Annotated in this window: 46 protein-coding genes and 1 pseudogene; 17 read left to right on the top strand and 30 right to left on the bottom strand. The window is 48.2% G+C overall.

Features of this window, described 5'->3' with window-relative positions; genetic code table 11:
* From H6G46_RS05970 to H6G46_RS05935, 8 genes and pseudogenes are all read right to left on the bottom strand, one after another.
* A pseudogene (locus H6G46_RS05970) lies at window positions 1–168 on the bottom strand (IS4 family transposase); the annotation flags it as partial.
* A gap of 926 nt (window positions 169–1,094) precedes the next feature.
* Window positions 1,095–2,222, bottom strand: coding sequence for a glutamate 5-kinase (gene proB, locus H6G46_RS05965; RefSeq protein WP_010871725.1), 1,128 nt, complete (start codon window positions 2,220–2,222; stop codon window positions 1,095–1,097).
* An 84-nt stretch (window positions 2,223–2,306) separates the two neighbouring features.
* Complete coding sequence (locus tag H6G46_RS05960; protein WP_010871724.1) at window positions 2,307–2,426, bottom strand: photosystem II reaction center protein J; 120 nt, start codon at window positions 2,424–2,426, stop codon at window positions 2,307–2,309.
* A 32-nt stretch (window positions 2,427–2,458) separates the two neighbouring features.
* Entirely contained in the window at window positions 2,459–2,578 is a 120-nt protein-coding gene (locus tag H6G46_RS05955) for a photosystem II reaction center protein L (protein WP_010871723.1), read from the bottom strand.
* 9 nt (window positions 2,579–2,587) lie between these two features.
* Complete coding sequence (gene psbF, locus H6G46_RS05950) at window positions 2,588–2,722, bottom strand: cytochrome b559 subunit beta (protein ID WP_010871722.1); 135 nt, start codon at window positions 2,720–2,722, stop codon at window positions 2,588–2,590.
* A gap of 36 nt (window positions 2,723–2,758) precedes the next feature.
* On the bottom strand, window positions 2,759–3,004 hold the full coding sequence (psbE, locus tag H6G46_RS05945) for a cytochrome b559 subunit alpha (protein ID WP_010871721.1): 246 nt from the start codon (window positions 3,002–3,004) through the stop codon (window positions 2,759–2,761).
* 85 nt (window positions 3,005–3,089) lie between these two features.
* On the bottom strand, window positions 3,090–4,118 hold the full coding sequence (locus tag H6G46_RS05940; RefSeq protein WP_010871720.1) for a photosynthesis system II assembly factor Ycf48: 1,029 nt from the start codon (window positions 4,116–4,118) through the stop codon (window positions 3,090–3,092).
* Window positions 4,119–4,173: 55 nt separating this feature from the next.
* Window positions 4,174–4,521 carry a rubredoxin gene (locus tag H6G46_RS05935; RefSeq protein ID WP_010871719.1) on the bottom strand — a complete coding sequence of 116 codons (348 nt, stop codon included), beginning with the start codon at window positions 4,519–4,521 and terminating at the stop codon, window positions 4,174–4,176.
* Between the two features lie 235 nt (window positions 4,522–4,756).
* Here H6G46_RS05935 and dxs point away from each other — a divergent pair, with 235 nt between their 5' ends.
* A complete protein-coding gene (gene dxs / locus H6G46_RS05930; protein WP_010871718.1) occupies window positions 4,757–6,679 on the top strand; it encodes a 1-deoxy-D-xylulose-5-phosphate synthase in 1,923 nt (640 codons plus the stop codon).
* Window positions 6,680–6,856: 177 nt separating this feature from the next.
* On the opposite strand, the gene H6G46_RS05925 is transcribed toward dxs, so the two are convergent.
* Window positions 6,857–7,603 carry a DUF561 domain-containing protein gene (locus tag H6G46_RS05925; protein ID WP_010871717.1) on the bottom strand — a complete coding sequence of 249 codons (747 nt, stop codon included), beginning with the start codon at window positions 7,601–7,603 and terminating at the stop codon, window positions 6,857–6,859.
* Window positions 7,604–7,736: 133 nt separating this feature from the next.
* On the opposite strand from H6G46_RS05925, the gene H6G46_RS05920 reads away from it, so the two are divergent.
* On the top strand, window positions 7,737–10,214 hold the full coding sequence (locus H6G46_RS05920; RefSeq protein WP_010871716.1) for a phospholipid carrier-dependent glycosyltransferase: 2,478 nt from the start codon (window positions 7,737–7,739) through the stop codon (window positions 10,212–10,214).
* A gap of 157 nt (window positions 10,215–10,371) precedes the next feature.
* Here the strand turns inward: H6G46_RS05920 and H6G46_RS05915 are convergent, their stop codons facing one another.
* Together H6G46_RS05915 and H6G46_RS05910 are read right to left on the bottom strand one after the other, a co-directional pair.
* Window positions 10,372–10,524 (bottom strand): hypothetical protein, encoded by a 153-nt coding sequence (locus H6G46_RS05915; RefSeq protein WP_020861463.1) that lies wholly within the window; start codon window positions 10,522–10,524, stop codon window positions 10,372–10,374.
* A 92-nt stretch (window positions 10,525–10,616) separates the two neighbouring features.
* On the bottom strand, window positions 10,617–11,105 hold the full coding sequence (locus tag H6G46_RS05910; protein WP_010871714.1) for a pentapeptide repeat-containing protein: 489 nt from the start codon (window positions 11,103–11,105) through the stop codon (window positions 10,617–10,619).
* Window positions 11,106–11,698: 593 nt separating this feature from the next.
* On the opposite strand from H6G46_RS05910, the gene H6G46_RS05905 reads away from it, so the two are divergent.
* From H6G46_RS05905 to H6G46_RS05890, 4 genes are all read left to right on the top strand, one after another.
* Window positions 11,699–11,953 carry a 2TM domain-containing protein gene (locus H6G46_RS05905; RefSeq protein WP_010871713.1) on the top strand — a complete coding sequence of 85 codons (255 nt, stop codon included), beginning with the start codon at window positions 11,699–11,701 and terminating at the stop codon, window positions 11,951–11,953.
* 50 nt (window positions 11,954–12,003) lie between these two features.
* Window positions 12,004–12,474, top strand: a complete 471-nt coding sequence (locus H6G46_RS05900) for a DUF29 domain-containing protein (RefSeq protein WP_010871712.1) — start codon at window positions 12,004–12,006, stop codon at window positions 12,472–12,474.
* A gap of 17 nt (window positions 12,475–12,491) precedes the next feature.
* Window positions 12,492–14,201 (top strand): urease subunit alpha, encoded by a 1,710-nt coding sequence (ureC, locus tag H6G46_RS05895; protein WP_010871711.1) that lies wholly within the window; start codon window positions 12,492–12,494, stop codon window positions 14,199–14,201.
* A 110-nt stretch (window positions 14,202–14,311) separates the two neighbouring features.
* On the top strand, window positions 14,312–14,647 hold the full coding sequence (locus H6G46_RS05890; protein WP_010871710.1) for a hypothetical protein: 336 nt from the start codon (window positions 14,312–14,314) through the stop codon (window positions 14,645–14,647).
* Between the two features lie 35 nt (window positions 14,648–14,682).
* On the opposite strand, the gene H6G46_RS05885 is transcribed toward H6G46_RS05890, so the two are convergent.
* The 5 genes from H6G46_RS05885 to H6G46_RS05865 form a co-directional block, all read right to left on the bottom strand.
* Window positions 14,683–16,239: a mercuric reductase gene (locus H6G46_RS05885; protein WP_010871709.1), complete on the bottom strand. Its 1,557-nt coding sequence runs from the start codon at window positions 16,237–16,239 to the stop codon at window positions 14,683–14,685.
* Window positions 16,240–16,715: 476 nt separating this feature from the next.
* The gene (gene hisD / locus H6G46_RS05880; protein WP_010871708.1) at window positions 16,716–18,020 is read right to left on the bottom strand and encodes a histidinol dehydrogenase; all 1,305 of its coding nucleotides are present in this window, start codon (window positions 18,018–18,020) and stop codon (window positions 16,716–16,718) included.
* Window positions 18,021–18,055: 35 nt separating this feature from the next.
* Window positions 18,056–18,400, bottom strand: coding sequence for a YbaB/EbfC family nucleoid-associated protein (locus H6G46_RS05875; RefSeq protein WP_010871707.1), 345 nt, complete (start codon window positions 18,398–18,400; stop codon window positions 18,056–18,058).
* A gap of 211 nt (window positions 18,401–18,611) precedes the next feature.
* Window positions 18,612–18,935: a Grx4 family monothiol glutaredoxin gene (grxD, locus tag H6G46_RS05870; protein ID WP_010871706.1), complete on the bottom strand. Its 324-nt coding sequence runs from the start codon at window positions 18,933–18,935 to the stop codon at window positions 18,612–18,614.
* 180 nt (window positions 18,936–19,115) lie between these two features.
* Window positions 19,116–19,373, bottom strand: a complete 258-nt coding sequence (locus tag H6G46_RS05865; protein ID WP_010871705.1) for a BolA family transcriptional regulator — start codon at window positions 19,371–19,373, stop codon at window positions 19,116–19,118.
* A 269-nt stretch (window positions 19,374–19,642) separates the two neighbouring features.
* Here H6G46_RS05865 and H6G46_RS05860 point away from each other — a divergent pair, with 269 nt between their 5' ends.
* The 3 genes from H6G46_RS05860 (at window position 19,643) to thyX (ending at window position 21,442) form a co-directional block, all read left to right on the top strand.
* Entirely contained in the window at window positions 19,643–20,365 is a 723-nt protein-coding gene (locus H6G46_RS05860; RefSeq protein ID WP_010871704.1) for a 1-acyl-sn-glycerol-3-phosphate acyltransferase, read from the top strand.
* Between the two features lie 94 nt (window positions 20,366–20,459).
* On the top strand, window positions 20,460–20,597 hold the full coding sequence (locus tag H6G46_RS05855) for a photosystem II reaction center protein K (RefSeq protein WP_010871703.1): 138 nt from the start codon (window positions 20,460–20,462) through the stop codon (window positions 20,595–20,597).
* A gap of 197 nt (window positions 20,598–20,794) precedes the next feature.
* Window positions 20,795–21,442 (top strand): FAD-dependent thymidylate synthase, encoded by a 648-nt coding sequence (thyX, locus tag H6G46_RS05850; RefSeq protein WP_010871702.1) that lies wholly within the window; start codon window positions 20,795–20,797, stop codon window positions 21,440–21,442.
* A gap of 49 nt (window positions 21,443–21,491) precedes the next feature.
* Here thyX and H6G46_RS05845 read toward each other — a convergent pair whose 3' ends face one another.
* The gene (locus H6G46_RS05845; protein WP_010871701.1) at window positions 21,492–23,099 is read right to left on the bottom strand and encodes a CocE/NonD family hydrolase; all 1,608 of its coding nucleotides are present in this window, start codon (window positions 23,097–23,099) and stop codon (window positions 21,492–21,494) included.
* A 233-nt stretch (window positions 23,100–23,332) separates the two neighbouring features.
* Entirely contained in the window at window positions 23,333–23,668 is a 336-nt protein-coding gene (locus H6G46_RS05840; protein WP_010871700.1) for a hypothetical protein, read from the bottom strand.
* Window positions 23,669–23,960: 292 nt separating this feature from the next.
* On the opposite strand from H6G46_RS05840, the gene H6G46_RS05835 reads away from it, so the two are divergent.
* Entirely contained in the window at window positions 23,961–24,533 is a 573-nt protein-coding gene (locus H6G46_RS05835; RefSeq protein ID WP_010871699.1) for a gamma carbonic anhydrase family protein, read from the top strand.
* Here the strand turns inward: H6G46_RS05835 and H6G46_RS05830 are convergent.
* Window positions 24,530–25,426: a prohibitin family protein gene (locus H6G46_RS05830; protein WP_010871698.1), complete on the bottom strand. Its 897-nt coding sequence runs from the start codon at window positions 25,424–25,426 to the stop codon at window positions 24,530–24,532. The genes H6G46_RS05835 and H6G46_RS05830 overlap by 4 nt on opposite strands.
* A gap of 361 nt (window positions 25,427–25,787) precedes the next feature.
* On the opposite strand from H6G46_RS05830, the gene psbQ reads away from it, so the two are divergent.
* Genes psbQ through H6G46_RS05815 form a run of 3 tightly spaced genes read left to right on the top strand, consistent with a single transcriptional unit; the run spans window position 25,788 to window position 28,071 of the window.
* A complete protein-coding gene (psbQ, locus tag H6G46_RS05825) occupies window positions 25,788–26,237 on the top strand; it encodes a photosystem II protein PsbQ (protein WP_010871697.1) in 450 nt (149 codons plus the stop codon).
* A 59-nt stretch (window positions 26,238–26,296) separates the two neighbouring features.
* Window positions 26,297–27,109: an urease accessory protein UreD gene (locus H6G46_RS05820; protein WP_014407074.1), complete on the top strand. Its 813-nt coding sequence runs from the start codon at window positions 26,297–26,299 to the stop codon at window positions 27,107–27,109.
* The gene (locus tag H6G46_RS05815) at window positions 27,106–28,071 is read left to right on the top strand and encodes a carbon-nitrogen hydrolase family protein (RefSeq protein WP_010871695.1); all 966 of its coding nucleotides are present in this window, start codon (window positions 27,106–27,108) and stop codon (window positions 28,069–28,071) included. The genes H6G46_RS05820 and H6G46_RS05815 overlap by 4 nt, the downstream gene beginning before the upstream one ends.
* 2 nt (window positions 28,072–28,073) lie before the next feature.
* Here the strand turns inward: H6G46_RS05815 and H6G46_RS05810 are convergent, their stop codons facing one another.
* Window positions 28,074–28,412, bottom strand: a complete 339-nt coding sequence (locus H6G46_RS05810; RefSeq protein WP_010871694.1) for a DUF5615 family PIN-like protein — start codon at window positions 28,410–28,412, stop codon at window positions 28,074–28,076.
* Window positions 28,409–28,633: a DUF433 domain-containing protein gene (locus H6G46_RS05805; protein WP_010871693.1), complete on the bottom strand. Its 225-nt coding sequence runs from the start codon at window positions 28,631–28,633 to the stop codon at window positions 28,409–28,411. Before H6G46_RS05805 ends, H6G46_RS05810 begins: the two co-directional genes overlap by 4 nt.
* A 157-nt stretch (window positions 28,634–28,790) precedes the next feature.
* Here H6G46_RS05805 and H6G46_RS05800 point away from each other — a divergent pair, with 157 nt between their 5' ends.
* Window positions 28,791–30,194 carry a glutamate decarboxylase gene (locus H6G46_RS05800; protein WP_010871692.1) on the top strand — a complete coding sequence of 468 codons (1,404 nt, stop codon included), beginning with the start codon at window positions 28,791–28,793 and terminating at the stop codon, window positions 30,192–30,194.
* Between the two features lie 125 nt (window positions 30,195–30,319).
* Here the strand turns inward: H6G46_RS05800 and H6G46_RS05795 are convergent, their stop codons facing one another.
* Window positions 30,320–30,859, bottom strand: a complete 540-nt coding sequence (locus H6G46_RS05795) for a TerD family protein (protein ID WP_010871691.1) — start codon at window positions 30,857–30,859, stop codon at window positions 30,320–30,322.
* A 206-nt stretch (window positions 30,860–31,065) separates the two neighbouring features.
* Between H6G46_RS05795 and H6G46_RS05790 the strand changes: the two genes are divergently transcribed.
* Complete coding sequence (locus H6G46_RS05790) at window positions 31,066–31,557, top strand: hypothetical protein (RefSeq protein WP_010871690.1); 492 nt, start codon at window positions 31,066–31,068, stop codon at window positions 31,555–31,557.
* 39 nt (window positions 31,558–31,596) lie between these two features.
* Here the strand turns inward: H6G46_RS05790 and H6G46_RS05785 are convergent, their stop codons facing one another.
* Complete coding sequence (locus tag H6G46_RS05785) at window positions 31,597–32,799, bottom strand: class I SAM-dependent methyltransferase (RefSeq protein WP_010871689.1); 1,203 nt, start codon at window positions 32,797–32,799, stop codon at window positions 31,597–31,599.
* A 99-nt stretch (window positions 32,800–32,898) separates the two neighbouring features.
* Window positions 32,899–33,651 carry an HAD family hydrolase gene (locus tag H6G46_RS05780; protein ID WP_020861455.1) on the bottom strand — a complete coding sequence of 251 codons (753 nt, stop codon included), beginning with the start codon at window positions 33,649–33,651 and terminating at the stop codon, window positions 32,899–32,901.
* Window positions 33,652–33,807: 156 nt separating this feature from the next.
* Between H6G46_RS05780 and H6G46_RS05775 the strand changes: the two genes are divergently transcribed.
* Window positions 33,808–34,374, top strand: a complete 567-nt coding sequence (locus H6G46_RS05775; RefSeq protein ID WP_010871687.1) for a 5-formyltetrahydrofolate cyclo-ligase — start codon at window positions 33,808–33,810, stop codon at window positions 34,372–34,374.
* Between the two features lie 267 nt (window positions 34,375–34,641).
* Here H6G46_RS05775 and H6G46_RS05770 read toward each other — a convergent pair whose 3' ends face one another.
* From H6G46_RS05770 to glnA, 4 genes are all read right to left on the bottom strand, one after another.
* Window positions 34,642–35,247 carry an FKBP-type peptidyl-prolyl cis-trans isomerase gene (locus H6G46_RS05770; RefSeq protein ID WP_010871686.1) on the bottom strand — a complete coding sequence of 202 codons (606 nt, stop codon included), beginning with the start codon at window positions 35,245–35,247 and terminating at the stop codon, window positions 34,642–34,644.
* Window positions 35,244–36,191, bottom strand: coding sequence for a PleD family two-component system response regulator (locus H6G46_RS05765; RefSeq protein ID WP_010871685.1), 948 nt, complete (start codon window positions 36,189–36,191; stop codon window positions 35,244–35,246). Before H6G46_RS05765 ends, H6G46_RS05770 begins: the two co-directional genes overlap by 4 nt.
* Window positions 36,188–40,549: a high salinity-induced biofilm formation sensor histidine kinase Hik14 gene (gene hik14, locus H6G46_RS05760; protein ID WP_223211334.1), complete on the bottom strand. Its 4,362-nt coding sequence runs from the start codon at window positions 40,547–40,549 to the stop codon at window positions 36,188–36,190. The genes H6G46_RS05765 and hik14 overlap by 4 nt, the downstream gene beginning before the upstream one ends.
* A 245-nt stretch (window positions 40,550–40,794) precedes the next feature.
* Window positions 40,795–42,216: a type I glutamate--ammonia ligase gene (gene glnA / locus H6G46_RS05755; RefSeq protein ID WP_010871683.1), complete on the bottom strand. Its 1,422-nt coding sequence runs from the start codon at window positions 42,214–42,216 to the stop codon at window positions 40,795–40,797.
* A gap of 210 nt (window positions 42,217–42,426) precedes the next feature.
* Here glnA and H6G46_RS05750 point away from each other — a divergent pair, with 210 nt between their 5' ends.
* Window positions 42,427–42,945 carry a GNAT family N-acetyltransferase gene (locus tag H6G46_RS05750; RefSeq protein ID WP_010871682.1) on the top strand — a complete coding sequence of 173 codons (519 nt, stop codon included), beginning with the start codon at window positions 42,427–42,429 and terminating at the stop codon, window positions 42,943–42,945.
* Between the two features lie 28 nt (window positions 42,946–42,973).
* Here the strand turns inward: H6G46_RS05750 and H6G46_RS05745 are convergent, their stop codons facing one another.
* Together H6G46_RS05745 and H6G46_RS05740 are read right to left on the bottom strand one after the other, a co-directional pair.
* Entirely contained in the window at window positions 42,974–43,927 is a 954-nt protein-coding gene (locus H6G46_RS05745) for an NAD(P)H-dependent glycerol-3-phosphate dehydrogenase (RefSeq protein WP_014407073.1), read from the bottom strand.
* Window positions 43,928–44,066: 139 nt separating this feature from the next.
* On the bottom strand, window positions 44,067–45,893 hold a 1,827-nt coding region (locus H6G46_RS05740), incomplete at its 5' end, for a CHAT domain-containing protein (RefSeq protein WP_190759833.1).

Raw genomic sequence — 45,893 nt, 5'->3', positions numbered from 1 at the left:
TCCTCGTAAGTTCAGTCTTTTAAACATACTCCTCATGCTTGTCTGGCTCTGGTCTAACACTAATCCTAACCAGATACTCACAAACTTAAATGTGTCTAATACTGGGTAGTCATGTTTAGGAAAATTAGATAGATAAGTTTTTACAATATGTCCAAAATTTGATATCATCGCTTCAATTATTCTAATATTTCTGCCCTTTATTCTATCATTTTAAAGAGCTTTTTTCTCTTTATAACTATCGTTCAACACTTCTGCACTTGATCATAGGGGTATAAACAAATTCCACTACTTGCCCATGTTCTTATTGGTTGACGAAGGGCACGATTAAAAGCGAATTCCCTAGATTGACGAATTATAACCCTGTTATTTCGCATAGAGATAATCGCTTTCATTTGTTCATTCATTGCATCAGCGTAATCTTTGGTTCCGCTTAACAATAAATGATTCCTTAGAAGTGATTTCTAAAGAAAATATAAAGAAAAGAGGATAGGAAAAATCTGTTTTTTATGGTGAAAAGATAAAAATTGAGTATTGTCGATGAGCAATTTGCCGAACGTAGTTAATCCTCAGCGCAAGCTATACGCCAGTGACATGAGTGATGAGGATTGGAAGATAATCGAGCCCAAGTTACCAGCACCGAAAGGATTTGGGCGTCCTAGAGAGTTGGACCTGCGAGAAATATAACTAATTAGTATAACTATGAGGCACTAGGCTATGCAGTAATCTTGAATAACTTTGTCTATGCGATTTTGCTATACTACCCTGGCTATTTCTGGAAATGTTTTTCTCCTGATATTCGCTATTAATCCTAGATGCAAATATTTAAAGTACTCAAAGCTTCTTACTTCTGGAAAGTAAGTCTCTGTAGCTTTCACAATATTTGTCGATAAACTGTACTGTTTCTTTTGCTTGACGGGGGCAACCATATATCACCTCTGCCTTTCACCCTCTCTTCTCTGTTTTATCCTTCCTACAATGATAGAAGAGCGATAGGCGAACTCCCAACTTTCTTCAATATCTGGGATTAATTCTGCCAACATACCGGGTTGGGACAAAAATAATTCGTAAAATCATTTGTCTGTCTTCAGACTCTTCTAATTTTCTTGTAATACTAAATTATCTCGATGGATCACTGTATCTGGCCCCACGTAGCCTAACACTGCGGCGATCGCCTCGGAATGGAGTCCCTTAATTTTTTCTAGCTCGTTACAGTTGTAATTAACTAATCCCCGCCCTAATTCTTGACCCTGGGGATCACAGATTATGACGGCATCGGTGGCACTGAATTCCCCTTCTAGGGCAACCACCCCGATCGCCAATAGGGATTTGCCCCTAGCTTTGAGGGCCTGGACCGCCCCAGCGTCAATGAAAATTTTCCCGGTGGGCACTAAACCATAGGCGATCCAACGTTTACGAGCATTATCGGAGCGGGGTTGGGCTTCAAACTGAGTGCCCAAATTAGCTCCCTGGAGGATGGCTAAAATTTGCTCAGGTTTTTGGCCATGGGTGATGACGGTGCGGACTCCTGATCCCGTAGCAATGCGGGCAGCGGTGATTTTGGTGGCCATGCCGCCGGTGCCCCAGGCGGAACCAGTGCTATCGGTGCGGACTTGTAATTGGGCTAATTCCGCGGCTTTGACTAGGGGAATGGGATAGGCATCGGGATCTAAACGGGGGTCACTGGAATAAAGGCGGTCAACGTCAGTGAGCAAAAATAGCCAATCCGCTTCCACCAAGCTGGCCACTAAAGCCGACAAAGTATCATTGTCGCCAAATTTTAGTTCATCGATCGCCACCGTGTCGTTTTCATTGACAATGGCAATCACCCCCAACTCAAACAGAGCTTGGAACGTGTTGTAGGCGTTGACATAGGCGGTACGCTCAATTAATTCCCGTCTGGTGAGCAAAATTTGGGCAATGGGTTGCCGGAGGCTACTAAAAAGGTCGTCATAGGTCCGCATTAATCTGCCCTGGCCCACAGCGGCGATCGCCTGCTTTAAGGCCATTTTTTTTGGCCTTTCTGTCAGGCCCAAACGACTACAACCTACTCCTATGGCTCCAGAGGAGACTAGCACCACCCGATGGCCTTGGCCGATCAACTTGCATACAGTTTCCACCAAAGCGGCAATGGTGGAGAGGGCCAACTGACCCGTTTCCGGACGAGCTAGGCTAGAAGTACCAATTTTAATCACCAAAGTTTGGGGTTGCATTGCCATTGTCATCTATTTTGGGAGGAAAAATTGCCATAAAAAAAGTGGGCCAAGCCCACCTTAAAACCATGATATTGTGTGGCGGCTAGCCCTCGATTACATGGAAGAACCTAAACCAGCATAGGCTCCGTAGAAAAATAACCCTAGAACACCAATGGCGCCAATACCGGCCACTACACCCACCACCCACAAAGGGATTCTGCCTTCTGCGAACATACCATGCCTCCTAAATTGCGTATTAAAAAAGTTTAGTTAAAGAAATAGCTGGAGAACAAAATCCCCAACACAGCCACCAACAATAGACCCAGGTATAAAGAAGTGCGGTTCAATTCCACCGGTTGGCGGTTTGGGTTTGAATTTCTGTCCATGAAAAACTCCTAGCGTTGAATAAATTGCATCGCGGCGATCGCCCCGACAAAGAAGACAGAGGGCACCGCCAGGGTGTGAACCGCCAGCCAGCGCACCGTAAAAATGGGATAAGTAACCGGTTGATTAGGATTTTGGGTTGCCATTGTTAATTACCAACTAAAAAAGAACAATTAAATGTTTTATTGATTAAACTCTTGAATTTCCTGATTAATGTCGTAGCGTTCCTGGAGAATGGGCAACTCTTGACGGGTCTGGGTGAAATATTCATCGGGGCGGGGAGTGCCAAAAGCATCGTAGGCTAAGCCCGTGCTGACAAACAACCAACCAGCAATAAACAACATCGGGATGGTGATGCTGTGGATCACCCAGTAGCGAATGCTGGTGACAATATCGGAAAATGGACGCTCGCCGGTAGTCCCTGACATTTTGTGTTCTCCTTCAATTTTTCAAAACAACATTGACTGACAAATGCAAAGCAAGTAGAGTCTAGTCTACTATTTTGTGAGCCGCCTAGGGAACCATTGCCACCTCGGTGCTGGGGTTATATTTGAGCAAAATCCCATCCTGCCCCAACACAAATCCTTTTTCCGGACTGAGGAACACCACCCGATAAAGATTGGCTGGAATATCTTCTACCCCAGTGTCCTTGGCCCAGGTTTGCCCCCCGTCTTGACTCATCAAGAGGTTACCGCTGGCCCCCGCTACCCATACTTCTTCAGGGGTACGGAAAGACAGATCGAGCAGACCCCAACTACCTTTATCCTGGGGAGCAATCACATCGCTCCATTCCTCTGCATCGGGATCGGTGCTGAACTGGAGTTGTCCCCCCCGGGCCAACAGCCATAGTTGACCGTCCTTGCCATAGCCCATGGTCTGTAAGCGTCGGGAAGAATTGCGGTTATGGGGAGTCCATTCCGTTTGTCCCGGTGCCCAGGTGGAATAAAAATTACCCCGGGCTGACACCGCCACATAACGGCCATCGGTTGATCGTTGAATGGTGCGGGCTACTCCTACGGCCCCCTCCACCAAAGCTTTCCAGTTTTTGCCCCCATTGGTGGTTTTGTAAATAGCGCCCAAATCCGTAATCATCTCCGCCGTCTGGGGTCCCAGGGCAATAATACTGTAGGGAGCACCGGGCAGTTTCTCACTCAAGGGAATGCGGGCCCAGGTTTGGCCCCCATCGGTGGTGTGGAGCAAAATGGAAGGTTTACCTGTGATCCATCCCTCGTTGCCAGAGAAACTAACGGCGGAAAAACTAGCCTTTTCTTCCCCTAGGTCAATCAGCTTCTGCTCCCAGGTGTCACCGCCATCGGTGGTTTCAAAAATAGTCTCCTTGGTACCCACCAGCCAACCATGGTTCGGATCTTCCGTGAAGGCAATATCCGCAAAGGTAGAATCTGTTTCTAAAGCAATTTCTTGCCATGGATTGAAGGCCAAATCCGGCACATGGCTGCAGCTCACACAGAAAACGGCGATCGCCGCCACTAGGACAAGTTGCTTTAGTTGCTCAAACTTCAAACTGGGGAATTTAACAGGCATTGTGAACAGGAATAATCAACGAGTACAGCAAGGGCTCAGAGGGAAAATTGAAGCCTTATCCCATGCCGTAAAGGCTCAGGAAAAATAGGAAAATGACGAAAAGACTACCGAAAATTAGTAAATTCTTTTTACCACCACTCATACGGTTAAAACCAAAACCGTAGTTAAGGTTCTCGGCAAAACCAGAGGGAGCATCGGTCTCCCCGGTGCTGATGAAGTAGTTGCGGGGGGCGCCACACACCGGACATTTCCAATTAAGGGGTAGGGCCTCAAAGGGAGTGCCGGGGGAAACACTAGTCTTTTGATCCCCTTGGCTGGGAATGTAAACATAACCGCAGGCCCGGCATTCATGGTTTGGGGATGCCAACTCCGCCAGGGTCTTTTCAGGGGGACGCTCACTCATGGCTACTACAGCAGAGAACTGGGGGTAAATCTTTAGTAATCTTTGTTAAAAATTATGACATCTTCGCTACCCTTTTCCCCAGCCTTCTCAATGGGGATTCATCATTGGTTCACCGAATGTTTTGTCCAGACTGTGACTGGGGTTTTCCAACCTAACTTCCCTTCACCCAATGGGTTAAAGTGTGAGAAGTCTGAAAAAAGTTCCATAATTTAGCCATCGTTAGTCCCAATCCACCATGCACATCAGCGAACTGACCCACCCCAATGAGTTAAAGGGTTTATCTATCCGTGAGCTGGAGGAAGTTTCCCGGCAAATCCGAGAAAAACATCTCCAAACTGTGGCCACCAGCGGCGGTCATCTGGGGCCTGGGTTGGGAGTGGTGGAACTGACGGTGGCCCTATATTCCACTCTTGATTTAGACAAAGACCGGGTGATTTGGGATGTGGGACACCAAGCCTATCCCCACAAAATGTTGACGGGACGTTACCATGATTTCCATACCCTGCGGCAAAAAGATGGGGTGGCTGGTTACCTCAAACGCTCTGAAAGTCGTTTTGACCATTTTGGTGCTGGGCACGCTTCCACAAGTATTTCCGCTGGTTTGGGCATGGCTTTAGCTCGAGATGCCAAGGGGGAAGATTTTAAAGTAGTTTCCATCATTGGCGATGGTGCTTTAACCGGGGGCATGGCCTTGGAGGCAATCAACCATGCCGGGCATTTGCCCCATACCAGACTAATGGTGATTCTCAATGACAATGAGATGTCCATTTCCCCCAACGTGGGAGCCATTTCCCGTTATTTAAATAAAGTCCGCCTCAGCAGTCCGATGCAGTTTTTGACGGACAATCTGGAGGAACAGATCAAACACTTGCCCTTTGTGGGGGATTCCCTCACCCCGGAGATGGAAAGGGTCAAGGAGGGAATGAAACGTCTTGTTGTCCCCAAAGTGGGAGCGGTGATTGAAGAACTAGGATTTAAATATTTTGGTCCCATTGACGGTCATAGTTTACAGGAATTAATCGATACCTTTAAACAAGCGGAAAAAGTGCCTGGTCCGGTGTTTGTCCATGTTTCCACCACCAAGGGCAAGGGTTATGACTTAGCCGAAAAGGATCAAGTAGGCTACCACGCCCAAAGTCCTTTCAACCTTTCCACCGGTAAGGCCTATCCTTCTAGTAAGCCGAAACCCCCCAGCTATTCCAAGGTTTTTGCCCATACGTTGACTACCCTGGCCAAGGAAAATCCCAACATTGTCGGTATCACGGCTGCTATGGCGACGGGGACAGGGCTAGATAAACTCCAGGCCAAGCTACCCAAGCAGTATGTGGACGTGGGCATTGCGGAACAACACGCAGTTACTTTGGCGGCGGGCATGGCCTGCGAGGGCATTCGTCCAGTGGTGGCCATCTATTCCACCTTTTTGCAACGGGGTTACGACCAGATTATCCATGACGTTTGTATTCAAAAATTACCCGTATTTTTCTGCCTAGACCGGGCGGGCATTGTGGGGGCGGATGGGCCCACCCACCAAGGGATGTATGACATTGCCTATCTCCGTTGCATTCCCAATCTGGTGCTGATGGCTCCCAAGGATGAAGCAGAGTTACAACAAATGCTGGTTACTGGGGTTAACTACACCGGTGGGGCGATCGCCATGCGTTATCCCCGGGGTAATGGCATCGGGGTGCCCCTGATGGAGGAAGGTTGGGAACCGCTGGAAATTGGTAAAGCTGAAATTCTCCGGTCGGGGGATGATGTGCTTCTGTTGGGCTACGGCTCCATGGTCTATCCCGCTCTGCAAACAGCGGAATTACTCCACGAACACGGCATCGAAGCAACGGTGGTTAATGCCCGCTTTGTTAAACCACTAGATACGGAATTAATTTTGCCCTTGGCCGAGCGCATCGGCAAAGTGGTGACCATGGAAGAAGGTTGCCTCATGGGGGGCTTTGGCTCAGCAGTGGCGGAGGCCCTGATGGATAACAACGTGTTGGTGCCCTTGAAACGTTTAGGGGTGCCCGACATACTTGTGGACCATGCCACTCCGGAACAATCCACCGTTGACCTTGGTTTAACCCCAGCCCAGATGGCGCAGAATATTATGGCTTCACTGTTCAAAACTGAAACTGAATCAGTTGTCGCTCCTGGAGTTAGTTAGCAGGAATTTTGATACATTTTGCATTTGTCGAGGGGCATAGTGGTTTTAACACTCCCCCTTGCAAAGTTTGGGTTTGCCCCCAAATCCCCCAAATATTGGAGGATTTTTATCTATTTTCCTCACAAGTTTGAGGGAACCGGGGGCGTCTAACCTATTTAGTCGAACTTAAACCGATAGTTAGGCAACCCGCACAGGCTGGGCCACCAAGGCATCGGCCAGGCGACGGACAGCGGCCACCATGGCCACTTGGTCGTTCAATTGGTTAATGGCGGAACCAACCCCTACTCCACTGGCTCCAGCAGCGATCGCCATGGGAACGGTGACATCGGATAGGCCAGAAGCACATAGTACGGGGACATTAACGGCTCGACTGATAGCGTGGGCAGCGGCCAAAGTGGGAGCGGCTTTCTCAATCAAACCCAAAACTCCAGGGTGATGGGGTTCGGCACTGGTCCCCCCTTCAGTTTGGATGATGTCGGCTCCAGCGGCCACTAAAGCTTCGGCTAACTGTACCTGTTCGTCCAGAGCAAGGATGTGGGGCACGGTAACGGAGAGCAAAGTATGGGGCAACAATTGACGGGTGGCTTTGGTGAGGGCCAACACTTCCGGCCCTTCAAAACGACGACCCTGGGCGTAAAAACTGTCAAAGTTACCAATTTCCACCAAGTCAGCTCCGGCGGCCACCGCTTCGGCTAATAATTCTGCTTCCACCGCCGACACACAGATGGGCAAATCAATGGCGTGGCGCACCTGTTGGATCAATTGGCGATCGGCTGCAATGTCCACAAAAGTAGCTCCCCCAGCCTGGGCAGCCCGGGCCACGGCTAAAACATTGGCGCTATCGAAGTTATTTAAACCGCTAATTACCTTTAAGGCGGTACGATTTTCCAGGGCCTGGTGGAGTTGGGCAAGGTTTGCACTCATAGGATTACCAAAATGATTAATGCTAAATGGTAAGCCCCCCTAACCCTAACCGTTTGGGTCAGGCCAGGAAGACTCTCGGTGCCCAATCATAAAAGATGGGCTGTTGGTATCCATCTTACGTCTAACCCCTGCTATGGTTAAGCAAATTTTGTCTAAATCCTGGGGAGTGCCCCTGCTGTTGGCCATGGTGTGGCTTGGTAGCAACGGCCTTGATCGCCTGTGGCTAGGGATGGATCAAACGGTGCCAGCTTGGGACCAGAGTAACCACTTATCCTACGGCCTGGAATATTTGCAAGCCCTACGATCGCCGGAGTTTTTGAGCGGGGAATGGTGGCGGAGCTTTTGGATGTTGTCCCCCAAATATCCCCCTTTGACCTACATAGTCAATGCTCCTTTCCAGGGGCTAGGCGGCCCAGGTAGTGATCTGGCTTTACTGAGTAATTGGCTCTGGAGTGGCATTTTAATTCTCTCTGTGTACGGCTTGGGAAAAAAGCTCTTCAGCCGGGAAATTGGTCTGTGGGCAGTGGCCATCATGGTTTTGATTCCCCGTTTAATCCATAGTCGTTTGATTGTGTTGTTGGACAGTCCACTCCTGGCTTTTACCCTGTTGAGCTTTACCTGTCTGACCTATTGGAAAGAAGCTGAAGGTCGTCGTTCCCAATGGCTCTGGGCGATCGCCGCTGGAGTTGGGTTGGGACTGGGATTGCTCTCCAAACAAAGTATTATTTTCTATCTGTTTTTTCCCTTGGTGGGCTTGGGGCTGTGGAGCATTTGGACAAAGCAATGGCAACGGTTAGCCCAATTGCTAGTGGGTTTACTGGCAAGCATTCCCCTTTGGTATCCCTGGTATCGCACCAACTGGATTTATCTATTCAGCACCGCCCAAAATTCCAATGCCATCCCCGCCACTTTGGAGGGGGACCCTCCCGTCAATACCCTAGCCGCCTGGACTTACTACTGGCAGGATTTACCCAATGCCCTGTCCTGGGTCTGGTTAATACCGCCCTTGGTGGGGGTGATTTTGTCTTTGCTGAACCGTTTTCCTGCTTCATTGCAGATACCTAGTTGGCGGGAAGCGAAACCGGGGTTGCTGTGGCTGGGATATTACTACGGTGGCACTTATCTAATCTGCTCCGCCATTCAAAATAAGGATGACCGCTACATTTTGCCCTATTTGCCCATTGTGGCTATTTTTCTTGCCTTCGGTCTGACCCGTTGGTGTGGTCGTTGGTTGTGGGTGCGTTGGGGTACGTTGGCGATCACCATTTTGATTACCCTCGGCAACCTATTTCCCATTCCTGGTAGCAACGGCATTGTCCAAGCCCTCAACCCATCGGTGTTATTTCGTCCCGATTTCGTTTTGCCTGCCCCCAACACGGAAGTCATTACCGCTGCCATGGAAACCACCCCGGAGCAAAGAATTAATTTGGGTGTGATTCCCAACACCCCAGCTATTAATCCCAATACGGTGAATTATTATGGGGCGGCGGCGGATTTTCGGGCTTACGGTCGGGAATTGAGTCGTAACGGGGAAATTATTCAACAGGATCAGCAAAATTTTGACTGGTTCTTGACAAAAACTGGAGATAACTATTTAGCTGACCCAGTACAAGTGGAATTGGGAGAAACCATTGCCCAGAATGGTAATTTTACCGCTGTGCAAACCTGGCCTTTGCCCGATGGCAGTGAGTTGAACCTCTGGCACCGTCGCCAACCCAGGGTGGAGGTCAAACCCAGTCAAATTAATACTGAATTGCCGCAACTGACCAAAGTTGATTTACCCACCAGCGCCCCCCCCGGTCAACCCGTACCCATCACCTACCATTGGCAGGGCAATGGCGATCGCCTTAGTGAAGGGATTGTTTTGCTCACTTGGGAAAATGTTGCTGATCCTAAGCAAGTTTGGCTCCATGACCATGCCATTGGTTTGGGTGAATTGCTTCCTACCGACAATGGGCAAGCCGTTGAAGTAATTGAAAGGACAGCCATGGCGCCCCAGGCGGATCTACCTCCGGGGGATTACCGTTTAAAAGGGCAATGGCTAGATCCCAGCACTATGACGGCCCAACCCTTACCTTTACCAGACATTACCCTAACCTTAGCTGCCGATGCTCCAGCTTTGCCTGCTCCACCATTGGATTTTGTCAGCCAACTGTACCATTTAGCGCAAAATTTGCAGCAGGGCATTGCTGGGCTAGATCCAGTTTTTGCCCAGGTTGACCGGATTAATTTATACGATCCTCGCCACGACTATCTGCGGCAGGGGGATGCTAGTTGGACCTATCGCCTCAGCCAAAATCCCGTTGATGCTCTCCGTTTAACCTATGCCCAAGTTTTGGCCCGGGTATTGCAGGAAAATCCTCCCCAGGCGATCGCCGCTTTGCAATCTTTGGTCAAACTAGATCCCGAAAATCCCTACGCCCACGCTTATTTAGCCTTTGTTCATCTTTACGACTGGCAAGGATACCAGGGGGAACAGGCCCTCAAACCCGCCTTGGCCCTGGCTCCCGATAACCCTGAAATTAATGGCCTCCAGGCGATCGCCCTCTTTATGCAGGGAAAAATTTGGCCCGCCTGGCAAACGGTTGAGCAATCTGGGCTGCTCAATTAGTTACCCCGGTGACCCTTTAAAAAGGTTTGCAACGTTTAAGTTGCGCTTTAAGAAGTCGTCAACGAACGATCTACCTAACACCAGTGAGACAAAGATCCATGGGGCTATGGTTAATCCCGTGCTTCGGAAACTTACCTAGAACTTTTCAAACATTTTCCTAGAAAATCCCCATAAACATTATTAAAATAAAGGCCATGAAAAATGCTAAGGAAAAAGCAACAAATCCCAACCAAGGTTCATGGTTGATGCGGTCTAGATACTTGTTGACCTTTTCATCTTTATCTTCTGGGTGCCAAATCATCGGTTTCATGGTTTTATCCTCTTGGATAATAAAAAAACACATACTTAAGAATATTTAATTCTTAAGCTTTTTTACCCTAGCTACAAGGTATGAATGATTTCTTAGGAGAGATTGACAACATTAATCACTGCGCCATCACTTATGTAAGCCCCCGTTAAGTCTGCCTCGCTAAAATCTGTATTTGTTAGGTTGGCTTCGATCAAGTTCACACCGCGCAAATCTGCTCCCCGAAGACTAGCTTCAGACAAGTTCGCTTTTCGTAAGTCTGCCCCCCCTAGTTTTGCCCCCGATAGATCTGCATTGGTTAGATCTGCCCCCACTAAATTTGCACCACTAAGGTCTGCATTACTCAAATCAGCATAAATCAAACACACCTCCGTCATATTAGCTAAAGCAAGATTGGCGTTTTTTAAGGTTGCACTGTCAAGCTGTGCACGGGTTAAGTTTGCACCACCGAGGTCTACGAAAATTAGTTGTGCTCCGATTAGGCTTGCATTGGACAAACAGACTCTGACCAAGTTTATATGACTAAAATCCCTTTGTCCTTGCGCGTAACACCGAAGAATTTCCTGGGCATCCATAGTTTTCATCCTTTTCTACACAGCGACTTTTTTTGCTTTAAATCACACCGACTTTTTGCACTTAATTTTAAAAACACTCTTCTCCCATTGTAACTCAAATTTTATTTATGGCTAGATACAGAAACGTTGAATATCGATACAAAATTTAACATTTATTGCTGCAAAGTCTCGGGAGTAAATCGTACATTAAATTTACGAAAAAATAGCTGTAGGTATCAAGCACAATTTATTGCTATGTAAGGGCTTATTTCCAAAGAAAAATTAAAGAAAGTAGAGGAGAAACGAATTGGTTTTGGCGAATCCCTATGGTGGAGGAGTAGGATTTTAGTAGTTCCGATGAGTGGTCCAACCAATGCCGGAAATAGTCAGCGCCAGCCCTGTGCCAGTGATATGAGTGGTGCAGAGTGGATGAAAAAACTGATAGGGGCATTGGGTCGACTGTAGTGCTGACATTGGGCCACCTTTTTGGCCACTCCAGGCAGGAGCCCGTCCGCTAACTTTGCTGAAATTTTGCTTAATTTTGCGTCTTGATCTACGGGGATTTCAGACCGTTGCCGTTAAAATTAGGGCTAGTGATTAATTGTGACCCTGACTGGTAATCTATGCCTCCTCGTTGGCCCCGTAAACCCGACCGTAATGACCCTGCCTTTCGCCGTTTGGATGACCGGATGAATTTTGCTGTCCATGTGGCAGTATTTTTAGCGATTAACTCTGGCCTATGGTTTGTTCATAACTTAAACAAGGCCGATTGGTCTTGGTTGACACCTCTTTCGGGCATCTGGCTAGGGGGTTTGCTTTTGCACCTGTTGTACATTGCCGTTATTGCCGATTATTCCCCTGCCACTGGTAAGAGTTAAGGGCTTTAGCTAGACTGAACCAAATATTCCGGACTGTTAGTTTCTCAGCAATGGAATCTCAACTGCAATTCCCCATTTCCCCTAGCGAAGTTCTGTCCGAACTTTATGAGCAAGATCCCGCCCAATGGCTTGAGGTGACGGTGAGCTTATTTCGGCAAAATTCCCTGGCGGAGGTGGACTGGGTTCATTTGATTGAGGAGTTGGAGAGCTTGGGAAGACAGGATCGTAATCGAGTCGCCTATCTGTTGGAACAGTTAATTCGCCATTGTCTGCTATTGCAATACTGGCAGGAAGAACGGGGACGTAACGGCAACCATTGGCGGGCTGAGATTCAAAGTTTTCGCACCCAACTTCGTCGCTGTCTAACTACCACCTTGAAAAATTATCTGGAGGAAGAATTGCCCCAGATTTATCAAGGTGCCCTAGGCTATGTGCAAGAGAAAACCGGCCATGGTGTGGATTTTCCTCTAACCTGTCCCTATAGCCTGCAACAGTTACTAGAATCTTCTCCCCCCAATTAACCAAGGAAATAGCCACCATGAGTTATCGGATGGACCGCCACAGCTACGCCCACACCTTTGGTCCCACAGTGGGAGATAAGGTACGACTGGCGGATACGGAATTATTTATCGAAGTAGAACAGGATTACGCCACCTATGGCGATGAAGTGAAGTTTGGTGGCGGCAAGGTAATTCGGGATGGCATGGGGCAATCCCCTTTAAGCAGGGCAGAAGGGGCGGTGGATGTGGTGATCACCAATGCGTTGATTTTGGATTGGTGGGGCATTGTCAAAGCTGATGTGGGCATTAAGAACGGTCGCATTTACGCCATTGGTAAGGCAGGCAACCCCCATATCCAAGACAATGTTTCCATAATCATTGGCCCCAGCACCGAGGCGATCGCCGGGGAAGGAATGATTTTAACGGCGGGGGGAATTGACGCCCATGTGCATTTTATTTGCCCCCAACAGATTGAAACGGCCTTAGCGTCGGGCGTTACCACTCTGGTGGGGGGAGGCACCGGGCCGGCGGCGGGCACCAAGGCCACTACCTGCACTCCTGGGGCTTGGAATATTCACCGCATGTTACAGGCGGCCGATGGTTTTCCCATTAACTTGGGCTTTTTGGGTAAGGGCAATGGCAGTCAACCGGCTGCCTTAGCAGAACAAATCAAGGCCGGGGCGATCGGGCTCAAACTCCATGAAGATTGGGGCACCACCCCAGCGGCGATCGACAACTGTTTGGGCGTGGCTGAAGACTACGACGTCCAGGTGGCTATCCACACCGACACCCTCAACGAAGCGGGATTTGTGGAAACCACCATTGCCGCCCTGAAAAATCGAGTTATTCACACCTATCACACCGAAGGAGCCGGGGGAGGCCACGCACCGGACATTATCAAAATTTGTGGAGAATTGAACGTTCTCCCTTCCTCCACCAATCCCACCCGACCCTACACTATCAACACCCTGGAAGAACATCTAGACATGTTAATGGTGTGCCATCACCTGCACCGTAATATTCCCGAAGATGTGGCCTTTGCCGAGTCTCGAATCCGTCGGGAAACCATTGCGGCGGAGGATATTCTCCATGACCTGGGGGCCTTTAGCATCATTTCTTCCGATTCCCAAGCCATGGGCCGGGTGGGGGAAGTTATCTGTCGTACTTGGCAAACGGCCCACAAGATGAAAGTGCAACGGGGCCAATTACCGGGGGAAACAGGCAATAATGATAATCTTCGGGCCAAACGTTACGTGGCAAAATACACCATCAATCCTGCCATTACCCATGGCATTTCCGAGGAGATTGGTTCAGTGGAAGTGGGCAAGTTAGCGGATCTCTGCCTCTGGAGTCCCGCCTTTTTTGGGGTTAAACCCGAATTAGTTATTAAAGGCGGCATAGTCGCCTACGCCCAAATGGGGGATGCCAATGCTAGTATTCCCACGCCTCAGCCAGTACATATGCAGCCGATGTTTGCTAATTATGGTGGGGCGATCGCCGCCACAAGTGTGACCTTTGTTTCCCAAAAAGCGGCCAAAAAAGATATTGGCGAAAAATTGGGACTGAGCAAGCCGTTGGTGGCGGTGAAAAATATTCGCCAGTTAACCAAACGGGATCTGAAACTGAATAATTATTTGCCCCACATTGAAGTAGATCCAGAAACCTACGAAGTGCGAGCCGACGGAGAATTACTCACCTGTGAGCCAGCATCAGTGTTGCCCATGGCCCAACGTTACTTCTTATTTTAGTAACTTTTGGAGCTGTTTTTGGCCATCTACCAATCTGCTACGATGGCTTTAAATTAGCCCCCCTTAAACAATATTTTATTAACATTTTATAAACAAAGTTTCCAGGAAATATGGCTGTTGAACCCATTCCCCCAATCACGTTGCCCCCACTCCAAGACCCTGTGCAAGAGGGCGATTGGTTGCGTCAAGGATTACAACAATGGCTTAATCAAGAATTTATTCCCGAAGGAATTAATGCCACCATTGCGGAACGGGCCGCTCAAATTTTTGTGCGTCAACGATTGGAAGGGGAAAATGATTTAGGTTCCCTAGTGATTGCCATTGTGACTGAAATGCAGGCTTTTGATTTTCGGGAAAGTTTTTTTAGTGAATTTGCAGTGGCCAATGCTGTTAGTGATCTAATCTTAGAAAGTTTAGGCTATGAAACCTGTTGTGGCCAGTCTTAAATTGAGTACAATTTTAGGGTTTTCAACCATGTTTTCTAGAATAATTTACTGGGAAATTTAGTTAGAAGTTTTAGTAAATTTTTCGTATTATTAGTGAGCAAAGTACGGCGGTAAGTATCGGCGGCTTTTTTAATCGCTTCGGCCTGGGTGGGATAGGGATGGATCACCCCGGCTAATTTGCTTAAGCCAATTTTATTAACAATAGCCGTGGTAATTTCAGAAATCATTTCCCCGGCATGGGAGGCAACAATGGTAGCACCTAAAATTTCATCACTGTTGGCTACGTGGATAATTTTCAAAAATCCCTCTGTCTCGTCAGCGGCGATCGCCCGGTCAACCTGGGAAAAGGGAATTTTAATAATTTTATAGCCTATGTCTAAGGCCTCAGCCATAGTTTCATTTAATCCTACATGGGCAATTTCTGGGTCGGTGTAGGTTACCCAAGGCATGGTTAAACTGCTTAGTTTACTGCGTCCTAAACCGAAGGGAGAAAAGAGAGTATTTTTAATCACAATGCGGGCGGCGGCATCGGCGGCATGGGTGAATTTCCAGTCCATACAAATATCCCCGGCGGCATAAATTTGCGGGCTGGTAGTTTGCAAATAATCGTTGACTTTCACTCCTCGGCGATCAAATTTTACCCCCACAGCCTCTAAGTTTAATTCCTCCACATTAGGGGCTCGCCCTGCACCAACCAGAATTTCATCCACTACAATGGTGCCAGAATCGCCATTAGCCCTGTAATGCAAAACTTTACCCCGATCAGTTAATTCTGCCCGTTCCAATTTGGCGTTTAAAATTAGTTCAATGCCATCTTTGATTAAGGATTCCTGTACAATCGCCGCCGCTTCCGGATCTTCTTTGTTCAACAAATGACTACCCCGATGAAAGAGCGTAACTTGCGCCCCCAATCGTTGAAAAGCTTGGGCTAACTCACACCCAATCGGGCCACCTCCAATGACCCCTAGGCGATCGGGGCATGCCGTTAAGGAAAACACTGTTTCATTAGTTAAAAATCCGACTTCTTCTATGCCAGGAATGTTAGGTTTAACCGCTTTCGCTCCAGTGGCAATTATGGCTTTTTTGTAGTTAAGAATAGCCCCTCCCACCTCAATTTGATTATTACGAACAAAATGTCCTTCTCCAAGAAAAACATCAATGCCCAAATCCCGAAATCTTTGAGCAGAGTCATGGTGGCTAATGCCGGTCCTAATTTGACGCATTCTCGCCATCACAGCGGGAAAATCAATTTCAATGCTGTCTGGTTTTTTGATGCCTAAACTATTAGCATTATTCATTACTCCTACCACCCTTGCGGAGCTAATTAGGGCCTTAGAAGGAATGCAACCAAAGTTGAGACAATCGCCCCCCATCAAATGCTTTTCAATTAAAGCAACTTTAAGACCAATACCTAAACCCGCTGCCCCAGCAGCTACGACTAAACCAGCGGTGCCAGCTCCAATAACTACCAGGTCATATTGATCTTTAGGAGAAGGATTAATCCAGTCCGGAGGATGAACATGGGCTAGTAATTGTTGGTTGTATCTATCTTGGGGAGTAATGTCAATACTAGAGACAGTAGAATTATTCATAAGGATTAATTGTTTAATGAAAAATTATTTAGAATTGAATTAAATTTTGGAGTATTAATCTGAATCTTAAGTTGTTGATTTATGACAAATTCCTCAATGAGCTTAGAGCATATTTGGAAAGTTGGGTTTTGGCTGTTTAATCCCCCCTAGCCCCCCTTGAGAAGGGGGGAACTGCCGTAAAATTCTCCTTTTTAAGCCGGAGCTTTAGTGAGGAGATTTAGGGGGATAAATACCTAGTCTTGTAATTTTCAAACGCTTTCTTAGATAACGATGGATACGTGAATGTAAATGAAAAAACAAGCGAAATCCCTATCAATGGACACGGTAGAGAGAATAATCAAAAATTATCTATCCGGTATTTATCCTATTGATTAGCTTGGCGATCGCCTGAATAACAACAATAATTTTAAATCTTTTAAAAATGAACTGGCATTGTTGAATATTTCAGAAGTAATACGGCAATCAGCAATTCTAAGTTAAAGCAAATTTTCCCGTTCCCGTATGGCCAGGGCATGGGCTGGAAAATCCTCATAGTCCGCTAGGGTAGTGACCGTTTCCTTCACCCCAGCAAAACCTTCCTCCGTTAAATAAGCTAGGGTAGAACGCTTGAGGAAATCAAACACCGACACCGCCGAGTAGGAACGGGCAAAGCCTCCCGTGGGAAGCACCGCATTTACCCCAATGGCATAGGTAGCGGCTGAAGACGGAGTGTAATTGCCCAGCAAAATTTCCCCCGCATTGTCGATTTTGCCCACCAATTTGAGGGGGTCCGCCGTCAACACCTGCAAATGTTCCGGAGCGTAATCGTTAATGAAATCTAGGGAAGCTTGCAAACTATCAGTGAGCAAAATGCCGCCATAGGAACCCAGACCATCTTCACAAAACTTTTTGCGCCAGGGGGGGAGTTTTTCCAGGTATTCCCCTAAATAACCCAATGCCTTTTCCGCCAAACTTGCAGAGTGGGTCACCAACAGCGCCGCTGAGTCGGAGCCGTGTTCCGCTTCGATCAACAAATCCAACGCCGCCAGCTTGGGGTCAGTGGTTTCATCAGCTAAAACAATGGACTCACTGGGTCCTGCCGGTAAACCCACATCAACAATGCCGGACAGTAATCTTTTCGCCGCCGCACCGTAAATGCTGCAGGGGCCAATTAGCTTATCCACTTTGCTAACCGTTTTGGTGCCGTAGGCGATTGCCGCAAGGGCCTGGACACCACCCAATTTATAGACCTCATCCACTCCGGCCATGCGGGCAGTGACCAAGGAAACCGGCTCCACTTTTCCCTCTTTGTCAGGGGGAGTACAAACCACAATTTTCTTTACCCCTGCCACCCGGGCCGGCACCGCCAACATCAACATCATGGAAGGGAAAGCCCCCTTACCCCTGGGCACGTACAAACCCACCGTGGGCAGAGGCGTAATTTTTTCCCCCGCAAATACCCCCGGCTCAATTTCCGCTAGGTGCATGGGGGGAGGCATTTGCCCAGCATGAACCTTTTCAATATTGCGAAAAGCGTGTTCCACCGCCCGCCGTAGTTCAGGATCCACCAACTTTTCCGCTTCGGCAAATTCCGCTTCACTCACCCGCAAATTTTCCGCCGTGGCCCCAGCGAAGTCAAACTGACGGCTGTAATGCAAAACCCCCGCATCTCCCTCCATTTTTACCTGCTCAATAACTTCCTTGGCGATCGCCAGGGCTTGGTCAATGTTTTGTTCCGAGCGACGTTTGAGTTGGTTTAATTGTTGGGGGGTAAGGTGCGAGAGCTTAAGAATACGAGTCACAGATCCCTCTCCGATTGGGGGCAAGGGCGGCGAACCTACATACCGGGTAAATTCAAACCGCTGGTTAACTCTTCCATTTTAGAGCGCATGGTTTCCGTGGACTCAGCATAGGCCGCTTTCATCGCTTCGGTGACGGATGCCGATAGTCCTTCTGCTCCTTTTTCAAGGGCACTGGGATCAATTTCAATACTGAGGGGTTCTTGGTTGCCACTCATCAACACTGTCACCAATCCATCGGCACTTTTGCCAGGAATTTCCATTCTTTCCAGTTCTTCCTGGAGCACTTTGGCCCCTTCTTGAACCTGTTGGGCTTTTTGGAAAGCTTCCTGTAATTCCTTAATTTTACCGAGGCCGAATCCGAAACCTTTACCTTGTGCCATGGGAATTGATTTCTAAGTAGTTAAACAATAATTAGAGTTAAACAAGCAGCAAAGTCGCTGAGGTGCAAACAACGCCCTAGCGAAAGCCTGTCCGATTATATCCCACCGTCTCCGCCATCTTATTGGCGAACGGCGGGAGTGAAAGAAGCCCTCCACAGATGAGAGCTTCCCCCCACGGCGATCGCCAGCGTTATGCACCGAATGTGAAGCCCTAGGAAGCCAAGGCCACTTCTAACATTTCCTGCAGCTCACCATTTTGATAGAGCTCAATCATGATGTCAGAACCACCGACAAATTCACCATTGACGTAAACCTGGGGAATGGTGGGCCAATTGGAATATTCCTTAATACCCTGACGAATTTCCGCATCGGCCAGCACATCTAAAGTCTCAAACGGAATACCCAACATATTGAGAATTTGCACCACATTGTTGGAAAAACCACACTGGGGCATCAGCTTCGTGCCCTTCATAAAGACCATCACCTTATTGGCGGTGACCAACTGATCAATTCTTGCTTTCGTTTCCGGATTCATTCAGACAACTCCTCTTCAAGGACAAATTGGGATGTGGGCGAGTTTAACAACTTTAATGTTGTTTAAATATTGCCATTTTACCCCCCAACTCAAATTTATCTGAAAACAGGTCTAGGAATCCCCTGGCTTTAGCCGTTTTGGGGGATGTCAAAGAGCCAATTTTCGATGTAGGGGAAAAATCTAAGCAGTCTGCCGGGCCACGGCCCAGGCTTCTGGAGTAAAGGTTTTCAGCGCCAGGGCATGGATTGCCTCCGAAGCCAAAGCATCCTTGAGGGCACCATAGACCATTTGATGTTGTTTGACCCGGGACTGGCCGGTAAAGGCTGAAGATACCACCACGGCCTCCAGGTGATCCCCTCCCCCCAGGTCATTGACCATTACTTCGGCATCAGGTAGGGCGGCTTGGATTTGTTGTTTGACTTGATCAAGACTAATCATAGTTATTTATAGCAATAGGCCAAGGAATAGGGCCGATATAATCCCAGGGTAATTATTTAACCACTGTAGCTGAAAGGCTCAGCCCCCAACATAGCGGAGGGAATTTGGCCGTTCAACTGTTGTTTAACTGTCCCATGGCTCGTCCCCAAACCAGAGTAGTTAATCTAACTTAAAAACAGAGACCACCCCCCACGGCAAGCGATTTAATTAATACTAAGGTTCTAGTTTAATCGTCTGTCGGAGGAAGAACCCATATTTTTTTCGTAACCATGACCAATTCTCCCCTGGCGATCGACCCTGCTGTCATTGGCCCTTCCAGGGTTTCCCCCTGGCTAATCAAATTAATTTATCCCCTAGGCACCAGGTTTTTACATTGGTATTTTGGCCCGATCGCCATCCATGGTCAGGAGCATTTACCCCGCAGTGGCCCGATTATTCTGGCCCCTACCCACCGTTCCCGTTGGGATGCAATTTTGCTTTCTTTGGCCGCCGGTCGGGGGGTAACTGGTCGAGACCTCCGTTTTATGGTGGCGGTGACGGAAGTGCAGGGTTTACAGGGTTGGTTTATTCGCCATTTGGGGGGATTTCCCGTTGACGTGAAAAGGCCGGAAATCAGTAGTGTGAGTTATAGTGTGCAGTTACTCCAAGCAGGGGAAATGTTGGTCATTTTTCCTGAGGGGGGCATTTTTCGGGATCAACACACTGTCCATCCCCTCAAACGGGGTATTGGGCGCATTGCCATGGAAGTTTGTAAGCAAAACCCCAACACTGACATTAAAGTGATCCCAGTGACGATCGCCTACAGTGACCCCTACCCAGGCAAAGGCACTTCAGTGGAAATTAATTTTGGCCAGGGCATCGCCGCTAGGGACTACGACCCCAGCACCATCAAGGCTAGCTCCCAAAAACTGACCCGTTGTTTGGCCCATAGAATGCAGAACCTTTACAGTTCCGAGAATGTCTCTCTGTGCGAGGCGATCGCCGCTTCGTGAATTTCGTCAAAACGGCTAATGGGGGAAGGGGCCATCATGATAAGATTTACCGTAAATTAAGATTTTATTCTTTGTCAGTCAGGAAACTCAAATAATGGAAACAATTTATTTGCTCGCTAAATTGCCGGAAGCCTATCAGATTTTTGACCCCCTGGTGGATGTTCTGCCGGTCATTCCCCTCTTCTTTTTGGCTTTGGCCTTTGTGTGGCAAGCGGCGGTTGGTTTTAAATAAACTGGCGATCGCCCCTGGGGCTTGTCATTTTACCTGGTCGCTTAAGAAAATTTGTTGGACCACAATTAAGCTGATATCCCCAAGTTGTCCCCCGTTGGCCATAGCTGGGGAATTTTTTTGTGGGGCAATGCTGATTTTGCCCTGCATTGACCAAGGCCAACGATAAATCTCCTCCCCATAGTGGCCTATTTTTAACCATGGATGTTCGTTTCATTTCCCTCACCAAACCCGAAATTGTCATTGACGGGGAGCCCCTTTCCCCCGAGGGACTAATTGCCTACTGCGCTAGGGTTTCTAGTCCTAACCAAGAAAATCCCAACTACACTAAGCTATTGCAATTTTGCATCCGGGAAGGCCATTGGAGCATTTTTGAAATGGTGGATATGACCTTGGAAATTACCACCACCCGGGCGATCGCCCCCCAAATTTTAAGACATCGATCGTTTTCTTTTCAGGAGTTTAGTCTAAGGTATTCCTGTGCTACCGAATATGAGTGCTATGAAGCCCGTCGTCAGGATGTGAAAAACCGTCAAAATTCCCTAGATGACTTTGATGAAAGCACAAAAAAATGGTTCAACCAAGCCCAGGCAGCCGTGTGGGAAAAAAGTCATCAACTTTATGAAGAGGCCTTGGCTAAGGGCATTGCCAAAGAGTGTGCCCGTTCTATTTTGCCCCTCAATACGGTTACCCGTTTATATATGAAAGGCTCTGTACGCAGTTGGATCCACTATTTCAGTGTCCGCTGTGACCAGGCCACCCAAAAAGAACACCGGGAAATTGCTTTGGCGGCTCGGAAGATTTTTATGAAGCATTTTCCCACTGTGGCGGCGGCTCTGGAGTGGTAGAAGAAATAACCCAGCAAGGCGATCGCCTTTGGATAATCAAAACTTTTGTTCACTCCCCCGAGAGAATGGGCAACAGCAGATGATTTTGGGTTGGGCCATCGGTGACCAAAGCCAGGGTAATAATTTGCTGATCAACCAAATTCGCCAAAACCGCCTGCTGACCAGTGCCAGGGTTGACGGGATAAGCAGGAAAGCTTGCCCCCGCTAAACTAATGCGCAGGCAATCGCCAGGGGACAAAGTTACACAAATTGCCTGGAGACAAATTTCCAAATTAGCTGTTTGCTTACAGCTAGTACAGTAACCCTGGCTGAGGGCCCACACTTCTCCAGTGACCCTAAATTGAGACAAACTCACCGCTACATCGAAACTAGGGCGATCGGATTCCAAAGTGAGGAAAATTTGGGGAACACCACAGATGGTTAAACTTTTCTGCAAAGGCTCAGAAGTATAGGTAACCACATCACTGCGATCATCAATAGTACTTCTTTCCTTCACTCCCTGGGGATAACCACTATGCCCCCCCAAACTGGGTACGGGTCGCCAGGGATCATGAACCCAAACATCGCTAATTTCCTCCGTTGACCTTGCTGGGACCTTTGCCGTCAAAGCACTGCCTTGGGTAGTACCTAAACCAGAGCATTGTAAAAACCAGCTTTGTTGCGTCGAGGGCAAGTCAGTTAAATATCGCCATTGCTTGGTGCCCAGGTCAAATAACTCCAACTTGGCTGGATTAAAGCGGGGCTCTTGCCCTTTAAGAAAATGATCAAACCAGGCTAATTGCAACTGATCCACCCCACTGATGGCAGACTCACCATAATTTTGTCCCCCGGCCCGACTGCCCCAGGGAAAATGCCCCCAGGGCCCCACCACCATTTTTTGCTGAATGCCACATCTTTCTAATTCTGCATATAAACGCCAATTACCTCGCAGATGGGGATCAAACCAACCGCCAATTTGCAACACGGGAATGTCAATTTTTTCCCTAATTTGCCAGCGTTGATCTGGCGATCGCCGTTGCCAATAATCTGCTTCTGGAGGTTGACTGATCCATTGATGGTAAAAGGAATCCGGGGCCAACTCCCCCAGGCGATCGGGAATGGCTGGTTGGAAACCAGAAAAATCGTAACTTTTTGCTAGGCGCATCAACCTTCGAAAAGTTTGCTCATCTTTCCGCCGCTTGGCAGAATCCGTCGCCAACTGTAGGGCCCAGCCGAGGTTATTTTGCAGACAAAAAGCCCCATTTTCATGGGCCCAATCTTGATATAAATCCCAGGCGATCATGGCCGGGCAAATGGTTTTCAAACTCGGATGGTGGTTGGCAGCAGCATACAGTTGGGTCATGCCCTGGTAAGAAAAACCATAGGTGGCCACAGAACCTTCACATTGGGGTAGCTTAGAAACCCAATCTAGGCAATCCTGGCCGTCTTCTACTTCGTGGGCAAATAGATCAAATTCTCCCTCCGAACTCCCTCGACCCCGTACATCTTGGATAATGACTAAATAACCCTGGGCAGCGTACCAATGGGGATGGGCATACACCAGGGTGGAAGCTAAACGGCGGCCGTAGGGTTGCCGCATCAACAGGGCCGGCCATGGCCCACCGGAGTTGGGATAGTAAAGATCGCTGTCCAAGCGGATCCCATCCCTGGTAACCATGGATTGGCAAATGGGTTTTATCAAGTTCAAAGCGGCAACAAAAAATTAGGTTGAGGAAATTAAGGTTTCTGAGTTTGTCTTCTGGATTCTTGCAAAGCTAGAGAAAGAGAACTTTAGCCTTGTTCGATTGGTGGCAAACTCAAAGCCATCATAATATTGCGGTCAATGGAACAACCCAGCCCGGTAAAAGAAATGAGAACACCGGGAACGCTATACAAACATTGTCCTAGTTGCTAAAGCAGAGCTTCAAACTCTTGACGGAGCACATGGGTATTGGCAACCCTAGCCACCAGTAAAGTTGCTTCACTAAAACTGGCCATTTCCCGTCGCCAAGTCTGAATATTGGATTCGTGGTGCAACCAAAAGTTAACCATGGTTTTTACCACTGCGTCCCAGTCCCAGTCAGGTTTGTCGGGAATTAATTCTGTAGCTTGAATCAGCCCATCCAAAGTGCATTCGGGACTGCCCAGGTAGGCCATACTGCGGCGGGGGTTATTTTCCACCTCTTGTTGATAGTTAAAAAAGGTGAAAACCGGCGTTACCCCCAAAATATCAAAGGTATAGTGCATAACAAAAATTTCGCCTTGCGGCAACAACAACAACGTTCAAGAACCCAAAAGCCATGGGCCTTGACCAAAACAGAGACTTCCCCCTAAAGGATTGGGAAATTTAGACTACCCAAGTCCCATTTTGTTGCCCTCAATGGTAGCGCGAAATTTTTTTTGCTGGTATGGCGAAATAACGGAAAATTGCCCAAAACTGTTTTTGTGTTCATTGTGGGAGTGGGTTAGAAAAGTGGTATGGTCAGCCCTAAATCCCCCTTGAAGGAAAAACTTTCATTTTTTTTCTCCCTTGCTAAAGGTGCCTGGCGGGATTAACCCCCATTCCAAACTTTGCAAACAGGCTCTCAAGGGTGTTATGGACGCAAACTTTCCCATTTACCTTACTCCACCGGATTTATCCCCAGCAGCGTTTGTGGCAGCCAATGCCACTGTGGTCGGCAAAGTCCACTTAGGCAAGGATTGTAGTATTTGGTACGGAGCTGTGGTACGGGCGGATCTGGAAGCCATAATCATTGGGGAAGGCACTAATATCCAAGATGGAGCCATACTCCACGGCGATCCGGGCATTGTCACCGTACTAGAAGATTGGGTCACCGTTGGCCACCGGGCTGTGGTCCACGCCGCCCACATTGAACGGGGTAGCTTGATCGGCATTGGAGCAACTATTTTGGATAATGTTCGCATTGGTGCTGGCAGTATCATCGGTGCTGGAGCCGTGGTGACCAAGGATGTGCCCCCCCGGTCTTTGGTGATGGGAGTACCAGCAAAAATTATTAAACAGGTGAGTGAAGGCCAGGTCCAAGGTCTACTAGACCACGGACAAAACTATGTTCGTTTAGCTAAAGCCCATGCCGCCGCAGGGTTGGGTTAGGGGTCCGACATGATAATGGGCAAATTTCCCTCCCCCGAGCCCATAATTAATACCTTGGTGTTGGGCGATTCCGCCAGTTTCTGGGTGGCTTCAATGGCCTTTAATTTAATAATTTGATCCGTCAAACTTTGGGAGAGAATTCTTTGGGAATCAGCTACCCCTTGGGCTTCAATAATTTTTCTTTCCGCATCCCGTCGGGCACTAATTAATTCCAATTGTTTTTTCTGATTACTTTGCTCTACTTCCACTTTAGCTTGGATCGCTTTTTGAATATTTTCCGGCAAAATCACATTTCTCATTAGGGCTTCTTCCACCACAAATCCCAGGGGTTCTAATTGCTCTTTCATTGACTGAACCAGTACTCCGGAAATCTCAGCTCTTTTATCACCATAGATAGAACTTAGATCGTATTTGGCCGTATTTTCCCGGATGAGGGAACGGAAGCGAGAGATAATAATTTCCCTTTGCTGTTCTTCACTGCCGAGGCTAGAAAACACTTCCCCAGCTTTTTCCGGGTTAAGGCGATATTGCAAACTGACATCAATGTTAAAGTTCAAACCTTCTTTGGAAGAGGTATCTACGGTTTCTTTAATGTCCTGCAAACGGGTGGAATAGGTGACGACCTTGGAAAGGGGATTGAGGAAATAAACCCCAGAGGTAAGGGGAGTGGTATCCACTGTGCCCATAGTTTCGATTACCCCCACTTCTCCCGCCGGAATCACCACCAGAGCTCGCCCTAAACTCTGTTGCACAAATAATGCTGACATGAGTAGGGCAATAAAAAATAGCAGGGGCCGTAAAAGTTTAGGAATTTTGGGATTCTCAGGATTTTTAACGGTGATAAATACTGTCCAACTAGCCAAAGCGGCGATCGCCGAGATAACAGCACCCATGGTTAACCTACTTAATACTCATATTGAAGCCATGCTAGCTTATTTTTTTCAATTGTTTGCCCAGAAAATAGTGCTAATACCGAAGAATTTTTTGTGAATATTTTTAAAGCTTGGTTGATGAACAATGGACTATTATTCCTGGGGAGAACTTGCCGTCCGATGCTGCGGCCAACATTAAGCGATGGAATGGGTAATTAGTTATTTATACTCAAGCTTGTTTATGGGGTGCTTGCTCCCTAGGGAGTTAGGGTGGTCTGGTACTCGTTTTCGGTCAGAAAAGCACGTATGATTGAACAGAATTGCAGGGATAACTTTTCCTTGTCAAATTTCATCAATGTCAATAACACCGTAACCCAAGCTTATGTCTCGTTTACGTTCGTTACTTTCCCTTATTCTGGTCTTAGTAACTACGGTCCTCGTTAGTTGCAGTAGCCCCCAGGTGGAAATCCCCACTACCTATAGCCCAGAAAAAATTGCCCAGTTGCAGGTCTACGTCAATCCGATCGCCGTGGCTCGGGACGGCATGGAAAAAAGGTTGCAGGGCCTGATTGCTGATCAAAATTGGGTCGATACCCAAACCTATATCCACGGGCCTTTAGGACAACTACGCCGGGATATGTTGGGGCTAGCCAGTTCTTTGTTACCGAAGGATCAGGATAAAGCCAAAACCCTGGCTAAAGAAGTGTTTGGTCACCTAGAACGATTGGATGCGGCGGCCAAAGACCGTAATGGTTCCCAAGCTAAAATCCAGTACCAGGAAGCCTTGGCGGATTTTGATTCCTTTTTGAACCTGTTGCCCCAAGCTAGCTAGGCATCCTTGAGCAAGATCACAGTTATTGTCCGTTGCTCAATTTACCGAGTGCAAATTCTTTGCTAAGCGCTTCCACTGTTAACCCTTCCGCCCCCTGGCAGGCCAATCTTTGGCTCCGTTATGACCGTCCAGGACACCGTACCCGCATGGTTGAATGCTTGGTGCAGGCTCCTTTGAAAGTGCAACGGTCTTTTTATCCGGATGACACTGGCCAATGTCAGACCATGTTGCTCCATACTGGGGGCGGCATGGTGGGGGGCGATCGCCTGGGCTATGACATTGTGTTAGAAGCCCAGAGTGATGTGTGTTTCACCAGTGCTTCGGCGGGAAAGATTTATCGTAGTTTGGGGCCCTGGAGTGAACAGACCGTCAACCTAGAGGTGAGAGTCGGAGCTTCGGTACTCTGGTGTCCCCAGGAAACAATTATTTTTGACCAGGCCCGCTATCAACAAAATTTCTGCATTAAGCTCCAGGAGCAGGCCCGTTTCAAAGGTTGGGAAATTGTCCGTTTGGGGCGCACCGCCAGAGGAGAAAAATTTACCCAAGGCCATTGGCGATCGAGTTGGGAAATTTGGCAGGGGGATAAATTAATTTGGGGAGAAAGGCAACAGCTAATTGGTTCGGAACAACTTTACGAATCTCCCAATGCCCTGGCGGGCTTCACTTGTTTGGGCACCTATGTGGACTTGAGTCGTTCCTTTGACCAGGATTTAGTCCATCAAGCTCAGGAGATAATTCACAGCCAAGGGCGATCGCCGCAGTTTGGCCTAACTTTAACTGCGACCCAAGGCCTAATTGCCCGCTACCGGGGAAACTCCACCCAAGAAGTTAAGGATATTTTTACGCAACTTAGTCAGGTAATTAGCCCATGATTTATCTAACCCGTCTTCAGCCCCAACCACCTGCTCCGGGCACGGGGGTAAGATTAGCCATTTACCAAAACCAAGGCGGGCCCATTGGTAATACTGAGGCGATCGCCTATTACTTGGCAAAAATGGAAGAAGCCCTCCAGGGAGCCCAACGTTTTGAAGCCCAGCTAATTAGCTTTGCCGAACTTTATCTAACTGGTTATGCCCTTTCTCCCCAAGAAGTCCATCAATTGGCGATCGCCAGGGACGGGGAAGTGATGACCCAGGTGGGGCAACTAGCGCACAAATATCAGATGGCCATCATTTGTCCCTACCCAGAAAAGGCGGCCATTAACGGGGAAATCCACTACTACGACAGCATTAATCTGTTTGATGACCAAGGAAAATTGGTCAAAACCTATCGCAAAACCCATCTTTGGGGCCCCGACGAAAGCAAAATTTACTCCCGCGGCCATCGCCATAAGGAAGAAGGTAAAGCCTTTACGGTCCATAAAGTTAACGGTTTTCCCATCGGTTTATTGAACTGTTATGAAGCGGAATTTGCCGAATTGACCCGTATCCTAGCCCTGCGGGGGGCAAAATTAGTGGTTATTCCCACGGCGGCGGATATTTGGACCTTGTTATCCACTGGGGAAAGGACAAAAATTCCCTACCCTGATGTGTCCCACAACGTTATTCCCGTGCGGGCTTTGGAAAATCATATTTTTGTTGCCTACTGCAATCGGGCTGGCGCTGAAACCAGGCTCAATGCCCAGGGGAAAACGGTATTGGTGGGGGAATATTTAGGCAACAGTGCCATTGCCGGGCCCCATGGTGATCTTTTGCTCTATCCCCGTAATGAAGAAACTTTGCTCATTGCCGATTGTGTCTCCGCAGATTATGGTTCCCTCCATCCAGAACAAACTAATTACTTAGTTGATCGCCAATCAAATCTGTATGGGTCTTTGGCCAGCGAGTTAACCTGATGTCAGGAGTTGCTGATTTCTATGATAATTTCGCCTGCTTGCAGTTTTTCCAGAGCCTGTGGCAAAGTACTTGAGAGAATTCGACGTAAGTTTCGATTCGTAACGTTACCGCAAGTTAGCCAAATGATTTGAGGTGGTATTCCTAATCGACATACAAGATCAACGAAGTCGCTGTCTTTTGTCATGATTACAGAGTTGGCAACTCGTGCGGCATCAAAAATTTCAATGTCTCTTGCATCCCGTAATCCCAGATCCCTCAAAGCTGACGCCTCTAAATCAAAATTACTCGACAGCCAATCTGCCAATGTTGGAGGTAGTTGAGCATCAACCCAAATATTCATGCCGTCAACCGGGAAAAATCAGTCCGCCGTGCAGCAAACACTAGACAAGCCTGAATATCGGCCATTTCTAGGTCTGGAAAGTCCTCTAAAATCTCAGAGGTGCTAACATTCTCAGCTAACATTTCTAGGATGTCGCTCACTCGAATCCTCATCCCTCGAATACAAGGACGACCACCACACTGACCGGGGGTTTGGGTAATGCGAGACAGTAAGCTATTCATTTAGTGTACTAAGATCATTTCATACGAGTAAGATTTTTTTATACTACATCGCATTTTTTGATTTTCTCCTCCCTAACAAAATTTCCGTATCAAAAGTCAGTCAGCCGTTACCCTGAAGGGAAAGTTAATCTCCATTGGCAAAATTGTAATAATCATTATGGTGCATAAAAAAATTGACCTCAACCAGCTCAGTGAAGCGGAAAGCCTACTGACCCCCACCTATGCGGCCCGGGGCCTAGCCAATTCTGTCAGTAAATATGAAATGCCAGAAACGGAAATGCTACCGGCGATCGCCTATAACCTCATCCACGATGAACTGGGGCTAGATGGCAATTCCCGATTAAACCTGGCCACCTTTGTCACCACTTGGATGGAGCCGGAAGCTAGGCAACTGATGGCGGATACCTTCGACAAAAACATGATCGATAAGGATGAATATCCCCAAACGGCGGAAATTGAGTTGCGTTGCGTCAATATTTTGTCCCGACTCTGGAATGCTCCGGCCAGTGCGGAAGCCACCGGCTGTTCCACCATTGGTTCTAGTGAAGCGGCCATGTTGGGGGGGATGGCCATGAAGTGGAAATGGCGGCAACGACGACAAGCGGCAGGGAAACCAGGCGATCGCCCGAATTTGGTTATGGGCATTAACGTCCAGGTTTGTTGGGAAAAGTTTTGTCGTTACTGGGAAGTGGAACCCCGCTTTGTCCCCATGGAAGGCGATCGGTACCACATCAGCCCGGAAGAAGCAGTTAAGCTAATTGACGAAAATACCATCGGTGTAATTGGTATTTTAGGTAGCACCTTTGACGGCAGTTATGAACCCATTGAAGCGTTGAACGATGCCCTGGAAACTTTAAATCAAAGAACTGGTTGGCAGGTGCCTCTGCACATAGATGCCGCCAGCGGTGGTTTTATTGCTCCCTTTTTAGATCCAGATTTGCGTTGGGATTTTCGTTTACCTTGGGTGAAATCCATCAACACCTCTGGCCACAAATACGGTTTAGTTTATCCGGGGGTAGGTTGGATCATTTGGCGGGATAAGGAAGAATTACCGGAAGAATTAATTTTCCATTGCAACTATTTGGGGGGAGATTTACCCAACTTTGCCCTCAACTTTTCCCGCCCCGGCAATCAGGTAGTGGCCCAGTATTATAACTTTCTCCGCTTAGGCAAAGAAGGTTACCGCAAAATCCAACAGACTTGTCGAGATACGGCTCTGTATCTATCTGGCAAAATTGCCCAATTAGGCCCTTTTGAATTGCTCACCGACGGTGGGGATATCCCGGTTTTTGCCTGGAGATTAAAGGACGAAGTATTGGCCAACACTTGTTATACCCTGTACGACATGGCCGACAAATTGCGGGAACGGGGCTGGTTGGTGCCCGCCTATCGCATGCCCAAAAACCGTGAAGATTTGGTGGTGCAACGCATTGTCGTGAAAGAGGGTTTTAGTCGGGATATGGCGGACCTTTTGTTAGCGGACATGGAAAGGGCGATCGCCTATTTTGCCAGCCAACCGGACCACAAACCGAAGCAGGAAGGTTCCCACTTTAGCCATTAGGCATCATAATCATTCACAATGAAACAGACCTTAAATATTTGAAAAATGAATGGGAAGAAAAATTTCTTCCCATTCCACAAAAAATCTAAACACAATTACAAGGAGAATTTCCTACGATTATCAGGTTATTTTCTAAAAACTACCTGGGCAATTTCGTTAATGTCGCCAACAATATACTCCCCGAGTGCAGTGAATTCATAGCTACCGCCTACATCTTTTAATTTGGCGACAATAATGCCTGTGTTTTGACCTCCGTCTTCAGTAATAGAATAGCTAGCAAGGGCTGTGTTAGTCTCGTTATTATAAATTGTTGCTTTTGCATTATTTACAAGGTTAAAAGCCTGTTTTCTTGATTTTGCGTCGTAAATATTGACACAAATATAATAATCTCCATCATCAGTCTTTGTTGCATCTAGTTCTGTAAACTCATCATCTCCTTCTCCCTCGCCAGTCAAATTATCATCACTTAACTTGATACCAGAAATTGCGGTTTTGTCATTAAAAAAGGCAACTTTTTTAGATTCTTTATGTACGACAAAAAGGTCTAAGTCAACATTAGAGCCTATGCTAGCGACATCCCATGACAGCCCTACACGAACTTTCTGAATACTAGACCCATCTGGTTTAGTAAGGGAAAGAGACTGACCTTTTTCTAAGCTTAACATAATTTAAACCGATAGAGTTTTTTTACTGACGTTGTCACCTTACTACAAATCTAAATTGTTCGTAAAGTCGAACTAGGTCGGATTTAGTCAGTTTGTATACTTTAACTATTTTGAATTGTCATCAAATTTAGAAAAAGTCGAATAAAGTCGAATTTAGACGTATACTATTTTGTGCGACAACCTAAACCAAACTTAAATTAACGGATATGATGGATTTAGGGGAGTGCTTGCTTTTCGCTGACGATATGGTGTTTCAAAAAACAGGTAGACACCTGGATGATATTGAGTTTGGGGTCATTGAAGGGGTTTTACAAAGAAAAAAATATGCAGATATAGCGAGAGATTTAAACTGTACAGAAGGATATATTAAGGACATTGGTTACGAATTGTGGAAATTATTCTCAGAAATTTTTGGAGAAGAGATTAACAAATCAAATATTAGGTCTAGCTTACTTCGTCACAAATTCGCCAACAACGTAAGCATTTCTGGAAACGATAATACGGTTGGTTCAATAGACCAAGTTAGTTTTTACGTAGGTTTAGATAAAAGATCAGACAAAAGTTGCCAAAATGATCAGTTTTTGACGAGACTTATTGAAAAACTTCTCACTTTTGGATTAAGTCATGAGCAAATTGCAGAATGCCTAAATATTAATTTGGAAAAACTAGGTATCAAAAACGAGCCTAAAAACACCTAGAGAGTAATCAAGTGTATTGAATTCATGATCGATATGGCCCTAGGCATCGGGGGGATTAACGGGGAAGAAAAATTCCACCCCCTGGTCAATTAAATGCTGATTATTAGCCAAAATTTCCCGCTTAAAGTTCCACGCTAAAACGTAATAAATATCGGGCAAAGTGGTTAGCTCTTTTTCAATTAAAAGCGGAATGTGCATACCAGGAGAAACCAAGCCCCGCCGTAGCTCATTTTTTTCCACCAAATAGTCTAAATATTGGGTACCAATGCCAAAGTAATTGAGCAAGGTATTACCCTTCACCGGAGCGCCAAAGCCCCAAACGGTTTTACCAGCTTGCTTAGCTTCGTCTAAATAGGCCAGGTTTTCTGCCTTCATCGTTTCAATGCGTTGGGCAAAATCAAGGTAGGTTTGGTAATCATTACTTTTTTCATCTATTTCCGACTGGCGCATGGCCTGGAGCCGTTCTGTGGGTTGCCGTTTGCCTTGATGGGTGACAAAACCGACAATGGAACCACCGTGGATAGGAGCTAAGTAGGCATCAAACATGGACAGTCCATGGCGATTGAGCAACACTTCGATGGTTTGGAGATTATAGTACAGTAAATGCTCGTGGTAAATTTGGTCGAAAGCCAGGTTTTCCACAATGCGTTTCATGTAAAGAAACTGCACCACAAATACCCCATCTTCTGCCAACGCTTCCCGAATACCTTCCGTTACGGAATGGAGTTCTTCGAGATGGAAAAAGACGCCCGCCGCATTAATGGCGGAAAATTTACGCCCTAACTTTTCGACTACTTCCAAATTGAAAAAATCATTCAGGGTGGGCACCCCCGCATCGTTGGCAATTTTGGCAGTGGTTTTGGAGGATTCCACCCCCAGTACGTCGTAACCCAAGGCTTGGAAATGTTTTAGTTGGGTGCCATCGTTGGAGCCAATGTCCAGCACGGATTTTCCGGGAGTATTGGCAAAAAAGCGTTCGTCCACTTCCTGGGCCACCCGAGCAAAATGATCACTGAGGGATTTGGTCACACCGGACAAATAGGTGTGGTCCCCAAACATGATTTCTTTTTTAACTGTGTAGTCCAACTGCACGGTGCCGCAGTCCTGGCAGTATAAAACCCGCAGGGGATAATAGGGTTCCTGGCCCACTTCCGCCGGGGTGAGAAAATGGTTACACCAGGGTTGTTCCCCCAAATCGATCGCCAAATCTAGACGGGTAGAATCACAAACACGGCACTGCATAGGAACTAACCAAAAAACTAAGAACCAGGACGACGGGCAAGGGCTATCTTCCCACGTTTGTTGTTTCGGCTCAAGCTGGGGCTAGGCCGTTGGGGGTGTTTAGGGCTGGCAGTGAATTTGCTGTAAATCGGCGATGGTGGCGTCGGTCCCCACTAGGTTTCCCTGGGCATAACCAGGCCAGTGAATGGCGATCGCCCCTTGGGCATGGGCCCCTTTGGCCATGGTGATATCCCCCTGGGCATCCCCAATCATCAAGGTGTGCTCCGGTTTCACGCCCAACTCCCGGCAGGTTAAAAGGTATAAAGCTGGATCAGGTTTACTGAGTCCTTGGTCCGACCCCTTAGCCACATCCACTAGGCTTTGCAATTGGTGATCGGCAATGAACCGTTCCACACTCCTTTGGCGGGCGGCGGAAAGGATGGCAATTTTTACCCCCTGTTGTTGCCACAATGTAAGGCTGTCCACTACTCCGGGGAACATGGGACAGGTATGGGCATTGGCAATAATTTGGCGATCGGCCTGGTCAAAACATTGGTTAGCAATGTCCAAACTCTGGAACCAGCCATAGCCCTGTTCGGCAATGTAGCTAGCGGCGGCAATAACATTATCCCGACGACTGCCCACCGCCATTAGTCCCCCTGGATCTAACTGAGCACTGCTCCGGTCAAAACCAAAGGCCCCAGCCAGGCGATCGCCAAAGTTTGCGGCTGGTATTCCCTGTTCCAATAGGGCCAACCTAGCCACGGTGAGTTTTTCCAGATACACCTTGGAATTTTCCAGAGTGCCGTCCTTATCGAAAATTAGGGCTTGGATCTGGGTAAAAGTTTTGCCTTGAACGGTGATATTAGCCAAATGAACTCCTACAAACGGCGATCGCCTTAGTTATACAGCCAGCATTAAACCGGAAAATGCCAGTACCATGGCCATTAATAGCGCGGGCTATCCACCACAATCGGCATCATTGTAAGCAGTGGATAACTCCGCTAATCTTGCCCTTTCTGAGTCGCCGTGGATAAAGCCCAATTACGAGCCCAATTACTACAAGAAAGAAGGCAATTGTCCGAGGCCCAATGGCAACAGCAAAGCCTGGAACTATGTGCCCAACTCCAGCAATGGTCGGTTTTTCAGCAGGCCAGCCGGATTTGTGCCTATTGCAGTACCCAACGGGAAGCGGATTTACAACCCTTGTTCGATCGCCTAGGGAAAGCAAAAGTTTGGGTATTGCCCCGCTGTGTGCAAAAAAGTTTGGTTTGGCATCCGTGGCAATGGGGACAACCGTTAACCACCGGAGCCTATGGCATTAAAGTGCCCGCCGATCAGACTGAAATTTGGTCACCAAACACAGTGGATTTATTGCTAGTGCCTTGCCTAGCAGGCGATCGCCAAGGATATCGTTTGGGTTATGGCGGCGGCTATTATGACCGACTGTTTGCCGATCCATTATGGCGAGCAGTACCGAAGGTGGGCATATTATTCGAGGCGGGTTTGAGGGAAAAATTACCCCACGATCCTTGGGATATGCCCCTGCAAACCCTAGTGACGGAAAAGCAGATTATCCAAATTGAGAGTTGTTAAGAGGGATTTTCGTCGAAAGAAGGGCTGAAAGGTCGCCATTTTCCCCCTAAGAGCCGGTTTGTAAGGTCTTATCTTGCTACCTAAATTTCCTCACAGCTCTGCAATTCTGGGGGATTTCGCCTCTCTTTCCCCCCAAATTTGGGGGGTCAGGGGGGCTTTTCAAACAAGTTCTAAAACTCCCGCCATACTGGGGATTTTGATTTTCCCCAAAATTAGGAAGCAAGGGGGCTTATCCAGTTCCGTTCTAGGACAAAAATCCGCCAAAAACTACTTAATACCAAGCAATTCCACTTCAAATTCCAAGGTGGCATTGGGGGGAATTACACCACCCGCTCCCCGGGAGCCATAGGCCAAGTCCGGTGGAATGATCAGTTTACGCTTACCACCCACTTGCATGGTGGCCACCCCTTCGTCCCAACCTTTGATCACCTGGCCGACGCCAATGGTGAAGGTAAAAGGCTTATTGCGGTCCACGGAGCTATCAAACTTAGTGCCGTCGGTGAGGCGGCCAGTGTAGTGTACTTCTACTTTTTGGCCTTTAGTGGGGCTGGGGCCTTCCCCTACCACTTCATCGATGTATTGCAATCCAGACTCGGTGGTGACAATATTGGCGGAATTTTCGGCAGTCATGGGAGATGGTTCCGGGGTTTGTAGGGCAGAAGCTTGGGCAATTTGGACTGGTTTAACTTCCTGGGGAGCGGCGATCGCCGACGGAGAAGATTTACCAAAAATGGCCACGGAAATTAACACCAAGCTAAAAAAAGTAACAACGGTCAGACTAATAAGAATGTCGCGCATAGCGGTAAAAAATTTCATCAAAAAAATAGGTCGGAGTAGTGTTGGCCTGATTATCCCATGGGTTCTTCCCCTCATCGACCACTGACTAAACGATTACGCCCTTGGGCCTTAGCTTCATACAAATATTGATCCGCTGCCCCCACCAACTTTCCCCAATCACTGCCTAGGCGGGGAATGGTGCTGGCACAACCAATGCTCAGGGTGACATGGTCGGCGATCGCCGATTGGACGTGGGGAATAGCTAGACGGGTAATCTCCGCCTGGATGTCTTCACCGATGTGGATGGCCCCTTGGAGGTCTGTGTTGGGTAGGACAATCAAAAATTCTTCCCCACCGTAGCGAGCGGCCAAATCCTTAGGACGGTGCACCACCCTGGTTAAAGCCTTAGCCACCTGTTGTAAGCAGTCGTCGCCCCCCTGGTGACCATAATGGTCGTTATAGTTTTTGAAATAATCTATGTCACACAGCAGAATAGAAAAAGGATACTGTTCTCGGATTGCTTCGGACCATTCCGTGTCGAGAAATAACTCCAGTTGACGACGGTTGGCCAACTGGGTAAGTTGATCCACCTTAGCTAAGCGCTCCAACATTTGGTTGACGGATTCCAATTGGTGTTGAAGGCGGTTTTGATAGAGCAAACGTTTTACCCTCTGCCGCAGCACCGCCCAATGAATGGGTTTGGTCACATAGTCGATCGCCCCTGCTTCAAAGGCCCGATCCACCGAGGCTTCATCATCTAGCCCTGTGATCATTAATACCAATGGGGAAGGATTTTGATAAATTTTCATCAGGGCCTGACAACAGGCAAAGCCATCCATGACGGGCATCACGGCATCCAGTAGCACCACTTCTGGTTTAATTTCGGCAAATTTGGTTAGGGCTTCTTCCCCATTGGTAGCCAGTTCTACCCGGTGTCCTTCCTTTTGCAAATAAACCCGCAGTTGCATCCTCATAAAACCGTCATCGTCCACCACCAAAATTTTTGCGGCGGCGGTTTCTATTGGTTGAGGCAGATTCATGGCGAGGGAATGGTGAAGGGCGCAAGGGCTTCCACCACGGCGATGTGTAATTGTCGACAGCGGTCAACCAACTGAGGGGGAGACCCTAATCCTAGGTTACCTGATCCAGCGTTCTTTTCTAGTTGTTGACAAAAAGTGGACAATTGTTGGGCTCCCAGGGAAGCACTGCTGGATTTGAGGGAATGGGCGGTGCGTCTGATCACGGCAAAATCGTCCACCTCTAAGCCCTGTACTAATTCTTCTATGAGCTTTTGGCTTTCCTGGCAGTAACACGCCACCATTTCCCCGAATAGGGTCAGGTCGCCGCCACAGAGGTCGTCCCGTAAAAAGGCGATCGCCGTGGGGTCAAGGGGAGACTCGGTTACATCAGTGGGTTTGACCATGGTTTGTTCTTCCACAACCGTAATTTTGTCCCCTAGAGTAACAATATCTTCCCTAGCTTGGGGGGAAGTGATTAGGGCTGAAGTATCCTGTAGTACTTTTCGTAGTTGGTTAATGGAAATAGGCTTACTAATATAGCCGTCCATGCCAGCATCCAAGCACTCTTGGCGATCGCCCGGCATGGCATTGGCGGTCATGGCCACAATGCGAGGCTGACGTTCCAGCGGCAAGGTTTGACGGATGTGGCGGCAGGCGGTTATGCCATCCATCACCGGCATTTGCATATCCATCAAGACCAAGTCATAGAATTTTTTCTCCAAGGCATCGATCACTTCCTGGCCATTGTTGGCGATCGCCACCGGGTAACCCAAATTATTTAGCATCTGGTGGGCTACCTTTTGATTAACCAGATTATCCTCTGCCAAGAGAATTTGTAGGGCCGGTTGTAGACTGGTGGCGTTATCTTCCGTGGGGAGCCCATCCCCGTCTGGGACAAACTCCGGTAAATCTAACTGATCAAACTGTGGCGCGTAATCAGCCAGACCTATAGACCCCTGAAAAATGTTAACTAAACTGTCAAATATTAAGGACTGACGCACTGGTTTATTGAGCACCGTCTGAAATACAGACAACTCATCCGCTCCCGCCACTAGCCCAGAGGAAAGCAGAATAATGGGCAGATCCTTGCCCTGAGCAAATTGTCGTAGATGGTGCGCCAGGGTAATGCCGTCCATATTGGGCATTTGTAAATCTAAAATAGCCGCATCCAAGTCTGGGCAACGGGCAAACCAATCTAGGGCTGATTCCCCACTGGTAAAGCAATGGCACACCAACCCCCAGGCCTGGCATTGATCCTGCAGAATCCGCCGGTTAGTTTCGTTATCATCCACAATCAAAACTTGTTTACCCTTCATCTGTTGCACCGAATCAGCTTCCGCTAGGGCGGGGGCCTGGGCTGTGGTCAGAATGCAGAAACGAAAATTGGAACCTACCCCCGGTTCACTGGTCACCGTCAGCACCCCTCCCATCATCTGGGTCAGGCGTTGGCTAATGACTAAACCCAATCCTGTGCCACCATATTTCCGGGTGGTGGAAGAATCCACTTGGCTAAAGGACTTGAACAGACGGTCTTGCCGATCCAACGGTATGCCAATGCCCGTATCCCGCAGATTAAAACAGATGCGATGGCTGGGGTGGGGTAAATTCAAAATAGTGTGGTAAGACTCAGCGGGATCAAAGGGTTCCCCTTTCACCGTCAGCACTACTTCCCCCTTTTCGGTGAATTTGAGGGCATTGCCGATCAAATTGGAGAGAATTTGCCGCAATCGTACCTGGTCTCCCAAAATGCGGGCCGGGGTTTGGGGGTCGATGCCATAGGTCAATTCCAAATGTTTAGCCCTGGCAATGGGACCAAACATTTCCAGCACGGTTTCAATTAGGGGTCTCAGTTCAAATGCTTGGGTTTCCAACACCAGTTTATCGGCTTCAATTTTAGAAAAGTCGAGGATATCGTTGATGATGGTCAGCAGGGTTTCTCCACTCTGGCGAATGGTTTGGACGTAATCTAGTTGCTGTAGATTTAAGTCGGTCATAATCAACAATTCCGTCATGCCAATGACTCCATTCATGGGAGTGCGAATTTCATGGCTCATCATGGCCAGGAATTCACCTTTGGCACGGTTAGCGGCTTCGGCGGCCCATGTAGCTTTTTCTAATTCCAGATTTTTCTGGGCCAATTCCCGACGGCGTTCCCGTTCCTTTTCCAGTAGGGCGGCTTGGGCCAGGGCTATGCCCATTTGTTCGGCGATCGCCTCTAGTAACTCAATTTCGTCCGCTGTCCAAACCCGTTGTCGGTCACACTGGTGCAGGGCGATGATGCCGTTGGCTTTACCTTGATAGGAAGTCCGCACTGCCAAAAAGGATTTGACCTGAAACCGTTGGTAAAATGCTTTGGTGTGGGTGGAGTTTAAATCCTGGTCTAGGTCCACCACAGCCATAGCCCGATCGCCTTGAATGATGGTGGGGTCATAGGCTTGTTCCACGGCAATTTCTCCGGCTAACAGGGAAGTAAATTGTCCCCCTAAATACTCCGCCACCACGGGCACCTGTAGGGTAGTGGCTTCCGAGTAGTTGTGGATCAGGCAACGGCTCACCGCAAAGACATTGCCCACTTGACGGGCGGCGGTTTGGAAAATTAAGGTCGGTTGTAAGCTCCGGCGGATTTCCTGGCTAATTTTCCGCATTAACAGGATTTGATTAAGCTTTTTCTGGAGGATGTCCTGGGCCTGTTTACGGTCAGTAATATCCAGACAAGACCCCACGTAGCCCATAAATTTCCCGTCTTCGAGGTAACGGGGCACCCCCACATTGACAATCCAACGGTATTGCTGGTCTACCCTGCGGTAGCGATATTCCAATTCAAAACGTCGGCGATCGCCAAAGGCCTGGGAATAAACCCCTAAGTAATGGCCCTTATCATCGGGGTGAATGCCTTCTAGATAACCATTGCCCGATTCTTCCGCTAGGGTAGCCCCCCGGAATTCCAACCAAGACTGATTGACAAAGGTCATTTTTTTGTCCTGGTCCGCCACCCACAACATAATCGGGGAGGTGTCCGCCATCATGCGAAACCGGGCTTCACTTTCGCGCAAACTTTTTTCCGCCTGTTTGCTGGAGGTAATTTCAAAGCGGATGGCTAGGTATTGATAGGGATTGCCATTGTCATCCAAAAAAGGAACAACGGTGCTGTCAACCCAATAGGTATTACCGGCTTTGGCTCTATTGTTAATTTGCCCATGCCAGACTTTTCCTGCCCTAATGGTCTGCCAAAATTGTTGAAAGAATTCTGGGGAATGGTAGCCAGAACTGACCAAGCGATGAGTGTTGCCAATTAATTCTTCCCGACTATAACCAGACACCTCGACAAATTTATCGTTGACGTAGGTGATAACGCCCTCGGTATCAGTAATGGCCACAATGGCCGCTTCATCCAGGGCGGTTTTTTGCACGGCTAATTCCTGGAGAGTGGATTTTAAAAACTCTTCGACCTTTTGCTGTTGTTTGATTGATTCACTCAGTTGTTCACTATGTTTACTACTTTTTTGCAGATAATAAACGGCGATCGCCACGGCCCAAGCCATCAGCAAACCACTGAACAAAATCCATTGCGATGAACCGTACTGATCTAGCAGAATGGGGCCCGGCACCAATTGCAGTTGCCAACGGCTGGTCATGGCTTCCGCCTGGGGCAATGAGTTAGCCCATGCCAATTCCTGGGTCACCACAATGTCCTGCTCCCAATCGTCAGGGACATCGTTATAAATGAGTTGATTGCCTTCAAAAATACGTAGACCAAAACTCCGCAGACCACTATCCTGGTCTGGTTTATTGCCGGACAGAGGACGAACGGAGCCGATGAACTGATCGAGCTGGAAAACCCCCACCACAAAACCGTCAAACCTATCGCCAATAAATAGGGGGACATAGACCAAAAATCCCTTCTCTCCTTGGTCTAAATCCACCACTCCGCTGAGGATGGTATTTTTTTGCCGGGCCGCTAGCTCTAGGGACTGGATTTGGTGGGGATATTGGTTGGCATAGTCAATGTCGTGCTCATCATCGGGCAATGGTTCAACCCACCGCACCACAAACTTTGGATCTACCCATTGAATCGTCTGATACCCATCGAAGCCTTCTGCTTGGGCCCTGGCATCTAACCGCCAATCTGTTTGCTCCGTTCCCGTCGGCGATCGTTCCCAACGTCCGGCCATCTGCTCTAATTGACGGACATGGATATTGAGCTGGTTTTCAATTTGTTCGTGGATGTTAGTTAGGCGATTGGTCAAAACCTGCTTCAGTCGCTCTTGAACTTGGTTGTAGAGAAAAAGCCAAGTATGAACAGTCATTACCGATAGCCCGGCCCCGATGAGAATTGGTAGTACGGGGGAAAGTAATAGGCGACGCAGGGGAGATTTCATCGATATCACAGTGGCACTAATAACCATGATAAATACCTATTCAGACCATTGATTAGACTCAACAAATCTTTCCAAAAGAAAAATCGCCCCCCAGAAAAATTATCCGTTTGGCGATCGCCGTTTAATTTAATTTTTTGTTATTTCTAGACCAACTTAGTCGGGGCCATAATCGGTGAACTAGGCCGGTTATTGAAACAGATTTTTCCCAGGGCCACCGGAGCTAAAACTGGGTGAGATGGACTGGTTTAGCAGTCGTAGTACAAGGAGAATTCGTAGGGGTGGGGGCGCAGACGCATGGGGTTAACTTCGTTGTCCAGTTTGTACTCAATCCAACTTTCCACAAAGTCAGGGGAAAATACACCAGTGCCGGTGAGGAATTCATGGTCTTTTTCCAACGCTTCCAAGGCCGCTTCCAGGGAGCCGGGGGTGGAAGGAATCTTAGCCAATTCTTCCGGGCTGAGGTCGTAGATATCCACATCCAAGGGTTCGCCGGGATCGATTTGATTTTTAATCCCGTCAATGCCCGCACAGAGCATGGCGGCAAAGGCCAGATAGGGATTGGAGGTGGCGTCGGGGCAACGGAATTCCAGACGTTTGGCCTTGGGGTTACCACCGGAGAGGGGAATCCGCACGGAAGCAGAACGGTTACCTTGGGAATAGGCCAAGTTAACGGGGGCTTCAAAACCGGGCACTAGGCGCTTGTAGGAGTTGGTGGTGGGGTTAGTGAAGGCCAACAAAGCGGGGGCATGTTTCAAGATCCCGCCGATATACCACAGACCCATCTGGCTAAAGCCGGCGTATTTGTCCCCAGCAAAGAGGGGCTGGCCATCTTTCCAGAGGGATTGGTGCACGTGCATACCGGAACCATTATCGTTGAAGATGGGCTTGGGCATAAAGGTAACGGTTTTGCCGTACTTTTTGGCCACGTTTTTGATCACATACTTATAGATCATCAAGTTGTCAGCGGAATTGACCAACTTATCGAACTTGATGCCCAATTCGTTTTGACCACCGGAAGCTACTTCATGGTGATGCTTTTCAATGGGAACGCCAAAGGCCGCCATGGTGAGCAACATTTCTGTGCGGATATCCTGGGCGGTGTCGGTGGGAGCCACGGGGAAATAACCCTGTTTGTAGCCTGGTTTGTAGCCGAGGTTGCCCCCTTCTTCTTCCCGACCAGTGTTCCAACGCCCTTCGACACTGTCGGCAAAGTAGTAGCTGGAGTTTTCCGTTTGGCCAAAGCGAATATCATCGAAGAGGAAAAATTCGGCTTCGGGGCCAAAGTAAACGGTGTCGGCAATGCCGGTGCCGCGGAGATATTCAGCGGCTTTGGCCGCAATGGTGCGGGGGTCACGGTTATACCATTCCCCGGTGCGGGGCTCCTTGATGCTGCAAATCATGGACAAGGTGGGTTCTTTGCAGAAAGGATCGATGGTGGCGGTGTTTGGGTCGGGCACCATGCACATATCAGATTCGTTAATGGCTTTCCACCCCCGGATACTGGAGCCATCAAAGGGAATACCTTCGGTGAAGGAGTTTTCGTCAAGTTGGTCGTAATAGAAGGAGCAGTGCTGCCAAATTCCCGGCGTGTCAATAAATTTGAGGTCGATAATCTTAATGTTTTCGTCTTGGATCCACTTGAGGACTTCCTGGGGGGTTCTGGCCATTTTTTCTCCTTAGTGCAGTCAGATAAATTACGATTTTGCGCTGCGTCGACTATCCATCGTAAAGAGTCAAGTAGTTAGAAAATGTATTTTTCGCTACCATTTTTTGCGGCTCCATTCTGGCGATCGCCTAGAAATGACGGAAACCATCGCAAATCCCATTAACATTTAGATCAGTGACCATACCCAACCCGCAAGTACTAAAATATTGCTGTGATCCCATCTGACCTTTTCCTACGGGATGCCACCATTACGGATTTAGATTCTATTGTTGCTATCTACAATGCCAACATTCCCCAAAATGTGGCCACCGGCGATACCGATGCGATTACGGTGGAAAGCCGTCGTCAGTGGTTTGCGGACCATGGACCAGATACCTATCCTCTCTGGGTGTTGGTAACGGAGCACAAGCAAATAGTTGGTTGGTTGGGTTTTCAGCGGTTTTATGGTCGCCCGGCTTACCACCGCACTGCGGAGTTGAGCATTTACCTCGATCCCCTCTGGCATCATCGGGGTTTGGGGCAGTATTTACTCAAAACGGCGATCGCCAAAGCCCCCCAGTTGGGGCTGAAAACTTTGCTGGGATACATTTTTGCCCATAATCAGCCCAGTATTCGTTTGTTTCAACGCCATGGTTTTGAGCAGTGGGGTCTATTGCCCAAGGTGGCGGAGTTGGGGGGGCAGGAACGGGATCTGCTGATTCTAGGATTACGGTTAACAACCTCACAATGATGGCTGTTCTGGCCCAATAGACAAGGAGTTAAAGATCAAAATCTTCAAATTCCGCTTTCAATTCCCTTTCCATTAATGCTTCCACTGCCTGGGGAGGGGTAATTTTTCCATGGAGCAAACGGTAAACCTGCCGGGTGATGGGCACAGCAATTTTTTCTCGATTGGCAATTTTGATTAGTACGTCGGTGGTGTTGACCCCTTCGGCGGTGCCCCCCAGGTTGGCCAAAATTTCTTCTAAGGACTGACCTTTGGATAAACCATAACCCACTCGATAATTGCGGCTGAGCATGCTAGAGCAGGTGGCCAATAAATCTCCTAGTCCGGCTAAACCCCAAAAGGTATCCGGTTGGGCCCCAAAATGTAACCCCACCCTGGTAATTTCTGGTAAAGCTCTGGTAATTAACGCTGATTTAGCATTGGTGCCTAGCCCCAACCCTTCGCATACTCCCACGGCGATCGCCATGACGTTTTTCAGGGTGCCACCCAATTCCGTACCCAAGGGATCATTGTTGGTGTAAACCCGGAAGTTATCCGCGGCAAAAATGGTTTGAATTTCCTCCGCTGCGGCTTGGTCGCTACTGGCCACCACCGTGGCCGCCGGTAAACCCTGGTCAATTTCCTTCGATAAATTCGGCCCCGACAAAACGGCGATCGGCTGGGAAGGAAGGGCAGCTTGCCAAATTTGGGAAGGGGTAGTCATGGTTTCTGGATCTAAACCCTTAGTGGCCGTCACCAAAATAGTCCGCCGCTGGAGGTCCATGGCCTCCAACCGGGCCGCCACCGATGGTACCCCCTTAATGGAAACCGCCGAGACAATTACATCCGCTCCAGCCACCATGGATTCTAGGCTCTGCGGCGATCGGCGAGACCAAACTTGGGTAGGAATGTCATTGTTATTCAGCACGTAGGCAAGACTAGAGCCCCAGGCTCCGGCCCCCAACACAACGACTTGGGGGGGAGTATCGGCATTAGCAAAGGACATGGTTTTTGGGTAATTTGACTTCGCCTCCATTATGACCACGGATTGGTCCCTCCAGTGACCCTAGCCATAGTAAGAAAGCCCCATTATGGTCAACAAGTGAACTGAATTGGCACAATGGCTTGATTAAATTACTTTCTCGTTACCAAGGGCTGCCCACTAGGGTGAAGCCACTCCAAAAATAGGGATGACTTAAATCTTGGGTTGCTAAGCGTTGTCGAATATCAGCCGGTAAATCCGCCAAGGAAATATTTGTGCCATCCCCAAGGACTAGATTACCGTCCACAACCCGAATTTCTCCTCTGAGCAGACTTAGTTGGGCCTGCTGTAGGGCCTTGGCCTTGATGGGTGCTGGCTGAAGTCGATCATAAAAACTAGTCATCAGAGCAAAGGTAGCTTCATCGCTGACATACCACAAACTCCCGATCGCCGTTTTGACTCCAGTTTTCACCGCCAGGCCAGCAAAGCCTAATTCAGCGTCAAAGTCCCCCACCGCAGTGCGACAGGCCGACAGCACCATCAAATCAATGGGTTTATCCAAGCCCACGTTAGCAAATTCGTCTAAATCCAAAGAGCGATCGCTGAAAACCACAAAGGAATTATTGCGATTACCCGGTAAAAATTCACCATGGGTAGCTAAATGTACTAGACGATACTCCTTAGTTGCCAAGGACTGGACAAAGTTATCCACCGTGAACCGGTCATTGAGGAAAGCACTACCCCGCCAGAGTTGATTGGTAATGGTGTCTACCTCCACCGCCGCCGCTGGCAAGGGATTTTGGTTAGCAAACTCTTCCGCTCCCATGGCCAATATCTGGGCCCCAGTTAGGGGCGCATAATCCCGGTTCGTCAAACTCAAACTGGGCATCAGCCCCACGCTATAGTCCTCAATCAAGTATTGCCCAGACTGGCGATCGTACATGGTGGCCATGGGCAGAGAACGCAAACCCCGGTCGAGAATAAAGCTAATATTCTCAATTTTCTTATTCTCCAAAATCAGTTTAATTGGCTTGATAAACCAGTCATATAACTGGGATGCCTGGCCTTGGTAATTATCGCCTCGATTTGCCGCCGTTAGATTTCGGTTTAACATTTCCACCTGGCGGATTACTTCCCTGCGGCTAACGTTAAGGGGAATGGGACTAGCAATACCGTCTGCCGTAACTACCACAATTACCAATTGATCGTCCGGCCGCGGATCATTATTAGGAGGAATAATCAGTTGCTCAGTGGATGCCATCTGCCAATGACTGACCTTAGCATAGGAGCCCACAGGGGGAATAGCCGGCTCACTATCAGAGGAAAGTTGCCATTCAGGAAGATTTTCTCCTGCAGTTCCTGGAGGATAGAAATAGATATAAACCAAGGCAGAATTTACCCCAGTGTTGAGATTTAATTCCTGCAAAACATCAACGGGATTAACCAATTCAATATCAATATTTAAATTGAGGTGACTAGTGAATTGTGCAGAAATACTTTCCTCTACGTTTTCATTTAGTTGCTGTTGCAAAACAACCTGATTAGTGGGGATGTTAACCCCAACATTGGCGCTGAAAGTATTAATGCCGGGAACTGTGTCTTGGCTCTGAATTTCCAAGCTGGGGGTATTGGTAACAGTAGAACGCTCAATATCAAACGATATTTGCCTCTCATCATCAATTTCCTCAACATCTGGAGAAGTTGGAGGTTCGACGGGTATGGAAGGAGTTGGAAGCTCAGGCTCAGGTTCCGGCTCGGGTTCAGGTTCCGGCTCAGGTTCCGGCTCGGGTTCAGGTTCCGGCTCAGGTTCCGGCTCGGGTTCAGGTTCCGGCTCGGGTTCAGGTTCCGGCTCAGGTTCCGGCTCGGGTTCAGGTTCCGGCTCAGGTTCCGGCTCGGGTTCAGGTTCCGGCTCGGGTTCAGGTTCCGGCTCAGGTTCCGGCTCGGGTTCAGGTTCCGGCTCAGGTTCCGGCTCGGGTTCAGGTTCCGGCTC

The organism is Synechocystis sp. FACHB-908, from assembly GCF_014698595.1.
GTDB lineage: Bacteria > Cyanobacteriota > Cyanobacteriia > Cyanobacteriales > Microcystaceae > Synechocystis.
The sequence above is the reverse complement of the archived record's forward strand: the minus strand, read 5'-3'. Positions and strand labels throughout refer to the sequence as shown.

Coding starts and splice junctions, on each gene's coding strand:
- proB (WP_010871725.1), bottom strand. CDS start 2,222: ATGACAATGGCAATGCAACCCCAAACTTTGGTGATTAAAATTGGTACT.
- H6G46_RS05960 (WP_010871724.1), bottom strand. CDS start 2,426: ATGTTCGCAGAAGGCAGAATCCCTTTGTGGGTGGTGGGTGTAGTGGCC.
- H6G46_RS05955 (WP_010871723.1), bottom strand. CDS start 2,578: ATGGACAGAAATTCAAACCCAAACCGCCAACCGGTGGAATTGAACCGC.
- psbF (WP_010871722.1), bottom strand. CDS start 2,722: ATGGCAACCCAAAATCCTAATCAACCGGTTACTTATCCCATTTTTACG.
- psbE (WP_010871721.1), bottom strand. CDS start 3,004: ATGTCAGGGACTACCGGCGAGCGTCCATTTTCCGATATTGTCACCAGC.
- H6G46_RS05940 (WP_010871720.1), bottom strand. CDS start 4,118: ATGCCTGTTAAATTCCCCAGTTTGAAGTTTGAGCAACTAAAGCAACTT.
- H6G46_RS05935 (WP_010871719.1), bottom strand. CDS start 4,521: ATGAGTGAGCGTCCCCCTGAAAAGACCCTGGCGGAGTTGGCATCCCCA.
- dxs (WP_010871718.1), top strand. CDS start 4,757: ATGCACATCAGCGAACTGACCCACCCCAATGAGTTAAAGGGTTTATCT.
- H6G46_RS05925 (WP_010871717.1), bottom strand. CDS start 7,603: ATGAGTGCAAACCTTGCCCAACTCCACCAGGCCCTGGAAAATCGTACC.
- H6G46_RS05920 (WP_010871716.1), top strand. CDS start 7,737: ATGGTTAAGCAAATTTTGTCTAAATCCTGGGGAGTGCCCCTGCTGTTG.
- H6G46_RS05915 (WP_020861463.1), bottom strand. CDS start 10,524: ATGAAACCGATGATTTGGCACCCAGAAGATAAAGATGAAAAGGTCAAC.
- H6G46_RS05910 (WP_010871714.1), bottom strand. CDS start 11,105: ATGAAAACTATGGATGCCCAGGAAATTCTTCGGTGTTACGCGCAAGGA.
- H6G46_RS05905 (WP_010871713.1), top strand. CDS start 11,699: ATGCCTCCTCGTTGGCCCCGTAAACCCGACCGTAATGACCCTGCCTTT.
- H6G46_RS05900 (WP_010871712.1), top strand. CDS start 12,004: ATGGAATCTCAACTGCAATTCCCCATTTCCCCTAGCGAAGTTCTGTCC.
- ureC (WP_010871711.1), top strand. CDS start 12,492: ATGAGTTATCGGATGGACCGCCACAGCTACGCCCACACCTTTGGTCCC.
- H6G46_RS05890 (WP_010871710.1), top strand. CDS start 14,312: ATGGCTGTTGAACCCATTCCCCCAATCACGTTGCCCCCACTCCAAGAC.
- H6G46_RS05885 (WP_010871709.1), bottom strand. CDS start 16,239: ATGAATAATTCTACTGTCTCTAGTATTGACATTACTCCCCAAGATAGA.
- H6G46_RS05875 (WP_010871707.1), bottom strand. CDS start 18,400: ATGGCACAAGGTAAAGGTTTCGGATTCGGCCTCGGTAAAATTAAGGAA.
- grxD (WP_010871706.1), bottom strand. CDS start 18,935: ATGAATCCGGAAACGAAAGCAAGAATTGATCAGTTGGTCACCGCCAAT.
- H6G46_RS05865 (WP_010871705.1), bottom strand. CDS start 19,373: ATGATTAGTCTTGATCAAGTCAAACAACAAATCCAAGCCGCCCTACCT.
- H6G46_RS05860 (WP_010871704.1), top strand. CDS start 19,643: ATGACCAATTCTCCCCTGGCGATCGACCCTGCTGTCATTGGCCCTTCC.
- H6G46_RS05855 (WP_010871703.1), top strand. CDS start 20,460: ATGGAAACAATTTATTTGCTCGCTAAATTGCCGGAAGCCTATCAGATT.
- thyX (WP_010871702.1), top strand. CDS start 20,795: ATGGATGTTCGTTTCATTTCCCTCACCAAACCCGAAATTGTCATTGAC.
- H6G46_RS05845 (WP_010871701.1), bottom strand. CDS start 23,099: ATGGTTACCAGGGATGGGATCCGCTTGGACAGCGATCTTTACTATCCC.
- H6G46_RS05840 (WP_010871700.1), bottom strand. CDS start 23,668: ATGCACTATACCTTTGATATTTTGGGGGTAACGCCGGTTTTCACCTTT.
- H6G46_RS05830 (WP_010871698.1), bottom strand. CDS start 25,426: ATGGGTGCTGTTATCTCGGCGATCGCCGCTTTGGCTAGTTGGACAGTA.
- psbQ (WP_010871697.1), top strand. CDS start 25,788: ATGTCTCGTTTACGTTCGTTACTTTCCCTTATTCTGGTCTTAGTAACT.
- H6G46_RS05815 (WP_010871695.1), top strand. CDS start 27,106: ATGATTTATCTAACCCGTCTTCAGCCCCAACCACCTGCTCCGGGCACG.
- H6G46_RS05810 (WP_010871694.1), bottom strand. CDS start 28,412: ATGAATATTTGGGTTGATGCTCAACTACCTCCAACATTGGCAGATTGG.
- H6G46_RS05805 (WP_010871693.1), bottom strand. CDS start 28,633: ATGAATAGCTTACTGTCTCGCATTACCCAAACCCCCGGTCAGTGTGGT.
- H6G46_RS05800 (WP_010871692.1), top strand. CDS start 28,791: ATGGTGCATAAAAAAATTGACCTCAACCAGCTCAGTGAAGCGGAAAGC.
- H6G46_RS05795 (WP_010871691.1), bottom strand. CDS start 30,859: ATGTTAAGCTTAGAAAAAGGTCAGTCTCTTTCCCTTACTAAACCAGAT.
- H6G46_RS05790 (WP_010871690.1), top strand. CDS start 31,066: ATGATGGATTTAGGGGAGTGCTTGCTTTTCGCTGACGATATGGTGTTT.
- H6G46_RS05785 (WP_010871689.1), bottom strand. CDS start 32,799: ATGCAGTGCCGTGTTTGTGATTCTACCCGTCTAGATTTGGCGATCGAT.
- H6G46_RS05770 (WP_010871686.1), bottom strand. CDS start 35,247: ATGAGGGGAAGAACCCATGGGATAATCAGGCCAACACTACTCCGACCT.
- H6G46_RS05765 (WP_010871685.1), bottom strand. CDS start 36,191: ATGAATCTGCCTCAACCAATAGAAACCGCCGCCGCAAAAATTTTGGTG.
- hik14 (WP_223211334.1), bottom strand. CDS start 40,549: ATGAAATCTCCCCTGCGTCGCCTATTACTTTCCCCCGTACTACCAATT.
- glnA (WP_010871683.1), bottom strand. CDS start 42,216: ATGGCCAGAACCCCCCAGGAAGTCCTCAAGTGGATCCAAGACGAAAAC.
- H6G46_RS05745 (WP_014407073.1), bottom strand. CDS start 43,927: ATGTCCTTTGCTAATGCCGATACTCCCCCCCAAGTCGTTGTGTTGGGG.